At 64.6% G+C, this 57,671-nt stretch carries 44 protein-coding genes and 1 tRNA gene (1 of these 45 only partly in view); 25 read left to right on the top strand and 20 right to left on the bottom strand.

The features are described 5' to 3' along the window. Positions 1-79: 79 nt before the first annotated feature. From WH367_RS21670 to WH367_RS21660, 3 genes are all read left to right on the top strand, one after another. On the top strand, positions 80-1,219 hold the full coding sequence (locus WH367_RS21670; protein WP_339537626.1) for an aromatic ring-hydroxylating oxygenase subunit alpha: 1,140 nt from the start codon (positions 80-82) through the stop codon (positions 1,217-1,219). A gap of 89 nt (positions 1,220-1,308) precedes the next feature. Then, positions 1,309-2,190: a DMT family transporter gene (locus WH367_RS21665; RefSeq protein WP_027010688.1), complete on the top strand. Its 882-nt coding sequence runs from the start codon at positions 1,309-1,311 to the stop codon at positions 2,188-2,190. Positions 2,191-2,292: 102 nt separating this feature from the next. Continuing rightward, the gene (locus WH367_RS21660) at positions 2,293-3,213 is read left to right on the top strand and encodes a sulfurtransferase (protein WP_339537625.1); all 921 of its coding nucleotides are present in this window, start codon (positions 2,293-2,295) and stop codon (positions 3,211-3,213) included. A gap of 66 nt (positions 3,214-3,279) precedes the next feature. On the opposite strand, the gene WH367_RS21655 is transcribed toward WH367_RS21660, so the two are convergent. The 3 genes from WH367_RS21655 to ppc all read right to left on the bottom strand — a co-directional run bounded on the left by WH367_RS21655 (position 3,280) and on the right by ppc (position 8,741). Continuing rightward, positions 3,280-5,076, bottom strand: coding sequence for a trypsin-like peptidase domain-containing protein (locus WH367_RS21655; protein ID WP_339537624.1), 1,797 nt, complete (start codon positions 5,074-5,076; stop codon positions 3,280-3,282). 257 nt (positions 5,077-5,333) lie between these two features. Continuing rightward, entirely contained in the window at positions 5,334-5,666 is a 333-nt protein-coding gene (locus WH367_RS21650) for an SMR family transporter (RefSeq protein WP_133248137.1), read from the bottom strand. Between the two features lie 189 nt (positions 5,667-5,855). Next, positions 5,856-8,741: a phosphoenolpyruvate carboxylase gene (gene ppc / locus WH367_RS21645; protein ID WP_445228143.1), complete on the bottom strand. Its 2,886-nt coding sequence runs from the start codon at positions 8,739-8,741 to the stop codon at positions 5,856-5,858. A 171-nt stretch (positions 8,742-8,912) separates the two neighbouring features. Between ppc and hemC the strand changes: the two genes are divergently transcribed. The 9 genes from hemC (at position 8,913) to galU (ending at position 19,351) form a co-directional block, all read left to right on the top strand. Then, positions 8,913-9,833, top strand: coding sequence for a hydroxymethylbilane synthase (gene hemC / locus WH367_RS21640; protein ID WP_339537623.1), 921 nt, complete (start codon positions 8,913-8,915; stop codon positions 9,831-9,833). A gap of 20 nt (positions 9,834-9,853) precedes the next feature. Then, positions 9,854-10,690, top strand: a complete 837-nt coding sequence (locus WH367_RS21635) for a uroporphyrinogen-III synthase (RefSeq protein ID WP_339537622.1) — start codon at positions 9,854-9,856, stop codon at positions 10,688-10,690. Continuing rightward, a complete protein-coding gene (locus WH367_RS21630; RefSeq protein WP_339537621.1) occupies positions 10,687-11,823 on the top strand; it encodes a uroporphyrinogen-III C-methyltransferase in 1,137 nt (378 codons plus the stop codon). Before WH367_RS21635 ends, WH367_RS21630 begins: the two co-directional genes overlap by 4 nt. A gap of 3 nt (positions 11,824-11,826) precedes the next feature. Further along, positions 11,827-13,113 carry a heme biosynthesis HemY N-terminal domain-containing protein gene (locus tag WH367_RS21625; RefSeq protein WP_339537620.1) on the top strand — a complete coding sequence of 429 codons (1,287 nt, stop codon included), beginning with the start codon at positions 11,827-11,829 and terminating at the stop codon, positions 13,111-13,113. 294 nt (positions 13,114-13,407) lie between these two features. Further along, on the top strand, positions 13,408-13,971 hold the full coding sequence (locus tag WH367_RS21620; RefSeq protein WP_312986945.1) for a cytochrome b: 564 nt from the start codon (positions 13,408-13,410) through the stop codon (positions 13,969-13,971). A gap of 42 nt (positions 13,972-14,013) precedes the next feature. Next, positions 14,014-14,589 (top strand): YceI family protein, encoded by a 576-nt coding sequence (locus WH367_RS21615; RefSeq protein WP_021027208.1) that lies wholly within the window; start codon positions 14,014-14,016, stop codon positions 14,587-14,589. Between the two features lie 54 nt (positions 14,590-14,643). Further along, positions 14,644-15,219, top strand: a complete 576-nt coding sequence (locus WH367_RS21610; RefSeq protein ID WP_339537619.1) for a YceI family protein — start codon at positions 14,644-14,646, stop codon at positions 15,217-15,219. A gap of 232 nt (positions 15,220-15,451) precedes the next feature. Then, complete coding sequence (locus WH367_RS21605) at positions 15,452-18,355, top strand: valine--tRNA ligase (protein WP_339537618.1); 2,904 nt, start codon at positions 15,452-15,454, stop codon at positions 18,353-18,355. A gap of 108 nt (positions 18,356-18,463) precedes the next feature. After that, positions 18,464-19,351, top strand: coding sequence for a UTP--glucose-1-phosphate uridylyltransferase GalU (gene galU, locus WH367_RS21600; protein ID WP_021025769.1), 888 nt, complete (start codon positions 18,464-18,466; stop codon positions 19,349-19,351). Positions 19,352-19,425: 74 nt separating this feature from the next. On the opposite strand, the gene WH367_RS21595 is transcribed toward galU, so the two are convergent. Genes WH367_RS21595 through cysM form a run of 3 tightly spaced genes read right to left on the bottom strand, consistent with a single transcriptional unit; the run spans position 19,426 to position 21,268 of the window. Then, positions 19,426-19,653, bottom strand: a complete 228-nt coding sequence (locus WH367_RS21595) for a sulfurtransferase TusA family protein (protein WP_027010629.1) — start codon at positions 19,651-19,653, stop codon at positions 19,426-19,428. A gap of 32 nt (positions 19,654-19,685) precedes the next feature. Beyond that, entirely contained in the window at positions 19,686-20,309 is a 624-nt protein-coding gene (locus tag WH367_RS21590; protein ID WP_312986942.1) for an NUDIX hydrolase, read from the bottom strand. Between the two features lie 47 nt (positions 20,310-20,356). Beyond that, entirely contained in the window at positions 20,357-21,268 is a 912-nt protein-coding gene (cysM, locus tag WH367_RS21585; RefSeq protein WP_339537617.1) for a cysteine synthase CysM, read from the bottom strand. Positions 21,269-21,305: 37 nt separating this feature from the next. On the opposite strand from cysM, the gene WH367_RS21580 reads away from it, so the two are divergent. After that, positions 21,306-21,390 (top strand) — tRNA-Leu (locus WH367_RS21580). Between the two features lie 438 nt (positions 21,391-21,828). On the opposite strand, the gene WH367_RS21575 is transcribed toward WH367_RS21580, so the two are convergent. Together WH367_RS21575 and WH367_RS21570 are read right to left on the bottom strand one after the other, a co-directional pair. Then, a complete protein-coding gene (locus WH367_RS21575; protein WP_339537616.1) occupies positions 21,829-23,373 on the bottom strand; it encodes a DUF11 domain-containing protein in 1,545 nt (514 codons plus the stop codon). A gap of 484 nt (positions 23,374-23,857) precedes the next feature. Beyond that, a complete protein-coding gene (locus tag WH367_RS21570; protein ID WP_148293073.1) occupies positions 23,858-24,055 on the bottom strand; it encodes a hypothetical protein in 198 nt (65 codons plus the stop codon). A gap of 614 nt (positions 24,056-24,669) precedes the next feature. On the opposite strand from WH367_RS21570, the gene WH367_RS21565 reads away from it, so the two are divergent. Further along, positions 24,670-25,749, top strand: coding sequence for a DNA/RNA non-specific endonuclease (locus WH367_RS21565; RefSeq protein WP_339537615.1), 1,080 nt, complete (start codon positions 24,670-24,672; stop codon positions 25,747-25,749). Positions 25,750-25,765: 16 nt separating this feature from the next. Here the strand turns inward: WH367_RS21565 and WH367_RS21560 are convergent, their stop codons facing one another. The 6 genes from WH367_RS21560 to tenA all read right to left on the bottom strand — a co-directional run bounded on the left by WH367_RS21560 (position 25,766) and on the right by tenA (position 37,060). Next, positions 25,766-27,208, bottom strand: coding sequence for an efflux transporter outer membrane subunit (locus WH367_RS21560; RefSeq protein ID WP_339520429.1), 1,443 nt, complete (start codon positions 27,206-27,208; stop codon positions 25,766-25,768). Continuing rightward, the gene (locus WH367_RS21555) at positions 27,205-30,405 is read right to left on the bottom strand and encodes an efflux RND transporter permease subunit (protein ID WP_339537614.1); all 3,201 of its coding nucleotides are present in this window, start codon (positions 30,403-30,405) and stop codon (positions 27,205-27,207) included. Before WH367_RS21555 ends, WH367_RS21560 begins: the two co-directional genes overlap by 4 nt. Next, complete coding sequence (locus WH367_RS21550; protein WP_339537613.1) at positions 30,402-33,512, bottom strand: efflux RND transporter permease subunit; 3,111 nt, start codon at positions 33,510-33,512, stop codon at positions 30,402-30,404. The genes WH367_RS21555 and WH367_RS21550 overlap by 4 nt, the downstream gene beginning before the upstream one ends. A gap of 13 nt (positions 33,513-33,525) precedes the next feature. Continuing rightward, a complete protein-coding gene (locus WH367_RS21545) occupies positions 33,526-35,205 on the bottom strand; it encodes an MdtA/MuxA family multidrug efflux RND transporter periplasmic adaptor subunit (RefSeq protein WP_339537612.1) in 1,680 nt (559 codons plus the stop codon). A gap of 727 nt (positions 35,206-35,932) precedes the next feature. Beyond that, the gene (locus WH367_RS21540; RefSeq protein WP_021027653.1) at positions 35,933-36,166 is read right to left on the bottom strand and encodes a hypothetical protein; all 234 of its coding nucleotides are present in this window, start codon (positions 36,164-36,166) and stop codon (positions 35,933-35,935) included. A gap of 228 nt (positions 36,167-36,394) precedes the next feature. Next, positions 36,395-37,060: a thiaminase II gene (gene tenA / locus WH367_RS21535; RefSeq protein ID WP_021027652.1), complete on the bottom strand. Its 666-nt coding sequence runs from the start codon at positions 37,058-37,060 to the stop codon at positions 36,395-36,397. Positions 37,061-37,221: 161 nt separating this feature from the next. Between tenA and WH367_RS21530 the strand changes: the two genes are divergently transcribed. The 4 genes from WH367_RS21530 to WH367_RS21515 all read left to right on the top strand — a co-directional run bounded on the left by WH367_RS21530 (position 37,222) and on the right by WH367_RS21515 (position 40,496). Next, a complete protein-coding gene (locus tag WH367_RS21530; RefSeq protein ID WP_021027651.1) occupies positions 37,222-38,130 on the top strand; it encodes a DUF3626 domain-containing protein in 909 nt (302 codons plus the stop codon). 76 nt (positions 38,131-38,206) lie between these two features. Beyond that, a complete protein-coding gene (locus WH367_RS21525; protein ID WP_021027650.1) occupies positions 38,207-39,454 on the top strand; it encodes an NAD(P)/FAD-dependent oxidoreductase in 1,248 nt (415 codons plus the stop codon). Positions 39,455-39,685: 231 nt separating this feature from the next. Next, positions 39,686-39,898 carry a 30S ribosomal protein S21 gene (gene rpsU / locus WH367_RS21520; RefSeq protein ID WP_007833691.1) on the top strand — a complete coding sequence of 71 codons (213 nt, stop codon included), beginning with the start codon at positions 39,686-39,688 and terminating at the stop codon, positions 39,896-39,898. Positions 39,899-40,049: 151 nt separating this feature from the next. After that, a complete protein-coding gene (locus WH367_RS21515) occupies positions 40,050-40,496 on the top strand; it encodes a GatB/YqeY domain-containing protein (protein ID WP_021027649.1) in 447 nt (148 codons plus the stop codon). Positions 40,497-40,600: 104 nt separating this feature from the next. Here WH367_RS21515 and WH367_RS21510 read toward each other — a convergent pair whose 3' ends face one another. Further along, positions 40,601-43,852: a hypothetical protein gene (locus WH367_RS21510; protein WP_339537610.1), complete on the bottom strand. Its 3,252-nt coding sequence runs from the start codon at positions 43,850-43,852 to the stop codon at positions 40,601-40,603. Positions 43,853-44,470: 618 nt separating this feature from the next. On the opposite strand from WH367_RS21510, the gene WH367_RS21505 reads away from it, so the two are divergent. The 3 genes from WH367_RS21505 (at position 44,471) to WH367_RS21495 (ending at position 48,462) form a co-directional block, all read left to right on the top strand. After that, positions 44,471-45,706, top strand: coding sequence for a CaiB/BaiF CoA transferase family protein (locus WH367_RS21505; protein WP_339537609.1), 1,236 nt, complete (start codon positions 44,471-44,473; stop codon positions 45,704-45,706). A 273-nt stretch (positions 45,707-45,979) separates the two neighbouring features. After that, complete coding sequence (locus tag WH367_RS21500) at positions 45,980-46,714, top strand: SIMPL domain-containing protein (RefSeq protein WP_339537608.1); 735 nt, start codon at positions 45,980-45,982, stop codon at positions 46,712-46,714. Between the two features lie 200 nt (positions 46,715-46,914). Beyond that, positions 46,915-48,462 carry a hypothetical protein gene (locus tag WH367_RS21495; RefSeq protein ID WP_339537607.1) on the top strand — a complete coding sequence of 516 codons (1,548 nt, stop codon included), beginning with the start codon at positions 46,915-46,917 and terminating at the stop codon, positions 48,460-48,462. Between the two features lie 23 nt (positions 48,463-48,485). On the opposite strand, the gene WH367_RS21490 is transcribed toward WH367_RS21495, so the two are convergent. Beyond that, entirely contained in the window at positions 48,486-49,481 is a 996-nt protein-coding gene (locus WH367_RS21490) for a DMT family transporter (protein WP_339537606.1), read from the bottom strand. 128 nt (positions 49,482-49,609) lie between these two features. Here WH367_RS21490 and WH367_RS21485 point away from each other — a divergent pair, with 128 nt between their 5' ends. From WH367_RS21485 to WH367_RS21475, 3 genes are all read left to right on the top strand, one after another. Then, positions 49,610-50,692: a tartrate dehydrogenase gene (locus WH367_RS21485; protein WP_339520448.1), complete on the top strand. Its 1,083-nt coding sequence runs from the start codon at positions 49,610-49,612 to the stop codon at positions 50,690-50,692. Next, complete coding sequence (locus tag WH367_RS21480; protein ID WP_339537605.1) at positions 50,673-51,944, top strand: PQQ-dependent sugar dehydrogenase; 1,272 nt, start codon at positions 50,673-50,675, stop codon at positions 51,942-51,944. The genes WH367_RS21485 and WH367_RS21480 overlap by 20 nt, the downstream gene beginning before the upstream one ends. 140 nt (positions 51,945-52,084) lie before the next feature. Further along, the gene (locus tag WH367_RS21475; protein ID WP_339537604.1) at positions 52,085-53,368 is read left to right on the top strand and encodes an MFS transporter; all 1,284 of its coding nucleotides are present in this window, start codon (positions 52,085-52,087) and stop codon (positions 53,366-53,368) included. Positions 53,369-53,381: 13 nt separating this feature from the next. Here WH367_RS21475 and WH367_RS21470 read toward each other — a convergent pair whose 3' ends face one another. The 4 genes from WH367_RS21470 to WH367_RS21455 all read right to left on the bottom strand — a co-directional run bounded on the left by WH367_RS21470 (position 53,382) and on the right by WH367_RS21455 (position 57,523). Beyond that, positions 53,382-54,365: a tripartite tricarboxylate transporter substrate binding protein gene (locus WH367_RS21470; RefSeq protein ID WP_021026303.1), complete on the bottom strand. Its 984-nt coding sequence runs from the start codon at positions 54,363-54,365 to the stop codon at positions 53,382-53,384. 35 nt (positions 54,366-54,400) lie between these two features. Next, the gene (locus WH367_RS21465) at positions 54,401-55,588 is read right to left on the bottom strand and encodes an alpha-hydroxy acid oxidase (protein WP_339537603.1); all 1,188 of its coding nucleotides are present in this window, start codon (positions 55,586-55,588) and stop codon (positions 54,401-54,403) included. Positions 55,589-55,686: 98 nt separating this feature from the next. Further along, a complete protein-coding gene (locus WH367_RS21460) occupies positions 55,687-56,592 on the bottom strand; it encodes a LysR substrate-binding domain-containing protein (RefSeq protein WP_339537602.1) in 906 nt (301 codons plus the stop codon). A gap of 1 nt (position 56,593) precedes the next feature. After that, positions 56,594-57,523, bottom strand: coding sequence for a LysR family transcriptional regulator (locus WH367_RS21455; RefSeq protein ID WP_339537601.1), 930 nt, complete (start codon positions 57,521-57,523; stop codon positions 56,594-56,596). A gap of 99 nt (positions 57,524-57,622) precedes the next feature. On the opposite strand from WH367_RS21455, the gene tam reads away from it, so the two are divergent. Then, positions 57,623-57,671 carry the 5' end (the start) of a trans-aconitate 2-methyltransferase gene (gene tam / locus WH367_RS21450; RefSeq protein WP_339537600.1) on the top strand. Its footprint extends 713 nt past the window's final position, so 49 of the gene's 762 nt are visible here — the first part of the coding sequence; it begins with the start codon at positions 57,623-57,625; the stop codon falls past the right edge of the window.

The raw sequence follows: 57,671 nt of genomic DNA, 5'->3' as shown, positions 1-57,671 counted from the left end.
TTGTTGCTGCCGGTTTTATTTTTTTCTCCGCGTGCGCACGCGCACCCTCCCTGTGGGGAGTCTTTAGGTCAGGTCACCCATGTCTGATTTAAGTCTTCAACTGCAGCAGGCCGCAAGCCAACTTCCAGTTTCAAGCTACTTTGATCAAGCGCTTTTCGAGCGCGAGATGCAAACCATCTTCCAGCACGGTCCCAAATATGTGGGCCACCAGCTGGCGATTCCCGAGATTGGCGACTACTACGCCCTTCCCCATGAGAAGGAAGGGCGCGCCCTGGTGCGCAATGCCGCAGGCCAGGCCGAACTGATCTCCAACGTCTGCCGCCACCGCCAGGCGGTGATGCTCAAGGGCCGGGGCTCGCTCAACCACCAGCAAAAAGGCAGCGCCGGCGGCAATATCGTCTGCCCGCTGCACCGCTGGACCTACAGCCCCAGCGGCGAGCTGCTGGGCGCGCCGCACTTTGCCCAGGACCCCTGTCTCAACCTGAACAACTACAAGTTGCAGGAGTGGAACGGCCTCCTCTTTGAGGACAACGGCCGCAACATCCAGGCCGATCTGGCCAATATGGGTCCGGCCGCTGCCTTGAGCTTTGATGGCTTTGTACTCAACCATGTCGAGATGCATGAGTGCAACTACAACTGGAAGACCTTTATCGAGGTCTACCTGGAGGACTACCACGTCGGCCCCTTCCACCCCGGACTGGGCAATTTCGTCACCTGCGACGATCTGAAGTGGGAGTTCGCCAAGGAGTACTCGGTACAGACCGTGGGCGTGGCACCCACCTTTGCCAAGCCGGGCTCGGACATCTACAAGACCTGGCACGAGGTGCTGCTGAACTTCCGAGGCGGCAAGATGCCCGAGCATGGCGCCATCTGGCTGACCTACTACCCCCACATCATGGTGGAGTGGTACCCGCATGTGCTGACGGTCTCGACCCTGCACCCCATAGGCCCGGACAAGACCATGAACGTGGTGGAGTTCTACTACCCCGAGGAAATCAGCGCCTTCGAGCCCGAGTTTGTGCAGGCCCAGCGCGCCGCCTATATGGAGACGGCCATCGAGGACGACGAAATCGCCGAGCGCATGGATGCCGGCCGCAAGGCCTTGTATGAGCGTGGCGATAACGAAGTGGGCCCCTACCAGAGTCCGATGGAAGACGGCATGCAGCACTTCCACGAGTGGTATCGGGGTATGATGCAGGCCGCTGTTCCAGACAAGTGATCTGCCACAGCCAGGCACTCCCAACTATTTAGACCCTCAGATAGCTGCTAGCGCACTGCGATAGCAGCTTTTTTCATTAAAGATCTCCCATGCAAGCCCTTTGGATGGTGGCCGCTGCGTTCATGTTTGCACTCATGGGCGTGTGCATCAAGTTCGCCTCTGTGTATTTCAATGCGGCCGAGATCGTGTTCTACCGCGGCCTCATCAGCATGGCGCTGATCTGGTGGCTCACCCGGCGCCAGCATATTTCGCTCACCACCCGCTACCCCAAGATGCATGCCTGGCGCAGCTGCATCGGCGTCACCTCGATGGGCATGTGGTTCTATGCGATCGGCAAGCTGCCGCTGGCCACCGCGATGACCTTGAACTACATGAGCAGCCTCTGGGTGGCGGCCTTTGTGGTGGGCAGTGCGCTGCTTACCTGGCGCCCCAAGGGCGAAGGCGACCAGCCGGCGCTGAATATTCCGCTGGTGCTGACAGTGATCAGTGGCTTTTGCGGCGTCATCCTGATGCTGCGCCCCAACATCGAGGCCGACCAGATGTTCGCCGGCCTGGTGGGCCTGATGTCCGGCCTGATCTCGGCCTTTGCCTATATGCAGGTGGTGGCCTTGTCGCGCATGGGCGAGCCCGAGCAGCGCGTGGTCTTCTACTTTGCCGTGGGCTCGGCCATTGCTGGCGGCCTGGCGACCTTGTTTGTCGGCACCTCCAGCTTTCCCGGCTGGCCGGCGCTGTGGCTGATCCCCGTCGGCATTCTGGCCGCTGGTGCCCAGCTGGCGATGACGCGCGCCTACGGCTCGGCCACCACGCGCCGCGCCACCCTGGTCGTCGCCAATCTGCAGTACTCGGGCATTGTGTTTGCGGGCCTCTTTAGCATCGTCGTCTTTGGCGACCAGATTCCGGCGATTGGCTGGATGGGCATGGCCTTGATCGTGGGCAGCGGCATCGTCGCCACGGTGCTGCGCAAGCGCTGACCCGGGCCTGCCGCTACTGGCGGGGTTAGGCGGCACCCGTTGCCTGCAGCAGGCGCGGCGCTGCCACATAATGTTTGCAAGATTTTTCTTGGAGCACCTGCCATGGCCACCACGCCCCTCACCGCTGCCTATACCACCCTGATCACCGTCGCCCAATTGCAGGCGCTGCAGCAGTCCAGCCCCCAGCAAGTGATGGTGTTTGACTGCAGCTTTGACCTGAGCAAGTCGGCGGCCGGCGCCGAGCAGTTTGCCCGGGCCCATATTGCAGGTGCCGTCTACGCCAATCTCGACAAGGACCTGAGCGCCCCGCACGGCGCCCTCAGCCACGGCCAGACGATTGCCGCCACCGACCTGGGCGAGCCGGCCTCGGGCGGCCGCCATCCACTGCCCAGCCGCGAGCGCTTTGCGGTGTGGCTGTCGCAAGTGGGCTTTCGCAATGACATGCAGGCCGTCGTCTATGACCGCAATGGCGTGAACTACGCCGGCCGCCTGTGGTGGATGCTCAAGTGGGCCGGCCATGATGCCGTCGCCGTGCTCGACGGCGGCTTGCAGGCCTGGCAGGCCGCAGGCGGCGCGGTGGAGGCGGGCGAGGCAGTCAGCCATTTCCAGAGCAACTTCGAGCTGCGCCCAGCGCTGCGCACGCTCAAGACCGCCGCCCAGGTACAGCAAGCCCTGGGTACGCCGCAAACCATCATCGACGCGCGTGCACCCGCGCGTTACCGTGGTGAGGTGGAACCGCTGGACCCGGTGGCCGGCCATATCCCTGGCGCGCTCAACCGGCCCTTTACGACCAATATCGCTGCAGATGGCCGCTTCAAGCCTGCCGCCGAGCTGCGCGCCGAGTTTGATACGCTGCTGGCCGGGCACGACCCGCAGACCGTCGTGCACCAGTGCGGTAGCGGCGTCAGCGCCCTGCCCAATCTGATCGCGATGGAAATCGCTGGCTATGCGCCCACGGCGCTGTTTGCCGGTAGCTGGAGCGAATGGTGCAGCGACCCATCGCGCCCGGTGGAAAAGGGCTGATGGGCCGGTGCTGAATGCCGGGTCAGACCGCCCTCCAGCTGGCGGTAAGTTCCGGTTGGTGCCGCCTTACTGGCTGCCCCAGACGTAGTAGGCCACGCCTTCGAACAGGAACTGCGGATAGGTCGCCACGACAAAGTCGCGCTCGGACGGGTTGGTGGTGTAGAAGTGCGCGCCAGTGAGCGTATTGTAGAAACGGTACATCGGCACCGAGCCCTCGCCTTGGGCCTGGCGTGCATACCATGCAGTGCCTTCCACGCTGAACTGCGGGTAGTTCGCAATCACGAAGGCGCGCTCGTCGGCATTGATCGTGTAGAAGTGCGAGCCCGAGTTGTTGTTGTAGAAGCGGTAGACGGCATTGGGCGCTGCAGCCGTTTGCGTGGACGCATAAAAGCCAATATTTTCATATTGGTAGTTCGGGTTGCCCTGGATGACCGCATCGCGCTCCTGCGCGCTGGCCGTGAAGAAATGCGTGCCGTTCTGCGTGTTGTAGAAACGGTAGACCGGCATGCGGCCCGCGACCGGGGTTTGCGTGCCGCCCGCATCCACCAGCCATTTGCGCAGGGCCGGCATCACGCTGTTCAAGCTGGGGTAGAAGCTGTAGGCGCCGGCGCCGCCCGCACGGCAGCTGACCTCTGAGCCGGCGGTCAACACGCCTGTCACTGCGCCATTGCTGAACAGCGGCGAGCCGCTGCTACCCTGCTGGGTGAGCCCCATGGACCATGCGACATAGTAGTACTTGCCGGTGCTCGGAGCAGACATGCAGGAAACATTCTCCCCATTGATCGTGCATTCAGCGCGGGCGGACATGACGCCCATGCTGATTTTCTGCAAACCGCCATCCGGGTGGTGTATGCCGACGACCGGTGTGTTGTCCGGCACGATACCGCTGTTCCAGCCCAGGAACATGGCACCTGGGGGCGGCGTATCGTTGAGCTGGAGCAGGGTCACATCCGGGTTGGCATTGGTGTACAGCAGCCGCGAGCCATTGCGCAGGTTGACGCTGCTGGGCGACAGACTGTTGCTAGAGCAGCGGGTGGATGTATAGAACCAGTCGGTCTCCAGCGCAGAAGCGTTGGTCTGGGTGGAGATGCAGTGCGCTGCCGTCAAAAAGTAGGGGGTGCCAGAGCCCTGGGCATCATTGAGCAGGCTGCCCGTACACAGGCCATAGTAGTAGCGACCATCGGGCAGGCGCTCGGTCACATATGCCATGCGGGCCACACCCTTGCGTTCGGCTTGCAGCTGCGTAAAACAATTGACATCCAAATGGCAATCCACTGGGTTGCCAACAGGCATGGCCTTGGCGTCCTCTTGCGCCGCGTCCGATTCCTCCGTGCCCAGCGGCAGCGACAGGTTCTCATAGATATGCATCACTTGCGGCAGCGACACCTTGAGCTGGTCGGGCGCAATGCCCGGTGGCAGCTCGATCTCCAAGGTCACCTGCTCGCCGGAGCTGCTGGGCGTCCACCAGGTGCGGCCCGCTTCGCTGTTGTCGCCAGCATCCAAGTTCGCCTGCAGAATCTGCATGACGCGCTGGCCCGCGATCTCAAACACCGCAGCGGGCTGGTGATCGGTATAGAGGCGCAACATAGCGCTACCGGGCAACTGGTCGACCAGCAAGCCCAAGCGCAGACCTTCGGCGCCACCGGAGCGTACGCTCAATGCCGCCACAGCACCACCCTTGGCCGATGCTTTCCATTGCAACAACTGCGCAGTCTGTGCCGGCGAAGCGGCTTGCTGCACTGCGCGTGATGCGCCAATGATCTGTACGGGCATCGCTGGGGCCGATTTCAGGCCGACCCATTCGCCCAGGTCAATCGCTACCGGCTGTACGGCCAAGCCCACGGCCATGCTCTTGGTAGGCACAAACTCCTGGGGCACTCCGACCGGTTGCTCCTTGGCGGGAACTTCGAAAACCTGGTCAGCTGCAGCCGCTCCTGCGACACCCGCCATTGCCCCCCAGGTGACCAGACTGACCAACCCTATTTTTGCCATCCATCGCATGCGTGCTACCCCTCCAAATCTGTCAACACAAAACCAGGCATTCTAAGATTAATTTTATAAATCGAAGATGGAAATTCTGTGTCAATCTTTGCAATCAACGCATCTGTGGGGATCACGCATCAATGCCCCGCCGACTTCGAAAACAGATTGATCACCAGCACCCCGGCAATAATCAGCCCCATGCCTGCCATCGCGCCGGCATCGAGCTTTTGCCCATGCAGGGCCCAGGCGATCAGCGAGATCGCCACTATCCCCACACCCGACCAGATGGCATAGGCAATGCCGGTGGGTATGGTTTTCAAGGTCTGCGCCAGCAGGTAGAACGACAGCACATAGCCCAGGCCGCAAATCAGGCTGGGCACCAGCCGGGTAAAGCCCTCGGACGACTTCATCGCCGTGGTGGCCATCACTTCCAGCGCAATCGCGCCGCCCAGGTAAACATAGGCATTCATCACCATTCCTTCTTTCCTTCTTTGATTGGCAGCTGTGCGCCAAAGCTCCACCGCTGCAGGTATTTGCATCCAACGCAGATAACCCACCTGCCCCGCAAAAATAACAAAGGCCCCGGCTTGGCGCCAGGGCCTTATCACTTGGGCGGGCCCTTGCCAACAGCAGGGATCCCAGCCCACATCCGGATCAGCTCAACCGGTATTGCGCAGCGCCGCTGCAATGCCGTTGATGGAGATATGGATACCGGTCTTGACCCGCTCGTTGTCCTCGCCATTGCGCCAGCGGCGGATCAGCTCCACCTGCAGATGGTGCAGGGGATCGATATAGGGGAAGCGGTGGCGGATCGAGCGCTCCAGCGCCGGGTTGTTGGCCAGGCGATTGGCCTCGCCAGTGATCAGCGCCAGCGCCTCGGCCGTGCTCTTCCATTCGGCCTCGATCGCCTGGAACACGCGCTTGCGCAAGCGGGTGTCAGCCACCAGCTCGCTGTAGCGCAGCGCCAGCGCCATATCGCTCTTGGCCAGCACCATGTCCATATTGGACAGCAGGGTGCGGAAAAACGGCCACTGGCGGTACATCTTCTGCAGCAAGGCCCATTGCAGCTTGGCGGTCTTGCCCTCCTGGCTGACAAAGGCCTGCACGGCCGAACCAAAGCCATACCAGCCCGGCAGGGTCAGGCGGCACTGGCCCCAGCTGAAGCCCCAGGGAATGGCGCGCAAATCCTCGATGCGCTGGCTGGCCTTGCGCGATGCGGGGCGCGAGCCGATGTTGAGCTCGGCAATCTCGCGGATCGGGGTGGAGCTGAAAAAATAGCTCTCAAAGCCCTTGGTGCCGTAGACCAGGTCGCGGTAGGCGGCCATGCTGGCAGCCGACAGGTCAGCGGCCGCCTCCAAAAACGCCTGGCTGGCGGGCTTGGTGGGCTGCAGCAAGGTCGCCTCCAAGGTGGCAGCCACCAGCGTTTCCAGGTTACGCCGGCCGATCTCGGGGTTGGCGTACTTGGAGGCAATCACCTCGCCCTGCTCGGTCAGGCGGATCTGGCCGCGCACGGTGCCTGGCGGCTGGGCCAAAATTGCTTGGTAGCTCGGGCCGCCGCCCCGCCCCACGGTGCCGCCCCGGCCATGGAACAGGCGCAGCTGCACGGGGTTGGGCTGGCTCAGCTCGTCAAACAGGGCGACGAGCGCCAGCTCGGCCTGGTACAGCTCCCAGTTGCTGGTGAAGATGCCGCCATCCTTGTTGCTGTCGCTGTAGCCCAGCATGATGTCCTGCTCGGCGCCGCTGCGCTGGATCAGCGCCGCAATATGGGGCAGCGCATAGTACTCGCGCATGATGGTCGCCGCATGGCGCAGGTCATCGATGGTCTCGAACAGCGGGCTCACGATCAAGGTTGCGCGCGACTGGCCGTCGTTGATGCGGCCGCTGAGCAAGCCCACCTCCTTTTGCAGCAGCAGCACTTCGAGCAGGTCGCTGACCGATTCGGTGTGGCTGATGATGTAGTGGCGGATCGCGTCTTGGCCATAGAGCTGCACCGACAGGCGCGCGCGCTCGAAAATCGCCATCTCGCTTTTGCAGCGCTCGCTGTAGCTGGCGCCCACCACGCGCAAGGGGCGCGCATCGCTCAGCAATTGCAGCAGCAGCTCGCGCTTGGCCGCCTCGCTCAGTTGGCTGTAGTCGGCCTGCAGACCGGCGGTGGCCAGCAGCTCGCTGATCACTGCCTCATGCTGGTCCGAGCTTTGGCGCAGATCGACGGTGGCCAGGTGAAAGCCAAACACCTGCACCGCGCGGATCAGCGGTGACAGGCGCTGCTCGACCAGCGCGCGGCCATGGTTGTCGCGCAGCGAGTCTTCAATGACGCGCAGATCGGCCAGAAACTCGTCACTGGTGGCATAGGGGTTCTGCGGCGCCACGGCGTGGCGGGCCGCTTCACCGCCACTCAGGTTCTTCAGGGTCGCGGCCAGGCGCGCATACACGCCAATCAGCGCGCGGCGGTAGGGCTCGTCTTCGCGGTGCTGGCTGGTATCGGGCGAGCGCGCGGCCAGCGCCTGCAAGCCCGCGGTGTTGCCGGCCAGGCGCTGGGACATCGACAGCTCGCCGCCCAGGTAGTGCACCTCGGTCAGGTAGTGGCGCAGCACCAGGTCGGACTGGCGGCGCAGCGCTTCCTGCAGGCTCTTGGCGGTGACATTGGGGTTGCCGTCGCGGTCGCCGCCAATCCACTGGCCCATGCGCAAGAAGGTGGCCAGGTCGCGCTCGCCCAGCTCGCGCTCGAGCGCAGCGTAGAGCTTGGGGATCTCGGTCAGGAAGGTGGCCTGGTAGTAGCTCAGCGCGTTGTCAATCTCGTCCTCGACCGTCAGTTTGGAGTAGCGCAGCAGGCGCGTCTGCCACAGCTGGGTGACCTGGGCACTCAACTGCAGCTCGTTGTCGGCCAGCTGGCGCGGGGTCAGGGTGTCCTTGCTGCTGTTGAAGAGCTGGGCACGCTGGGCGATATCGTCGCGCGCCACCAGCAAGGCGGCAATGGCACGCTCGGCATCCAGAATGCTCTTGCGCTGCACCTCGGTCGGGTGGGCAGTGAGCACCGGCGAGATCAGGCTGTGCGCCAGCGTCTGCGAGACCGCCTTGACGGGAATGCCGGCCCAGCGCAGCCGCGCCAGGGCCACCTCGATGCTGCCCTCCTGGGTGTTGCCGGCGCGCTCATGGATCTCGCGGCGGCGGATATGGTGGCGGTCTTCGGCCAGATTCGCCAGGTGCGAGAAGTAGGTGAAGGCACGGATCACGCTGACCGTCTGGTCGCCCGACAGGCCCTTGAGCAGCGACTTGAGCGACTTCTCCGCATCCTGGTCGTCATTGCGGCGGTAGGCCACCGACAGCTGGCGCACCTGCTCGATCAGATCGAACGCGGCCTGGCCCTCCTGCTCGCGAATCACATCGCCCAGAATCCGGCCCAGAAGCCGGATGTCATCCATCAAAGGCTGGTCCTTGTCCGCGCGGCGCGTGACGGCCTGGGGAGCGGCAGAGCTGCTCGCCTTGGGTTTGCGCGCCGGGGGCTTGGCGACTGCAGGGGTGTCTTTTTTGCTGGCAGTGGTCATGGGCGAAGAAGCAAAGGTGCTGAAAGATCCACGCCGCCCAAAGTCGCACTGCGCCAAAGAGCGGCGCTGCACATGCTAGCATCAGCCGCCTGTTGTGAACCGCTTGTTGACCACGTAAGGTGTCCGGCCGCCGAGAAAGAGGAGACCGGGCCAGGCGTGGCCCCCTATCCCATGAGCTCCTTGTCCCTGACCATCGCCACGCGCGAAAGCCAGCTTGCCCTGTGGCAGGCTGAACATGTGCAACATATCCTGCAGCGCCTGGGCCACCAGGTCAGCCTGCTGGGGATGACCACCTTGGGCGACCAGATTCTGGACCGCACGCTGTCCAAGGTGGGCGGCAAGGGCCTGTTTGTCAAAGAGCTGGAAACGGCGCTGGAGACGGGCCGCGCCGACCTGGCCGTGCACTCGCTCAAGGATGTGCCGATGGAGCTGCCACCGGGTTTTGCGCTGGCAGCCGTGCTCGAACGCGAGGACCCGCGCGATGCCTGGGTCTCCAACCACTACGCCAGCCTGCAGGACCTGCCCCAGGGCGCCGTGGTCGGCACCTCCAGCCTGCGCCGCCAGGTGCTGCTGCGTGCGCTGCGCCCTGACCTCGATATCCAGCCACTGCGCGGCAATGTCAACACCCGCTTGCGCAAGCTCGACGAAGGCCAGTACGACGGCATTGTGCTGGCCGCTGCCGGCCTCAAGCGCCTGGCACTGGATGCGCGCATCCGCCATGCTTTTGACACCGACACCATGCTGCCCGCGGCCGGCCAGGGCGCGCTGGGCATTGAGGTGCGCAGCGACCGCCAGGACCTGCTGGACCTGTTTGCCGGCCTGGCCGATCCGCGCACCTGGCAGACGGTGACGGCCGAGCGCGCCGTCAGCCGCTGCATGGGCGGCAGCTGCTCGATGCCGCTGGCCGCGCACGGTGAATGGCAGGACGACCAGCTCTGGCTGCGCGCCGCCTGGGGCGACGAAGCCAACCCGAATGCCCCCCTGGTGTCTGCGCAGGCCCGCGCGGCCGTCACCGACCTGGCTAGCGCCGATGCGCTGGGCCAGCAGGTGGCAGCGCTGCTGCAGCAAGCGGGCGCGCAGGTGCGCCGCTGAGCACCCGGCCGACGTCCACCATGGCTCCGTCCAGCCGCCGCATCATCATCACCCGCCCGCAGCCCGAGGCGGACGACTGGGTCGCCCAGCTGCGCCAGCGCGGGCTGCGGGCCGATGCGCTGCCACTGATCGATATTGTTCCAGCCGACAGCCCCGCCCACCACACGGCGCGGCTGCAGGTGCGCCAGCATTGGCAGCGCTATGGCGCGCTGATGCTGGTCAGCACCAATGCGGCCCGCTTTTTTCTGGACCCGGCCCTGGTGCAGGCGCTGGCCCAGCAGCAGCGCAACGCGCCGCATACCCGGCTGTGGTGTCCGGGCCCAGGCACGGCACGCGCAGCCCAGGCGCTGGGTGTGCCCATCGATTTGATCGACCAGCCCGCCACCGATGCCCCGCAATTCGACTCCGAATCGCTGTGGACCGAGGTCGGCGCCCAGGCCGCAGCGATGGCGGCATCGGGCCAGCGCGTGCTGGTGGTGCGCGGCGCCAGCGCGGGCAGCGCGATCGACCAGTTGGTGTCCGGCTCTGGCCGCGAATGGCTGGCGCGCCAGTTGCAAGCGGCCAGCGTGGGTGTGGATTTTGTCGGTGTCTACGAGCGCCGTGCACCCGCCTGGACGCCAGCGCAACTGGCGTTGGCAGCGCAGGCGCTGACGGATGGCAGCATCTGGCTGTTCAGCAGCTCCGAGGCGGTGATGCATTTAAGCAACAGATTCAGTGCCGCCGCATTGGCGCCTGCCCAGGCGCTCAGCACCCATGCACGCATCGCGCAGGCGACCCGCGCGGCAGGATTTGTCCACATTCAGCAGTGCCGGCCTTCGCTGGAAGACGTGGTGGCGTCGTTAGAATCTGCCCTATGACGCTGCCCGAGCACGCACCGAACCCCACGTCCCCCCACCCGGCCACCGCCTCCCACCAGGCCCACCCTGCGGGCAGCCGCATGCCGCAAGCCTGGGTCTGGACGTCGCTGGCGCTGGGCATTGCCGCCACCATTGCGATCATCAGCGCGGCCATGCTCTGGCAGCGGCTCAACAACATCCAGCAGCAGCTGGCGCTGCAAAGCGCCGACTCGCGCGGCCAGGCCGTGGAAGCGCGCACCCTCGCCCGCCAGGCCGAAGATGTCTCGCGCGACACCGCCTCGCGCATGTCGGTGATGGAGGCCCGCGTGGGTGAAGTCGCGCTGCAACGCGGCCAGCTCGAAGAGCTGGTGCAAAGCCTCTCGCGCAACCGCGATGACACCATGGTCGGCGATATCGAAAGCGCCGTGCGCTTTGCGATGCAGCAAAGCCAGCTGAGCGGCAGCCCCGACCCGCTGGTCAGCGCCCTCAAGATTGCACAGCAGCGCGTGACCGTCTCGGCCCAGCCGCGCCTGGCGCCGCTGCAACGCGCCATTGCCCGCGATCTGGACCGCATCGCCGCGAGCAAATCGCTGGACACCGCCGGCCTGCTGGCCCGCATGGATGACCTGCTGCGCCAGATCGATGATCTGCCGCTGCAAAACGATGTGCTCGACAAGAACGCCCGCCGCACGGCGCCCGCCCGCAACCGGGGCAACCAGTCCGCACCGGCCGCAGCGAGCGCCCCTGCCGAGGCTGCAACGGACGACAGTGCCAGCCCCAGCTGGTGGCTGTCGGCGCTGTCCACCGCCTGGGGCGTGGTGCATGAGGAGGCCCGCAGCCTCGTGCGCGTGCGCCGCATCGACTACCCCGATGCGGTGCTGCTCTCGCCCACGCAGGCCTTTTTTGTGCGCGAGAACCTCAAGCTGCGCATCCTGAACGCCCGCATGGCCTTGCTGGGCCGCCAGATGAATGCCTCGCGCAATGACCTGGCTGCTGCGGCTGACGCCGTGCACAAGTATTTCGATATCTCCTCGCGCCGAGGCCAGCAGGCCGCCCAGCAGCTCAACCAGCTGCAGCAGGCCATGCAGGATGTGGAAGTGCCACGCGCCAATGACACCCTGGCCGCATTGGCCACGGCGGCGGCAGGACGTTAAGCGATGAGAGCCGCACTTTGGTTGATCGGTCTGTTTGCCGTGGCCGTGGCCGCCGCGCTGTTTGCCGGCAGCAACCAGGGCAGCGTGACCCTGCACTGGCCGCCCTACCGCATCGATTTCTCGCTGAATATGGTCGTCGTGCTGCTGCTGCTGGCCTTTGTGCTGGTCTACGGCGCGCTGCGCGGCGTCAGCGCCATGTTCGAGCTGCCGCGCCAGGCCAAGCGCTGGCGCATCCAGCAAAAAGAGCGCGCCATGCATGGCGCAGCGCTGGATGCCGTGACCCAGTTGCAGGCCGGCCGCTTTGTGCGCGCCCGCAAGGCAGCGCTGTCGGCACTGGCCCAGGAGCAGGCCTTGCAGGACAGCGGCGCCGCCATCCCCAACGGCCTGCAGCTGCGCGTGCTGGGCCATGTGCTGGCCGCCGAGAGCTCGCATGCGCTGCAGGACCAGGCCCAGCGCGACCAGCACTGGGAGCTGGCGATGCAGGAAGCGGCCACCCCCCAGGCCAAGAACCTGCCCGAGCTGGCCGAAGGCACCCAGCTGCGTGCGGCCCAGTGGGCGCTCGATGACCACAACGCCCACAGCGCGATCGAGCAACTCGCGCGCCTGCCCCAGGGCGCGGCGCGCCGCACCCTGGCGCTGCGCCTCAAGCTCAAGGCCGCGCGCCAGCTGCGCCAGGCCTTGACCGCACTGGATACCGCCCGCCTGCTGGCCAAGCACCGTGCGTTTTCGGCCGCTGCGGCGCAGAGCATCATCAAGGGCCTGGCGACCGAGCTGATCAACGACGCCCACGACCCCGAGCAGCTGATGCAGGCCTGGCGCAACCTGGATGCGGCCGAGCGCAACCTGCCCGAAGTGGGCATCCATGCGGCGCGGCGCCTCCAGCAGCTGGGCGGCAACCCGCAGCAGATGCGCGAGTGGCTGCTGCCCGCCTGGGAGCGCTACACCACCAGCAACAACGGCCTGCCCAGCCTGCAGGCCGAACGGCTGGTACGTGTGCTCGAAGACAGCATGGGCGCGCTCGACGCCAGCTGGCTGGCCCGCATCGAGGCGGCCCAGCAGCGCCGCCCCCATGACCCCTACCTGCAGTACCTGGCCGGCTGCGCCTGCCTGCAGCGCCAGCTCTGGGGCAAGGCCCAGCAGTGGCTGCAGCAGGCTGCCCCTTCGCTGCAAGAGGAATCGCTGCGCCGTCGCGCCTGGCAGCACCTGGCCCGGCAAGCCGAGTACCGGGGCGATGCCGCTGCGGCCGCCCAGGCCTGGAAGCAGGCAGCCCTCGCCGGCGAGCAAGCCTGAGGCAGGCCCGGTCAGGCCCCGTTGCGCCCCGTATGGGGCGCCGCTGCCGCAGCACGGTATACAAGGCGATACAAAGTCCCGGCCCCCCGCTGTTGTATGCGTACCAGTGCGCAGCGCGGGTTTGCGCCTGCTCGGCATATGCTTATGTGCATTGGTTCTGGAACTCGCCACCAGACGATCGATCAATTCAATTAATTTGAACTTCGCCATCAATCGGGCTGAACTTCTACCGGTTGATCCGCTCCTACACTCGCTTCAAACAATACCGCTGGGCCTACCGCTGCAGCGTTTTTTATGGCTACCACGACGAATAACACCCGCTACACCGGCACGGCGATCGCACTGCACTGGATTTTGGCCCTGGCCCTGATTGGCATCTTTGCCTTTGGCCTGTACATGACCAGCCTGCCCTTCTCCCCCACCCGCCTCAAGTACTTCAACTGGCACAAATGGGCCGGTATGACGATCTTGATTCTGTCGGCCGTGCGCATCCTGTGGCGCTTCACCCACCGCCCGCCGGCGCTGCCCGAGGCCACCGCCCGCGCGATGCCCGCCTGGCAGCATGTGGCCCACCACGGCGTGCACCACCTGATGTATGCACTGTTCTTTGCGGTGCCGCTGGTGGGCTGGATCTACAGCTCGGCAGCGGGCTTTCCCATCGTGCTGTTTGGCGTGATGCCGCTGCCCGATCTGGTCAGCAAGAGCCCCGAGCTGGCCGAAGCCCTCAAGCCCTGGCATGCCTACCTCGCCTACACCTTGGCTGCGCTGGTGGTCATGCATGTGGCCGCACTGCTCAAGCACCAGCTGATCGACCGCGATGGCCTGCTCTCGCGCATGCTGCCCGGCCGCGCCTCTTGATTCGTACTGTTTTGCACCGTTTTTTTACTGGAGTCTGATCTGATGTCCAAGCTCTCCCCCTCCGCCCTGTTCGCTGCCGCCCTGACCGCAGCTGCCTTTGCCACCCCCGTGATGGCCCAGCAAGCGCTGGTGCCCGCGCAAAGCGCCGTCAACTTCGAAGCCAAGCAGATGGGCGTGCCAATCAAGGGCCACTTCCAGAAGTTCGATGCCAAGATCGCCTTCGACACGGCCAAGCCCGAAGCCAGCAAGATCCATTTCTCGGTCGATACCGGCAGCGCCACGATGGGCGTCAAGGAAACCGATGCCGAGCTGCCCAAGGCAGAATGGTTCAACGTCGCCAAGTTCCCACAAGCCACGTTTGACTCCACCGCCGTCAAGGCGCTGGGCGGCGGCAAGTACCAGGTCGATGGCACCTTGACGATCAAGGGCAATGTCCAGAAGGTCAGCCTGCCTGTCACCCTGACCCAGTCGGGCACGACCACCACCGCAGCGGGCACGCTGCCCTTGAAGCGCCTGACCTATGCCATCGGTGATGGCGACTGGAAGGACACCTCGATGGTGGCCGACGAAGTGCAGGTGCAGTTCAAGCTGGCCCTGACCGGTGTGGGCAAGATTTAAGCCACGTTTTTCCCTGTTCTCAGCTCTTTAACCCCTTTTTTTAGGAGATTCCTGATGCGCACTTCCCTGTTGGCTCTGGCCGCTGCTTCCCTGTTCGCCGGTGCCGTGCACGCGGCTCCAGCCACCTACGCGATCGACCCGACGCACACCTTTGCGACCTTCGAGATCGACCACAACGGCGCCAGCACCAACCGTGCACGCTTTGACAAAAAAGAAGGCACCCTGACCCTGGACCGCGCTGGCAAGACCGGCTCGGTGGACATCAGCATCGACACCTCCTCGGTCAACTCCGGCACGCCCGCTTTTGACAAGCACCTGCAAAGCAAGGACATCTTCAACGTGGCCGAGCACCCCAAGGCCCGTTTCCAGTCCACCAAGTTCGTGTTTGACGGCGACAAGCTCGCCTCCGTCGAAGGCAACATGACCTTGCTGGGCAAGACCCAGCCCGTGACCTTCAAGGCCAGCAAGTTCAGCTGCTACCCCAACAAGATGCTGCAGGACCGCGAAGTTTGCGGTGGCGATTTCGAAACCACCTTTGACCGCACCGCCTTCGGCCTGGACTACGGTGTGAACTATGGCGCTGCCAAGAATGTGCGCCTGGTCGTGCAGATCGAAGCTGTGAAGCAGTAACCCAGCCGATACCCACGCTGAAATCCTCCGCACAGGAGTGCAGACTGCCAGTGGCCGATTGACGGCCCCTGGCAGTTTTTTTATGGCCATTGCAAAGGGCTTGTGCTGCTGCCAACGGCAGCACAAGCCCACGCGGGCCGGTCATGGCCGCAGGCGGGCTAAAATCAGCCTATTCTTTCCAAGCTATCCAACGGCATCTCGATCTGTGGTGCCGTTTTCCATTGATCACACCATGAGCGACACCAACAGCCAACCGATCTCCCAACCAGGTCTCGATAGCCTGTCCAAGTCTTTTGAGCCTGCGGCCATCGAGGCCCATTGGGGCCCGGAATGGGAAAAGCGCGGCTACGGCAACGCCGGCTATCGCGGCACCGGTGCGCCCAATGCGGAATCGGTCGCGGCGCAGCACAACTTCTCCATCCAGCTGCCGCCCCCCAATGTGACCGGCACCTTGCACATGGGCCATGCGTTCAACCAGACGATCATGGACTCGCTCACCCGCTACCACCGCATGAAGGGCTACAACACGGCCTGGATTCCGGGCACCGACCACGCTGGCATCGCCACGCAGATCGTGGTGGAGCGCCAGTTGCAGGCCGCCGGCCAGAGCCGCTATGACCTGGGCCGCGAGAACTTTGTCGCCAAGGTCTGGGAGTGGAAGGAGCAATCGGGCAACACCATCACCACGCAGATGCGCCGCATGGGCGATACGGTGGACTGGAGCCGCGAGTACTTCACGATGGACGACAAGCTCTCCAAGGTGGTGACCGAGACCTTCGTCAAGCTCTACCAGCAAGGCCTGATCTACCGTGGCAAGCGCCTGGTCAACTGGGACCCGGTGCTGCAATCGGCCGTGTCCGACCTGGAAGTGGAAAACCAGGAAAAGGACGGGTCGCTGTGGCACATTGCCTACCCGCTGACCAGCGGCGAAGGCCGGCTGGTGGTGGCCACCACCCGCCCCGAGACCATGCTGGGCGACGTGGCCGTGATGGTCCACCCCGAAGACACGCGCTACCAACACCTGATCGGCCAGACCGTGACCCTGCCGCTGGTGGGCCGCCAGATCCCGATCATTGCCGACGACTATGTGGACCGCGAGTTCGGCACCGGCGTGGTCAAGGTCACGCCCGCGCATGACCAGAACGACTACCAGGTGGGCCAGCGCCACAAGCTGCCGATGATTGTGGTGCTGACCCTGGAGGCCAAGATCAACGACGAGGCGCCCGAGAAATACCGCGGCATGGACCGCTTTGTCGCGCGCAAGGCCATCGTGGCCGATCTGGAAGCCCAGGGCCTGCTGGTCGAGACCAAGAAGCACAAGCTGATGGTGCCCATCTGCGACCGTACCGGCCAGGTGATCGAGCCCATGCTGACCGACCAATGGTTCATCGCAATGAGCAAGGTCAGCGACCAGGACCCGACCGGCAAGAGCATTGCACAAAAGGCCATCGACGCCGTGGCCTCGGGCCAGGTGCAGTTTGTGCCTGAGAACTGGGTCAACACCTACAACCAGTGGATGAACAACATCCAGGACTGGTGCATTTCGCGCCAGCTGTGGTGGGGCCACCAGATTCCGGCCTGGTACGACGAAGAAGGCAACATCTATGTCGCCAAGAACGAGGCCGAAGCCCAGGCGCAGGCGCCGGGCAAGGTACTGCGCCGCGACGCCGATGTGCTCGACACCTGGTACTCCTCGGCGATGGTGCCCTTCAGCACCATGGGCTGGCCCGAGCAAGGCGACGCCGCCGATGACGACTTCAACCTCTACCTGCCCTCGTCGGTGCTGGTGACCGGCTACGACATCATCTTCTTCTGGGTCGCCCGGATGATCATGATGACCACGCACTTCACCGGGCGCGTGCCGTTCAAGCATGTCTACATCCACGGCCTGGTGCGCGATGCGCAGGGCAAGAAGATGTCCAAGTCCGAAGGCAATGTGCTGGACCCGGTCGACCTGATCGATGGCATTGCACTGGAGCCGCTGCTGGACAAGCGCACCGTGGGCCTGCGCAAGCCCGAGACCGCGCCCCAGGTGCGCAAGAACACGCAAAAGGAATTCCCCGAAGGCATTCCCGCCTATGGCGCCGATGCGCTGCGCTTTACCTTTGCCGCGCTCGCGTCGCTGGGCCGCTCGATCAACTTTGATAGCAAGCGCTGCGAAGGCTACCGCAACTTCTGCAACAAGCTGTGGAACGCCTCGCGCTTTGTGCTGATGAACTGCGAAGGCCATGACTGCGGCCTGCTCGAGCACAGCAAGGACCAGTGCGCCACGGGCGACTACCTGCAGTTCAGCCAGCCCGACCGCTGGATCGTTTCGCAGCTGCAAAAGGTCGAGGCCGAGGTGGCCAAGGGCTTTGCCGAATTCCGCCTGGACAACGTCGCCAACACCCTCTACGACTTTGTCTGGAACGAGTTCTGCGACTGGTACCTGGAAATCGCCAAGGTGCAGATCCAGACCGGCAACCCAGCCCAGCAGCGCGGTACCCGCCGCACGCTGATCCGCACCTTGGAGACCATCCTGCGCCTAGCCCACCCGATCATCCCGTTCGTGACCGAAGCGCTGTGGCAGAAGGTGGCGCCTGTGGCCGGCCGCGAAGGTGCATCGATTGCAATCGCTGCTTACCCGCAAGCCCAGCCCGAGAAGATCGACAACGAGGCCATCGCCTATGTGGAGCGCATCAAACAGATGGTGGACGCCTGCCGTGCGCTGCGCGGCGAAATGGCTGTCTCGCCAGCACAGCGCCTGCCGCTGCTGACGGTGGCCGGCTCTGCCGATGGCGCCGCCTTCCTGCGCGCCAACGCCGATGTGCTCAAGAACCTGGCCAAGCTGAGCGAGGTCAAGGTGTTCGACGACGAAACCACCTGGGCGGCCGAGGCCCAGCATGCACCGGTATCGGTGGTGGGCGATGCGCGCCTGGCGCTGTTTGTCGAAGTGGATGTGGAGGCCGAGAAGCTGCGCCTGGGCAAGGAGATCAAGCGCCTCGAAGGCGAGATCACCAAGGCCAACGCCAAGCTGTCCAACGAGGCGTTCTGTGCCAAGGCCCCCGCTGCGGTGCTGGACCAGGAGAAAAAGCGCATGGCGGACTTTGGCGCATCGCTCAGCAAGCTGCAAGAGCAGCTCCAGCGCCTGGGCTGAATCGGCCGGGGCGGTACAAAAATCAGCACATAATGCCCCTTGGCCCTGCACACAAAGGCGCAGCTTGCTGCGCCTTTGTCACATCCAAGTCCTAGAACCCGAGTATTTATGACTACACCGACCCGTGTCCGCAAAGCCGTTTTCCCAGTCGCTGGCCTGGGCACCCGCTTTTTGCCTGCCACCAAGGCATCGCCCAAGGAAATGCTGCCCGTCGTGGACAAGCCCCTGATCCAGTACGCGGTGGAAGAGGCCTACGAGGCCGGTATCCGGGACATGATCTTTGTTACCGGCCGCAGCAAGCGCGCCATCGAAGACCATTTCGACACCGCCTATGAGCTGGAAAACGAACTGGAAAACGCCGGCAAACAAGCCATGCTGGACCTGGTGCGCAGCGTCAGCCCCGATGACATGAATTGCCTGTTTGTGCGCCAGCCCCGCTCGCTGGGCCTGGGCCATGCGGTGCTCTGCGCCGAGCCACTGGTAGGCAACGAGCCTTTTGCCGTGCTGCTGGCCGACGACCTGATGACCGGCGCGCCAGGCGGCCCAGGCGTGATGGCGCAGATGACGGCCGCCTTCTCCAAGCAAGGCCGCTCGCTGCTGGCTGTGCAGGAGGTGCCGCTGGAACACACCAAGCGCTATGGCATCGTCAAGGGCGAGCCCGCAGGCGGCCCGCTGATGCGCATTGACGAGATCGTTGAAAAGCCCGCCCCGGAAAAAGCCCCCTCCCGCATGGGTGTGGCCGGCCGCTATGTACTCACCCCCGGCATCTTTGACGAGATCCGCAACCAGCCCAAGGGCGTGGGCGGCGAGATCCAGCTGACCGATGCGATCGAGCGCCTGATGCACAGCGAGACGGTGTACGCCTACCAGTACAGCGGCAAGCGCTATGACTGCGGCAGCAAGGAAGGCTTTTTGCAGGCCACCGTGGAGCTGGCGCTGCAGCACCCCGATGTGGGCGATGATTTCCGCGCCTTTTTGAAGAACCTGCAGATCTGAATCTGCGCTGAAACTCGCACAAAACAAAGGCCTGCAGATGCAGGCCTTTGGTGTTTCAGCAGCGTGGGGAGCGCCTAGCGGCGGCGCAGAATATGGATGAACTCCTCACCCACCGTCTGCTGCTCCACCAGCTCATTGCCGGTCTGCTTGGCAAAGGCCTGGAAATCCCGGATCGAGCCGGTATCGGTCGCCACCACCTTGAGCAGTTGCCCGCTCTGCATGGTGGCCAAGGCCTTCTTGGCCTTCAAAATCGGCAGCGGGCAGTTCAGCCCCCGCGTATCCACTTCCTGGTCAATATCCATCGTGTTCATTCGTTGTTGATGCCAAGCAGGGTCTAGCCCAGGCGGGGCGCCACCACAAAGCGGGCATCCTCTTGCCAATAATTCACCGGCCATTTGGCCGGATCGGGCTCAGGGTTCTGGTTGGGGCGGAAGGCGCCAAAGCGCACCGGCTCGCCCTTGCTCTTGACCCACTCGGCCATCGCATAGCCGGTGCCGGAGGGCCAGCACAGCACATCCTGCGCCGTCTTCCACTGGTATTCCACCAGCTCGGGCGACAGGCGCACGTCATCGGGCTGGCCCGCCACGCGCACATGGTAGGCGATCAGCACCTGGTTCATGCGCAAAAACTCCCAGCAGCCAATCAGGCGCAGGGCCTGGGTCTGCAGGCCGGTCTCTTCCAGCACCTCGCGGGCAATGCCGGCCTCGGGCGATTCACCGGCTTCCATGAAGCCGGTGATCAGGCCAAACATGCCCGGCTGCCACAGCGCATTGCGCGCCAGCAGCACCTGGCCCTGGTCGTTCTCGACGACAGCGGCCAGCACGGGCGTGGGGTTGCCCCAGTGCGTCCAGCCGCAGGCGGGGCAGCGCAGTCGGCTGACATCGCCGCTGTCCTCGGCCATCACCTTCCATTGCAGCGCCGTGGCGCAGTTCACGCAAAATTTCGTTTCGTATTGCATAGGGCTTTCATGCCGGCAACCGAGCGCTCATCGCTCGGCGCGCGTGCTCAGGCGGGAAACACGCCGGTGGACAGATAGCGGTCCCCCCGGTCGCAGACGACAAACACAATGGTAGCGTTGCGTTCGCGGCGCGCAATTTCCTGAGCGACATGGCAGGCGCCTGCCGCAGAAATACCGGCAAAGATGCCTTCGTCACGGGCGAGGCTGCGGGCCATGTCCTCGGCATCGTTCTGGGTTACATAGATCATCTCGTCGACCGCGCTCGGATCATAGATCTTGGGCAGGTACTCTTCGGGCCACTTGCGGATGCCGGGGATGCGCGAGCCCTCGGTCGGCTGGGCGCCGATGATGCGCACGGCCGGGTTCTTTTCCTTCAAGTAGCGCGAGACGCCGGTGATGGTGCCGGTCGTGCCCATCGCACTGACAAAGTGGGTGATCTGGCCGCCGGTCTGCTCCCAGATCTCGGGGCCGGTGGTCTCGTAATGCGCGCGCGGATTGTCCGGGTTGGCAAACTGGTCCAGCACAATGCCCTTGCCCTCGGCGACCATCTTGTCGGCCAGATCGCGGGCATATTCCATGCCGCCGCTCTTGGGCGTCAGGATCAGCTGCGCGCCATAGGCCTTCATCGTCTGCGCGCGCTCGATGGACAGGTCCTCGGGCATGATCAGCACCATGCGGTAACCCTTGATGGCCGCGGCCATCGCCAACGCAATACCGGTGTTGCCCGAGGTCGCCTCGATCAAGGTATCACCGGGCTTGATCTCGCCGCGCTCCTGCGCGCGCTGGATCATCGAGACGGCCGGCCGGTCCTTGACCGAGCCGGCCGGGTTGTTGCCCTCGAGCTTGCCCAGCACCACATTGCCATGGGCTTCGTTGTAGTCGGCACCGATGCGCTGCAGGGCCACCAGGGGGGTCTTGCCAATCGCATCCTCAATCGTTGGGTATTTTTTGGAGCTCATTATTTGTGCCATAATTGCGAGCTGCGATACAGACACAGCCCGGGTGGTGAAATTGGTAGACGCAGGGGACTCAAAATCCCCCGCCGCAAGGCGTGCCGGTTCGATTCCGGCCCCGGGCACCACATTCAAAGCCGTTAAGTTTAAACAACTTAGCGGCTTTTTCTTTGTCTGGCGTGGGATGCTGCATGTCTAGGCGTTCGCGGTTGAAACCGATTGCGTTTGTTTAAAAACGATAGCAGCCGACATTCTAACCAGAGGGCAAGCCCCTTGTTGGGTTGGTGTTGGGGGTGCTTGGCATGCATCTGATTAAAGCATCGATGCATATCACATACGCCTTCAGGCTTTCGCCATCACCACCCGCAAAATTGCGGCTGTCACCATCAGAGCACCCTGCAGCCATAAAAATTGCGGTGTGCATACGTTGGCATTGACCAGCTAGCCACTCCAGCACGAGCGAGAAAAAAGGCTGCATTGCCAAATGCGCCCACTCTGCACCACCAACGCAGCAAAAAGCCCTCACAAGGAGGGCTGGAACCAAATGAGATAGCGCGGGAGGCGGCTTATTTCTCAACCCTCATGCGCTGATCCCTCTTGCGTCGCCAGGCCAGCAAACCCAAGGACGCCGTCAGGGCCGCCAGCGCGCCCGCACCCAGGCCAGGCACGGCCTGCGCCACCGGGGGCGCAGCGGTGTAGCTGGGGCTCACGCTGGCGGAGCATCCGGTGCTGGCCGCGCACTCCCCACCGATGCCAGGGTTGACCGTAGCCGTGTTGTCCAGAGAAGCCAGGCCTGTTACGGTGCCCTTCAACGTAAACACCAGGCTGGAGTTGCCTGGCAAATCAAAGCTAGTGCCTGGCGCTGCTGGCACAGGGCAGACCGCAGCACCAGCGGCGGCAGCACAGCTCCACACCGGAGTCGAGATACCAGCAGGCAGCGGATCCGCCAACATCAAGCCTGTCGCATTGGCAGTCCATTCGTTCGTAACCGTGATGGCGTACTGCACCGTCTGCCCCGGCTGGTAGCTTGCTTGATCCGCTGTTTTGGTGATGCTGATGGGAGAAGTCGACGAGGCGGTATAGGGCGGAGTGACCGTCGCTGAGCAGCCCGTCGTGGCAGAACACACGCCACCGGTGCCAGGGCTGATCGTTGCGGTGTTGTCCAGACTGGCACGGCCCGTGACCGTGCCTGACAAGCTGAACACCAGGCTGGATTGCGCAGGCAAGTCAAACACCACATTGGAGGTGACAGGGCTAGGACACACTGCCGTGCCCGCGCCTGCCGAGCAGGTCCACACCGGATTGGCCACACCGGCAGGCACTGCATCTGCCAAGCTCAGGCCAGTAGCAGCTACCAAGCCTTGGCTTGTTACCGTTACGCTGTAGTTGATGGTTTCGCCCGGCACATAGCTGGCCTTGTCTGCCGTCTTGGTCACACTGATCGGTGATACTGAACAGACCGACTCCCCGGCAGTGCGGGCACGCGCCAGAAAGCCTGCGGCCCATCCGGTATCTGCCGTCGTAAATACGAGGGTATTGAGGCCAGCGACCCAGCCACTGTTCAGCGTGGTGTAAACCCCGCCGCCAAACCCGCCGCCTGAAAACGGAGCAACCGCAACGCCATTGACATAGGCCGCCTTGACCACGTCATCGCCCATGTATTCCATCTCGATGCGCAGGGCAGACGGCGGCACTTCGGGCGACAGGTTGAACTGGACCCGGTAGTGGTTGTTGAATGGCGTCGAACTAGGATTGGGACGCGGCCACCAGTTGCCCGGCGACGACTGGTTGTTTGCTCCACCCACGCCCGTGAAGCCGGGACTGAGCCACTGTGCATCACCAAAAATAGCCCAGCTTCCGTCTACCGTCCCCGTCGTCCGGCCCTGCACCCAATTCGCACCGTTAGGCGGGGGCGTTTGTGGCGAAGTGGTGAGCTCCTGAAACTGGCTCCAAATGGGATCCTGCTGGAAAGTACCCAGCTTCGCTCCATTCAGAACGCCAGTGTTGAGTTCGGAGACAAGGCTGGAGCACGATAGCGTCGGCACCGTCGTTTGCGCAAAAGAAGACAGCGCGCAGGCCGCAGCCGCAAAGGCCAAAAGTTGCTTTTTCATTGCCGTGGGTGAGATAGAAGCATGGGATTCGGGGGATTTCGCAACGGGACAGAACAACCACCACATCGCAGGCACTTGGACCAGCCCATAAAAGAAACACATTGTCACACCTGTAGTCAAAAAGTGTTATATAAAGTTTCTTTTACGATTGAATATTTCTAAGCTATTTGCTTATAAGGGTGCCTACTCCCCCTCAGGAAGGCGGGGACGCGGACGGTCGCTCAAAGTGTTCAAGCCGTTGCCGCACAACGAACGACCGTTGTGCCTCCGAGAGGGGATGCCTATTTGGTCGCAAGACGCTTGCATCCAGCGCCGCTGATGACCAGCGCATGTCCATTGTCGAACCCCACGAAGCCAGATAGCCAAGATGGCATTGACCGACCGCGCAAACCATCTGCAGAGGCGAAAAACCAGATGGAGCCCCATGGCAGTTGACCATGCGATTATTGGAATCGTCCCCCACAATCATCCAATACCATGGCGATTATTCATCCCCACCCGATTTACCACGCCCGCCCATTTGCTCGTCATAAAACTGGCCCAGGCCCAGGCTGCCCACATCGCGGCGCAAATGGATATCGTAGATAAAAATCTTGTTGAATACCCGGTCCAGCCGCACATACTGGTAGGTCGCCACCGTGGTTTCATTGACCACCAGCTTGATGGGATCCGTTCGGTACACGCCAAAATGGCTGGTGGGCTTGAGTTTTATCTTCGAAAACGGCTCTGACGACAAATACACGTAGACAGGGGTGTACATTGAGTAAATATTGTCTTTGCGAATTAGGGGCAGCAAATACCATTACCACCCATTACCTGCGCCACCATCAAAAATTCCGCACTGGGTTCTTCCCCAGCGCGGACGATAAATGATGAAACGGCTACAGCGATTAACTCTGCGCTAACACTTAGCTATAATTGATAGCTATATGATATTCGATTAAATCTATTTGTGGTTAACAACAACTATCAGTTTGCAGTTGTTTGCCATTCGTGTGAAATCTGTTTTAAGGGGGATGCAGCAGCCGCCGCAGACCACTTGGTTGAAGCACCAGCCCCGGTGGCGCAGGGGCAGCTGTGCCAGTTGCGCTTCTACAGCGCAATATTTGCCATATTTTTATACAGTCCTATGCTTGGCGGCCTTCAGCACCATATAGCCACAACGCATTCATAACACTAGATAGTTAGCTTAAAAATTCATAGCAATTTCAGGCAACAGGTAGCAATTTGAGCCACAATACGGCAGTTGTCTTGCTGTGCTGGCTGAAGGTCGGCATGCCCCGGTTGTCGTAGTTCATGGCCTGCCCTCCTCCCCGTTCCGCCAAGCGCCCCGCCAAAAAGAAGAAAGCATCCAAGTCCGCCCCCGGCCTGCTGCGCGGTTTTTTGCGCGGCATGGTGGGCAAAGGGGCGATTGCCGCCTACAGCGCGGTCGCGGCCATCGCGTCGGCCGCCTATGTGCCGCAACTCGACCATATCCGCCAATGGACTGTCAGCCATAGCACCCAGTGGCTGCAGCAGCTGCCACCGGTGCAAACGGTGCAGCACTGGGTGGAAGAGGTCCAGTCCACCGCTGCAGACTGGCAAAGCCGCTTTCTAGAAATTGCCCGGCAAAGCCGGGGCGCTGCGTCAGATGCCGGGCACGCCAACGCGCCTTCCTCAGCCGCCACCACCCCGCCCCCCTCCAGCCAGGCGGGCAGCGAAAGGGGCAGCCAGGGCTTTGCCGACTGTGCCGAGCAGCTGCCCGCCAGCGCGCCGCTCAGTGCTGCCAGTGTGGGGCGCAACTGGATGCCCGTCACCCTGTGCTCGACCGGGTTTGCGGTGCTGTATTCGGGGCTGTCCAAAACGCCGATCGTCACGGTGGAGCGCTTGAGCCGCCAGCGGCTGCAAGGCGCGGCGGGCTTGCAGCGCACCGACCACTTTTATGCCGATGCACGCCTGCGCGCGGCCTACAAGGCCGAGCTGTCCGATTACCAGGCCAGCGGCTATGACCGGGGCCATATGGCGCCAGCAGCGGACCAAAGCACCGCCACCGGCATGGCGCAGTCCTTTGCGCTGTCCAACATGGTGCCGCAGGACCCGACGCACAACCGCCAGGTCTGGTCCAAGCTCGAAGCGGATGTGCGCAAGTACGCCAAGCGCGCCAGCGGCAATGTCTTTGTCTATACTGGGCCCTTGTTTGAGGGCCAGACCCCCACCATTGGCCGCAACCAGGTCTGGGTGCCCAGCCATTTGTACAAGCTGGTGTTTGATGAGCAGCAGCAACGCGCCTGGGCCTGGGTGCTGCCCAACCGGGGCGATGCGCAGCTGGGCGCGCCGATGAGCTATGCGCAATTTGTGCAGCGGACGGGGCGCAATTTTCTGCCCCATCTGCACTGAACCCTTTGGCTGAGCTTTAGGCGCCCGGCTTCATCCAATCGGCATGCCAGCCGCCCCCCAGCTCCTGGATGAGTTGGGCCGCTGCCAGTTGCTGGTTCAGCTGCAGCTGGATCAAGGATCGGCGCGCCGACAGCGCAGTCGCCTGGGCGGTGACCACATCGGTGTAAGGCACCTGGCCTTCCTTGTAGCGGTTGAGCATCTGCTGCTCGACCTTCTCGGCCGAATCCAGGCTTTGCTGCAGCAGTGGCTTTTGGGCATTGAGCGCCGCCACATTGCTCAGCACATCCTCGACCGCCTGGAACGCCGCCAGCACCGACTGGCGGTAGCTGGCAGTGCGGGCCGCATGCGCGGCGCGGGCCGAATCGACCTGCGCGGTCGTGGCGCCGGCGTTGAAGATGCTCTGGCTCAGCGATGCACCCAGCGACCACAGCAGGCCCGAGGCGCTGAACAGGTTGCCCAGGTTGGATCCCGAACGGTTGAGCGAGCCGCTCAGGCTCAGGCTCGGGTAATAAGCCGCCTGGGCCACGCCGATCTGGGCATTGGCCGCAGCCACTGCACGCTCGGCAGCGGCAATGTCGGGCCGGCGCTCCAGCAGGGTCGAGGGCACCACGCCTGGAATCTCGGGCACGGTCACGTTCCAGGCGGCCGGCGGCAGGTCAAACTGCGCCGGCGCCTGGCCCGTCAGCACGGCAATCGCATGCTCATAGGTCTGGCGCGACTGGCGCAGGGATTCCACACTGGCCTGGGTCGTCGTCAAGGTGGTCTGCGCCTGCAGCACCGCGGTGCGCGCCTCCACCCCCACGTCGTAGCGGTTCTGGGCAATCAGCAGGCTGCGCTGGTAACCCTCGATCGATTGCAACAGGATCTGCATCTCGGCATCGGCCTCGCGCAGGCGGAAATAGTTCTGCACCAGGCTGCCTACGGCCGACAGGCGCGCAGCGGCCAGATCGGCTTCGCTCGCCTGGGCACTGCTTTGGGCAGCGCTCACCGATTCGCGCAGACGGCCCCACAGGTCCGCATCCCAGGCGGCGCTGATGCCCAGCGAGGCACTGCCATTGCTGCTGGACTGGCTGCCGCCCTGGCGTGTCTGGCCCAGGCTGCCACTGACGGTCGGCAGCAAGCCGGCCTGCTCCACGCGCAACGCGGCCTGGGCTTGCTGCACGGCAGCTGCGGCCGCGGCAATGTTTTGGTTGTGCACCTGCACCTGCGCGGCGAGCTGGTTGAGCGGCTCGTCTGCGAACAGCGTCCACCAGTCGCCCCGGTCCACCGCATCGTTGGGCTGGGCGCTTTGCCACAGCGCGCCCGCTTCCTTGAAGCTGGCAGGTGCTGGGGTGGCGGGCACCTGGTAGACGGGGGCCACCGAGCAGGCGCTCAACAGCCCGGCGCAGCACAGCGCCAGCGCCAGGCTGCGCAACAGGGGGAGGCGAGAAGGCTTGGAAAGATCAAGAGAAGGCGTCATGGCGTATCGTGTTCCAGGGTGGGCATGCCGTCGCTCGAGGCACGGCCCAGGTCACGCTCGTTGGGTGCGCGGCGGCGCAGCTTGTCCATCAGCACATAGACCACGGGGGTGGTGACCAGGGTCAGCAATTGGCTGGCCAGCAGGCCGCCAATGATGGCGATGCCCAGCGGCTGGCGCAGCTCCGAGCCCTGGCCAAAGCCAATGGCCAGCGGCAGGGCCCCAAGCGCGGCAGCCAAGGTGGTCATCAGGATGGGGCGAAAGCGCAGCAGGCAGGCTTCGCGCACCGCGTCGATCGCGGACAGCCCCCGCGATCGCTCGGCCTCCAGCGCAAAGTCGATGATCAAGATGGCGTTTTTCTTCACGATGCCAATGAGCAAGAACACCCCGATGAGCGCAATCACCGTGAACTGCATGTCAAACAGCATCAGCGCAATCACCGCGCCCACCCCCGCCGATGGCAAGGTGGATAGAACGGTGATCGGGTGCACCAGGCTTTCATAGAGCATGCCCAGCACAATGTAGATCACGACAATCGCGGCCAGGATCAGGTAGAGCTGCTGGTTCTGCGACTTCTGAAAGCTCAGCGCCGTGCCCTGGAAGCTGCCGCGCACATTGATCGGCATGGCGATATCGGCCTCGGCCTGGGCAATCACCTGCTGGGCCTCGCTCAGCGCCACGCCTGCGTCCAGGTTGAACGATATCGTTGTCGACAGCTCGCCGTCCTGGTGGTTCACGCTGGTGGGCGCGGGGCGCTCAAGCACCTTGGCAAAGCTCGACAGCGGCACCATGGTGGCCACGCTGGTGCTGATCACGCTGCCGGTCGATGCACTGCGCAGCGCCGGGTTGGCCGCGGTGCCCTCGGTGCCGCTCAGGTTCGATGGCACATAGATATCCTGCAACGCTGGTGGCCCGCGCGTGTATTCGGGCGCCCATTCCATGATCACCGAGTACTGGTTCAGATCGCTGTAGATGGTGGCCACCGAGCGCTGGCCAAAGGCGTTGTAGAGCGCATTGTTGATGGACTTGGCATTCACCCCCAGGCGTGCTGCGGCCTGTTTGTCCACCTCCACATAGACTTCCACGCCGCTGTCGGACTGGTCGGTGTCCACATCCTGCAGCAAGGGCTCTTGCTTGAGCCGCTCGGCCAGGCGCGTGGCCCATTTCTTCATGTCGGCGGTGTTGTCGCTCTTGAGGGTGTACTGGTAGGTCGAGTTCGACGAGCGCCCGCCCATGCGCAAATCCTGCACCGGGTTCAGAAACACGCGCAGACCGGTGATCTGCGACAGCTGCGGCCGCAGGCGCGCCACCACCTGCAGGCTGGTCACATCACGCTCGCTGACCGGCTTGAGGTTGATGAACACAAAGCCGCCGCCCGAGCGGCTGCCACCGGCAAAACCCACCACCGTGTCGATGGCCGGATCCTGCTGGATGATGGCCAGCGCCTCCTTGAGCTTGCCGGCCATCGCGGTCGACGAGATGCTCTGGTCCGCACGCAGGCCGCCAGCGAGCTGGCCGTTGTCCTGCTGCGGGAAAAAGCCCTTTTGCACATGCAGGAACAGATAGCCATTCATGCCGATGACGATCACCAGGATCAGCATCACCACGGCCTTGGCATGCAAGGCCCAATCCAGGCAGCGCTCATAAACGCGCAGCATCGCGTTGTAGCTGTTCTCCAGCGCGCGGGCAAAGCGGCCGCGCGGCGCCGTCTCGATGGCATCCTCATTGCGCAGAAACCAGGCGCACATCATCGGCGTCGTGGTCAGCGAGATGACCAGCGAGATCATCACCGCGACCGACAAGGTCACGGCGAATTCCTTGAACAAGCGGCCGATCTGCCCCTCCATGAACAGCAGCGGAATGAACACCGCCACCAGGGACAGGCTGATCGACAGCACGGTAAAGCCCACTTCGCGCGCGCCCTGCAGCGCGGCGGCCATCTTGTCCATGCCCTGCTCGATATGGCGGCTGGTGTTCTCCAGCACCACAATCGCGTCATCCACGACAAAACCGGTGGCCACCGTCAGCGCCATCAGGCTGAGGTTGTTGAGGCTATAGCCCAGCAGGTACATGACGCCAAAGGTGCCCAGCAGCGAAACGACGGTGGCCACGGCCGGAATCACCGTGGCGCGCGCCTTGCGGATAAAGGCGCCCACCACCAGCACCACCAGGATCACCGACACCATCAAGGTGGTCTCGATCTCGCGCAGCGACGAGCGGATCGAGTTGGTGCTGTCGCTGGCCACCTGGATCTTCACATCCTTGGGCAGCTGGGCCTGCAGCTCGGGCAGGAGCTTGCGCACGTTGTCCACGGTATTGATGATGTTGGCGCCGGGCTGGCGCGTGATCAGCACCAGGATGGCGGGCTGGCCGTTGAACAGGCCCATCGTGTAGACATTGGCTGGCCCGTCGATGACCCGCGCCACATCGCCCAGCCGGACGGCCGCATTGTCGCGCCAGCCCACCACCAGGCCCTGGTACCAGCTGGCCTTGCGCTCGGGCGCTGGGGTGTAGATCTGCAGGCGGTTGCCGCCACTCTCGATGGCGCCCTTGGGCCGGTTGGCATTGGCCGCCTGGATGGCGGCGCGCACATCTTCGGTCGCAATGCCGTAGTGGCTCAGCGCCTGGGGCAAGAGCTCGACCCGCACCGCCGGCAAGGAGCCGCCGCCGATTTCCACATCACCCACACCATCGACCTGCGAGATGCGCTGGCTCACCACGTTGGAGACCTCGTCATACAGCTCACCGGGCGTGCGCGTGGGCGAGGTCATCGCCAAGATGATGATCGGCGAATCCGAGGGGTTCATCTTGCGGTAGGTGGGGTTGCTGCGCAGGTCAGATGGCAGATCGGTGCGCGCGGCATTGATGGCCGCCTGCACCTCGCGCGCGGCGCCATTGATGTCGCGGTTGAGGTCAAACTGCAAGGTCACATTGGCCGAGCCGGTCGAGCTGCGCGAGGTCATCTCGTTGACCCCGGCAATCACGCCCAGGTGGCGCTCCAGCGGTGTGGCCACGCTCGAGGCCATGTTCTCCGGGCTCGCGCCCGAGAGGCTGGCCGTGACCGAGATCACCGGGTAGTCCACCTGCGGCAGCGGTGCCACCGGCAGCGCAAAGAACGCGGCAATGCCCGCCAATGCCATGCCAATGGTCAGCAGGACCGTTGCGACCGGGCGTTTGACAAAGGGCTGGGACAGGTTCATGCCTGCACCTCGGCATGGCTGCCATCCGCAGTACCGGCTTGGCGGCGGCCAAAGCGGGCACCCAGGCGGTCAAACACCAGGTAGATCACCGGGGTGGTGAACAGGGTCAGCAACTGGCTGAGCATCAACCCGCCAAAAATGGCCAGGCCCAGCGGGCGGCGCAGCTCGGCGCCCTCGCCCCAGCCAAACATCAGCGGCAGCGCGGCAAACAAGGCGGCCAAGGTCGTCATCAAGATGGGCCGAAAGCGCAGCAGCGCGGCCTGGTGGATGGCCTCTTGCGGGCCCATGCCCTGGTTGCGCTCGGCATCGATCGCAAAGTCAATCATCATGATCGCGTTCTTCTTGACGATGCCAATGAGCAAGATGATGCCGATGATGCCGATCACGCCCAGGTCGTTGCCGCTGATCATCAGCGCCAGCAAGGCGCCCACGCCGGCCGATGGCAGGGTCGAGAGAATGGTGAGCGGGTGCACATAGCTCTCGTACAGCACGCCCAGCACGATGTAGACGCAGATGAGCGCTGCCAGAATCAAGACCAGCTGGCTGGTGAGCGAGTTCTGGTAGGCGGCCGCTGCGCCCAGGAACTCCATGGTCAGCGACGCGGGCATGCCAATATCCTTGGCCGCCTGCTTGATGGCATCGACCGCATGGCCCAGCGACACGCCGGGCGCGGTGTCAAAGCCCAGGGTGGCGGCCGGGTACTGCGACACGCGCGTCACCTGCAGCGGTGCCATCTGCTCCTCGATCTTGGCAATCGCCGACAGCGGCGTCGCGCCCGTGCTGCTGGCATTGATCGCCAGGTTGCCCAAGGTCTGCACGCTGTTGAGCTGCTCCTGCTGCGCCTCCAGAATCACGCGGTACTGGTTGGTCTCGGTAAAGATGGTCGAGACAATGCGCTGGCCAAAGGCACTGTAGAGGCTGTCATCAATGCTGCTGGCGCTGATGCCCAGGCGCGATGCGGTATCGCGGTCCACATTCACATAAGCCGACAGGCCCTTGCGCCCGGCGTCGCTGGTGGCATTGCGCACCTGAGCCACATTCTGCAACTGGCTGACGAGCTTTTGCGTCCAGTCATTGACCTGGTCGGTGTTCACGCCGCCAATCGACAGGCGGTATTCGGTGGGGCCGGTCTGCGAGTCGATGGTCAGGTCCTGCGAGGGCTGCAAGAAAATACGTACTCCCGCCACCTGGCTCACCCGCTCGCGCAGGCGCTGCATCACCTCGTCCTGCGCATCATGCGGCCGGGTCAGGTTGATCGACAGGCTGCCGGTGTTGAGCATGGTGTTGTTGGCGGCATCCACGCCCACCACCGAGCTGACCGAGGCGACATCCTTGTCCTGCAGAATGGCGCTCACGGCCTGCTGCTGCAGATTGCTCATGCGGGCAAAGGACACTTCTTGCGCCGCCTCGATCTGCGCCTGCAGCTGGCCGGTGTCCTGCGTCGGGAACAGGCCCTTGGGGATGGCCAGGTAGAGCAGGCCCGTCAGCACCACGGTGGCCACGGCCACGACCAGGGTCAGCGCCTGGTGGCGAAACACCCAGTGCAGGCCCCGGTCGTAGTGGTGGATCACCTTGTCAAAACCGCGCTGCACCGAGCTGGCCCAGCCGCGCGTGTGCGCGCTGGTGTCCTCTTGTTTGAGCCAGCGCGCCGACATCATCGGCACCAGGGTGAGCGAGACCACCGCCGAGATCAGGATGGTGATGGCCAAGGTGACCGCAAACTCGCGGAACAGGCGCCCAACGATATCGCCCATGAAGAGCAGCGGAATCAGCACCGCGATCAGCGACACGGTCAGCGAGATGATGGTGAAGCCGATCTGCGCCGCGCCCTTCAAGGCAGCGGCCATCGGCGTCTCGCCCTCTTCGATGTAGCGCGCAATGTTTTCGATCATCACGATCGCATCGTCCACCACAAAGCCGGTCGCAATCGTCAGCGCCATCAGGCTCAGGTTGTTCAGGCTGTAGCCCAGCAGGTACATGGCGCCGCAGCTGCCGATCAGCGAGATCGGCACGGCCAGGCTGGCGATCACCGTGGCACGCAGGCTGTGCAGGAAGAAGAAGATCACCAGCACCACCATCACCACGGCCAGCGCCAGCTCCATCTGCACATGCTCGACCGAGGCGCGGATGCCGGTGGTGCGGTCGGTCAGCACCTTGACCTCGACCGAGGCGGGCAAGGAGGCGGTGAGCTCGGGCAGGCGCTGCTTGATCGCGTCTACCGTGGCAATCACATTGGCGCCGGGCTGGCGCTGCACGTTCAAGATGATCGCGGGTGTCTCATCGACCCAGGCGGCGAGCCGGTCGTTCTCGGCGCTCGCCACCACACGGGCCACATCCTTCATCAGCACCGGGGCGCCGTCCTTCCAGGACACCACCAGGTTCATGTAGTCGGCAGCAGTCAGCAGCTGGTCATTGCTGTTGATCGAGTAGGAGCGCTTGGGGCCATCAAAACTGCCCTTGGCGGTGTTGGAGTTGGCATTGCTGATGGCAGTGCGCAGGCTGCTCAAGGTGATGCCATTGGCGGCCAGCGCCTGGGTGTTGGCCTGGATGCGCATCGCAGGCTTTTGCCCGCCTTCCAGGCTGACCAGTCCCACGCCGGTGACCTGGCTGATCTTCTGCGCCAGGCGGGTGTTGACGATGTTCTGCACCTCGGTGAGCGGCAGCTCCTTGGAGGTGATGGCCAGGCTCATCACCGGCGTGTCGGCCGGGTTGACCTTGGCATAGATCGGGGGTGCGGGCAGATCGGCCGGCAGCAATGCACTGCTGGCGTTGATCGCCGCCTGCACCTCTTGCTCGGCCACATCCAGCGACAAGCCCAGCTGGAACTGCAAGGTCACAATCGACACGCCCGCTGCGCTGGTCGATGCCATGCGGTCCAGGCCGGACATCTGGCCGAGCTGGCGCTCGAGCGGCGCGCTCACCGTGCGGCTCATCACCTCGGGGCTGGCCCCCGGGTACAGGGTCTGCACCTGGATCGTCGGGTAATCCACCTCGGGCAGCGCCGACAGCGGCAGCAGCCGAAAGCCCACCAGACCGGTCAGCACGATGGCCAGCATCAGCAAGGCCGTCGCTACCGGCCGCTGGATAAAGGGACGGGAAGGACTCATCGCTCAGCCCGCCTTATGGGTTGGCGCGCTGGGCGGGTTGCACGGTGCTGGCCGCTGGCGCCATGCCCTTGGGCACCTCCTCCGGTTTGATCGCGGGTGCGGTCTGGCCGGAGCCGGTCGCAGGGGTTGCTCCGCCCGAGCCACCCGAACCGCCAGAACCACTGGCGCCAGCGGCGGGTTGGTCCGGGTTCACCGCAGGGGCTGCGGCACTGGGCTGGCCAGCATTGGGCTCAACGGCTGCACCGCCGCCACCACCACCGCCGGCGGGCGCGCCATTGCCCGCCGCACCGCCGGGTGCCGCACCATTGGCGCCACGGCCTTCGCCATTGCCACGGCGTCCACCACCCTCGCGCGGGCCGCCCTCACGTGGGCCGCGCCGGCCACTGCTGGCGCCATGAGCCTGGGTGGGCGTGTCGCCCTGCAGGGCCACCACGGCACCATCCTTCAAGCGGTCGGCACCCTCGGTCACCACCAGCTCGCCCTCCTTGAGGCCCGTGTTGATGGCCACCCATTCGACCGTGCTCATGCCCCGGATGACGGTGCGCTGGGTCACGGTGCGGTCGGCGTTGATCACATAGACAAAATCGCCATTGCCACCGGTGCGGATGGCGGTGACCGGCACCACCAGCGCGCTCTCGTCCTTCAAGGTCAGGCGGGTGTTGACAAACTGGTTGGGAAAGAGCGAGCCATCGCTGTTGTCGAACCGGGCCTTGGCCTTGACGGTGCCCGTCGCGGTGTCAACCAGGTTGTCCAAGGTCAGGAACACGCCCTGGGCCAGGGTCTTGTTGCCTGCGCGATCGAGCGCTGCCACCGGCAGCCGGGCATCGGCCTTTTGCGCGCCCAGCACCGAGGGGATATGGTCCTGCGGCACGGTAAAGCTCACATCGATCGGCGCCATCTTGGTGATGACGGCGATGCCGGTGGTGCCGCCGGCGCTGATGTAGTTGCCCGGGTCCATCGTGCGCAGACCGATGCGGCCATCGATGGGTGAGGTGATGCTGGCATAACCCAGGTTGAGCTGGGCGGTCTGCACCTGGGCCTGGTCGGTGAGCACCGTGCCTTCGAGCTGCTTGGCCAGCGCGGCCTGCGTGTCCAGGTCCTGGCGGGCAATCGAATCCTGGTCCCACAAGGTCTGGTAGCGCTTGAGCGTCACGCGCGCGGCATCGAGCTGCGCCTGGTCGCGCGCCAACTGGCCCTTGGCCTGCTGCAGCGCTTGCTCAAACGGGCGGGGGTCGATCTGGGCCAGCTTCTGGCCTTTCTTGACCATCTGGCCTTCGGTGAACAGCACATCGCGCAAAATGCCCGAGACCTGGGTGGTCAGGGTCACCGTGGTGGTGGGCACCACCGTGCCCATTGCCGTCAGGGTCACCGGCAGGGTTTGGCGTTTGGCAGCGGCACTGCCCACGGTGACGGCCATCGCCCGCATCGCGCCCGGGCCCATGCCGGGAGGGCCACCGGCGCCCGGTGGGCCGCCCATGCCAGGTGCACCGGCTGCCATGCCGCTCGGGTTCTTCTTGCTCTGCACCAGGTACCAGGCCCCGCCTGCCAGCCCCGCCACCAGCACGATGGCGATCGTCGAGCCCAGCCAGCGGCTGCGCCGCTTGGGTGCTGCTGCGGCACCGGGGTTCAGCCCGGCGTCTGCCGCGCCGGAGGTTGGGGTGGGACGGGTGGAATTATTGGAGTTATGGTCCATGGCAGCAATCGGTAGAGGTGAGTTACAGCAGCGGCCTGTGGCAAAGCTCCACCATCAGCACCGGCATGTAAAGAATGACCGCATCCTAGTGCAGCCATGTTGCACCTGCCCTGTACCGACTGCGAAGATAAGTAAACGCCACCGCCGCCAGCCCCGAGTCTACTGAGATTCCGTGGCAGCACGCCGCTGGCAAGGCTGTTGGACACGCAGGTTTTTGCGGCGCAGTTTCTTGGCTGCCTGCAGCCGCCCATCGCCATTCCTGGCGCGGCAAAGCGCAAGCCAGCCAACACGGCTGCAGCGGCCCAGCAGCTTGCAGATCACCCCTAGCCTGCGCATCGCGCAGCGGTCCCGCTTTGTCCCCATTGCACGGGCACAATGCTGTGGAAAGCTGTGAAGAAGCTTGTAGATAAGCAGGGCAAGCCGCTGATTCCTAAGCCAAATGCCAGCCTTGCTCAAAATTGAGGCATATGGGGCCTGGGCGCGTCATTCGCGCAGTTTCAACGCCACTACACTGCTGGCCCTGGCCTCTTCTGGCACTGGAGCACCGCTGTTTTGGCGCAGCGCAGCGTTGTCCCCAGTCCGTGGGCACAATGCTGTGGAAAGCTCTGTGCACAGCTGTAGATAAGCCACCCAAATCGTTGAAACTAAGACAAAAAGTTAACCATGATGAAAAAAAAGGCAGCCTGCTTGGGCTGCCTGGGTGCTGTGGAGAACAGCGGGATGAGGATCAGGCATCGCGGCGCTTGATCTGTTGCAGGCCTTCTGAGGTGATGACCATGTAGCCCTCACGCTCCACCACCATGCCGCGTTCCAGTAAGCGCTTGGAGACATGTGCATGCACAGCATCCTGCAGCGAAATCTTTTCTCCCAGTTCCAGTTTCTTCAAAGCGGCCAACTCATCGACCGTGGGTTCGAACACGGGAGCGTGGTAAGCGGTATGGGTGGTGTTGGTAGACAACATGGCAACTCCTTATATGGTTGCGATGCGTGCGTGTAGGCCTCGGACTTGCTCGGGGTCTGCGCGTTGGCGCATCTGGTCAATGAATGCCACGAAGCGTAAGACCGTTTTTCGAAAGCGCCTGTAGGCGAATACCGCTAGCCTATCGCGCCGTAGAGCCGCATTGCATAACTTTACGACGGCGCTGCCGGAGCTTTACAGCGCAGCAGCGCAACCCAGTTTGGGTGCCGCTCAGCGCGTCGGCCAGCGCCCCCCTTGGTAGGCACTGTCCCAGAACATCCATTCGAGCTCAGCGCTGTAGCGGTAGGCCTCGGCCATGCGCGTGCGGGTGGCGCTGTCAGCGGCGTCCGCCACACGGTCGATGGTGGCGATGACGGCGCGCACAGCGGCATGGAATTCTTCACTGGCATAGGTGTCCACCCAGGCCTGGTAGGGGTTGCCGGGCTGGGAGCGGGCATGGATATCGCGCCCCACTTCGGCATAGATCCAAAAGCAGGGCAAGAGCCCGGCGAGCGCCACCGGGTAGCTCTCCGACCAGCTGTTGGCCAGCAAAAAGCTCGTGTAGTGGTGGCAGGCCGGTGTCAGCGGCGTCGCGGCAAAATCCTGCGGCGTAATGCCGAAGTCGCGCATAAAGCCGTCGTGCAGCTTGCGCTCCTCGACCACCGCCTCATTGGCGGCATTGGCAAACTGCACCACGCCCTCGGCCTGGTCGGCCTTGGCGGCAGCGACGGCCAGCGCACGGCCATAGGCCACCAGGTAATGCGCATCCTGGATCATGTAATGGCGAAAGCGCTCGACCGACAAGCTGCCTGCCGCCAGCTCGCGGTTGAAGGGATGGTCCAAGGTGCGCTGGTACAGCGCCTGGTTGGCTTGCCACAAGGCCTGGCAAAACGACATGCAAACTCCTCAAGAGATCGTGGACAAGCGCTGATTGTCGGCCAGTGCCGGGCCGCTGGGCAGCATCCAACCCCAGAACAGCCAGGGCATGCATGCAGCGCAGAACCGGCTACGATCCATCCACTGCAGTCCCTGGACCTTCAACCGAACCCGCCCTGCCCATGCCCAGCCCCGCGCCCTTGTTGACCGCCGCCCAGCAGCAAGCCCTGCAGGCCGTGCAGCGCCGTGGCGGCCCGGCGCGCGAGCACGCACTTGCACCCGCTTCGATTCACGTCCACTTTCATCCCGACTGGATGGTCCCGGACTGGACGGTCCCGGACTGGACCGTACAAGGCCAGCCGCTGCTGGCGCTGCTGTGCCAGCAAGGCCGCTACCTGTCGCAGTTTGAGAGCGGCCGCAGCAATGGCAGCTACAGCCCCCAGCCCCAGGGCGAGCGCTGGCAGTGGGAGGACCAGCAGTTTGCGGGCGCTTACAACCACGCCGATCCCGCCGAGCGGCCGGTGTACGGCGCCGTCGATCTGGTGCCTTTGGGCCGCCCCAGCCACCAGGGCTATGGCGCCGCGCCCCGCTTTGGATCGGCGTATCTGCAGCTGCACAGCTCTGCCACCGCACGCAGCAGCTTTTGCGACCCCGACAGCTACTGGCAGCCCCGCCATGTCGGGCTGTGGCAGCAGATGGACTGGCAGCAGCTGCAATGCCTGCAACTGGCCGACCCGCTGGACCACTATGTCGAAGCCCAGCTGCATGGCGGCCTGGTTCTGGCGCGCGATGTGGCCGCCATCTGGCTCGACCCCTGCTACCGCGATACGCCGCTGGCGCTGGCCGTGCTGCGCTCAGGCCTGCCCCTGCGCTTTCATCCGGGCTACCGCTTGCAGGCGGACCAGTTGGCGCAAGCCAGCCAGTACCGGGGCGCCGACGTGGCCGAAGTGCTGGCCGAACTGCTGCAGCATGCGCCGGGTGGACTCACCCCAGCCGATCTGGGCCAGGCCCAGGCCCGCCATCGCTACCCGGCGCCGCTGCTGAAAAAAGCCTGGCATTGCATCGCCCACCTGGGCAGGCAGTCGGGTTAGGGCCGCATCACCGATAATCGCTGCTTTTGTCGGCGCGGGCACTCCATGCAGAGGCCTGGCCATCTTCCGGATCCGCATGTCTTCTCCCGCTCCCACCCACCTGTTTGATACCGTCATCATTGGCGCAGGCGCTGCCGGCCTGTTTTGTGCGGCGCAGGCGGGGCAGCGCGGGCTCAAGGTGCTGCTGATTGACCATGCGGCCAAGGTCGCAGAGAAGATCCGCATCTCGGGCGGCGGGCGCAGCAACTTCACCAACCGCGATCTGGATGTGCGCCAGCCCCATAGGCACTTTGTCGGCCAGAACCCGCAGTTCTGCCGCTCGGCACTGTCGCGCTTTGGGCCGGCCGATTTTGTCGCGCTGGTCGACAAGCACGGCATTGCCCACCACGAAAAGCACAAGGGCCAGCTGTTTGCCGACCATTCGGCCGAAGACATCATCGCGATGCTGCTGGCCGAGTGCCGCGCGGGCGACGTGACCCACTGGCAGCCCTGCCCTGTCAGCGCCGTTGCGGCGCTGGATGCCGATGCGCAAGGCCAGCGCTTTCAGGTCAGCACTGCCCAGGGAACGGTGCATTGCCGCCACCTGGTGATCGCCACCGGCGGCCTGTCCATCCCCAAGATTGGCGCCACCGACCTGGGCTACCGCCTGGCCCAGCAGTTTGGGCTGGCACTCGTGCCGCGTGTGCCGGGCCTGGTGCCGATGACCTTTGATGGCAGCGCCTGGGCACCCTACGCGCAGCTGGCGGGCCTGGCCCTGCCGGTGGTGATCGGCACCGGCAGCAAGAAAACCCGCATGACGTTCAACGAGGACCTGCTGTTCACGCACCGGGGCCTGTCGGGGCCAGCCATCCTGCAGATCTCGAGCTACTGGACACCGGGCACCTCCATCGACATCAACCTGGTGCCCGAGGTGGATGTGGCCGAGCAGCTACTGCAGGCCAAGCAGCGCTCGCGCAAGCTGATTGCCAATGCGCTGGCCAGCCTGGTGCCCGCGCGCCTGGCCGATGCCTGGGTGGCGCAGGATGCCGATTGGCAGCGCCCGATTGCCGAGGCCAGCGACAAGGCGCTGCTGCGCCTGGCCGAGCGCCTGACGCGCTGGGAGCTGACCCCCACCGGCACCGAAGGCTATAAAAAGGCCGAGGTCACCGTGGGCGGTGTGGACACGCGCGAGCTGTCGCAGCAAACGATGGAAGCCAAGAAGGTGCCGGGCCTCTACTGCATTGGCGAGGTGGTGGATATCACCGGCTGGCTGGGCGGCTACAACTTTCAATGGGCCTGGGCGAGTGCCGCTGCCTGCGCAGCGGGCATGGCAGAAAACCAATAGCAGCAGGACGCTGGGCGAGATGCAGGAGAGCAACAGCGCAGGTCTGGCTCCCCGCTTGCAAACCGCGACCCTCTTGCTTTCCTATCAAAAGCCGGATATAATCGCCCCTCTTTGCTGGCAAAGCCCTGTCTGCCAATACTAGTCAATATGACAGGGCAAAACCGCCATTCAAGGCTTTGGGGCGCGATCTTCCCCAAAACCCGCTGTTGGCACCAATGGAAACATTAGCTAATGACGACTATCCGTGTAAAAGAAAACGAACCCTTTGACGTTGCGCTGCGCCGCTTCAAGCGCACCATCGAAAAGCTGGGCCTGCTGACCGACCTGCGCGCTCGCGAGTTCTACGAAAAGCCAACTGCTGAGCGCAAGCGCAAGAAGGCTGCTGCCGTCAAGCGCCACTACAAGCGCGTTCGCAGCATGCAACTGCCCAAGAAGCTGTACTGATCGCAGCTCTCACAGGCCTGACGCAATTTGCCCAGGCTGTGACACCACCCGCGCTCGGGACGCCAGGCGCGGGTTTTTTGTTTTCTGGCCATCGCCAGATTTTTCAGGCAGACCGCTGCTTGCGTCGACGGCCTGCCAACAGGAGCCTGTTATGAGCTTGAAAGCACAAATCACCGAAGACATGAAGAACGCGATGCGCGCCAAGGACACGGAACGCCTGGGCACCATCCGCTTGCTGCAAGCTGCGATGAAGCAAAAGGAAGTCGATGAGCGCGTCGAACTCGACGACGCGATGGTGATCGCCATCGTCGACAAGATGATCAAGCAGCGCAAGGACAGCATCGCCGCATTTGAAACTGCCGGCCGCCAGGACCTGGCCGACAAGGAAAAGTCGGAAATCGAGGTCATCAAGGCCTACCTGCCAGAGCGCATGTCCGCCGAAGAAGTGACCGCTGCGGTCCAGGCCATCGTGGCGGAACTGGGTGCCTCGGGCCCTGGCGACATGGGCAAGGTCATGGGCGCCGTCAAGACCCAGCTGGCTGGCAAGGCGGACATGGGCCAGGTCTCTGCCGCCGTGAAGGCCGCACTGGCTCCCTGATCGCCGGGAGGCAGGCCCCGAGCACGGGGCTGCCCGGAAGCCAAACATCAAAAAAACCACTGCAGCACCGAGCGGCAGTGGTTTTTTTGTGGGCGCTTTGCCGCTCAGTGGCGGCCGCGCTGGCGCATGCGGCGCAGGCCCAGCGCAGCGGCCCCGCCCAGCAGCAGCGACATCAGCAGTTGCCCCGCCAGCGATACCGTGGGTACCGCTACTGGCGCGGGCAAGGGTGTCGGGTCTGGATCCGGAGTCGGGTCAGGTGTGGGATCGGGCGCAGGTGGGTCCACATCGATGGTGTTGCTGTAGACCGCATCCTCGTCCTCACTGCTGCAAGGCGCGCTGCTGCTGCACTGGGCCGCATCGCTCACCCGGGCCAGATTGCGAACCTGTGCAGGTGCCGTGGCCGTGATCCGGGCCTGTACCGCATAGCGCACGGTTTCGCCACCTGCCAGCGTCACGCCGCTGCAACCCGACGGGCTGCAGACACCAGCGGCGCTGTGGGCCCCGACCTCGGTCGCAACAATCTCGGTCACCACCATGCCGCTGGGCACATCGTCCCACTGCAGCTCTACGGGCATGCCACCTTCATTGCTCAGCGTCACCACATAGCGGGTGCTGCTGCCTTCCAGCACCTGGCTCACGCCATTGCTTTTGAGCACGGTGATATAGGCGGGGGCCAGCACATCAGTGCGCGCCTGGGCACAGCTGTCGGCAGGCAGGCAGGCAGCGCCCGGCACCGGCGGCTCGCTGCCCCCCTGCGGATCGATGGCAGCATGGTTGGTGATGCTGCCGGCCTGCGCTGGCGCGATGGCATGCAAGCCAAAGGCAGCATGGCCGCCTTGCTCCAGCGCGGCATCCAGCACCACCTCGCACTCCAGCGGCTCGCCACTGCAGACCACCGATGTCACACCGGCACCGGGCGAGGCACCCGTCAGGCGCATGCCATCAGGCAGGGCCTCGGCCACGACCAGCGTTTGCCCGGCGGCAACGGCTGTCTGGCCGCTGTTGCCAATGCGGAACTGGTAGTCCAGCGCCTGGCCCGCTTCCACCGTTGCCGCGGCCGTCTTGCTCAGCGTCAGATGCACGGGGCTGCGCAGCGCGTCGGTATCCGTCACTGTGCAGGGGGATGCTGCCGTGCAGTTGGCCCCCGTCAGCGTGGCCGTATTGCTGACCGTGGCATCGGCACGGCCCTCCACCAGCGCCGTGACCCGCGCCCGCACCTGGTAGCTGACGCTGGCGTTGGCGGCAACCGTGATGCCGCTGCAGCCCATCGGTGCCTGCAGGCTGCAGCTGCCGGCATCACTGGGCGCTGCGGCCGCCAGCGGCGTGATGGCTTCGATCTCCATGCCCTGGGGGCTGTCCAGCCAGGCGAGGCCGGCAGCGGGCATGCCGCCGCTGTTGGTGATGGTGACGGTATAGCTGCTGCTGGCACCCTCGGTCAGCGTATCGACACCATTGCTCTTGCGGATGCTGACAGTGGCGGGCAGCACGATGGCATCGCGGTCTTCGGCACTGCAGCTGTTGCCGCCGCTGCAGGTCGCGCCACTCAAGGTCACCACGTTGCGGGCGCTGTCCACGCCCACCTCACCGGTGACAGTCGCCTGCACCGCATAGACAATCGATTCACCAGCCGCGATCGCGATATCCGAGCAGCCACTGACGGTGCACAGGCCCGCCTCGCTGTTGGCGCCGACCGTCGTGGCGCTGATGCGCTCAATAGTCAGGCCCACCGGGCTCTCTGCCCAACGCAGGCCCGCAGCTGCACTGCCGCCGGTGTTGCGCACAACCACCTGGTAGACCGTGCTGGCACCCTGGGCCAGTACATCCACGCCATTGCTCTTGCTGATGCCCATATTGGCCGCCGTCACCACCAGGTCGGTATCGGTGCTGGCGCAGCCGCTCACCCGCTCGCTGGTGCAGGTGCCGCCTTGCACCACGGCCTTGTTGCTGACCGATGTGCCTGCGGCTACGGCAGCATTCACTTTTGCGCTGACGATGTAGACGATGGATTGGCCCGCTGCCAAGGTGATGCCGGTGCAGCCCGTGGTGCTGCAGGTGCCCGCCACACTACCGGCCCCCACGCTGCCCGCGCGGATGCCACTGACCGTCAGGCCGCTGGGCACATCGCTCCAGCTCAGGCCCGAGAACGCAGTCGCTGCGCTGTTGCTCAGGGTCACGCTGTAGGTGGTCTCGCCACCCACGGTCAGGCGGTCCACCCCATTGGTCTTGACCACACTGACCGAGTCGGCTGCCACGATCAGATCCGCATCGCTGCTGCTGCAACTGGCGGGGCTGCCGCTGCTGCAGTTGGCGCCGTTCACAATGGCGGTGTTCGATGCCATCGCGCCCACCAAGCCGGTCACCTCCGCCTCCACGCGGTACGCGATCGATGCACCAGGCGCCAGGCGCAGGCCCGTGCAGCCGCTGCTATTGCAGACACCGGCATCGCTGCCCGCGCCCACGACACCGGCCTCAATGCCCAGCACGCGCAGGCCTTGGGGCAGATCCTGCCAGGAGACATCGCTGGCCAGCGAGCCGCCGGTGTTGCTGATCGTCACGGTGTAGACCGTGCGGCCGCCTGCGGTCACGGCAGCAGCCTCATTGGTCTTTTGCACGCTCAAGGCCGCCGGGGTGCTCACGGCCTCCTGGTTGTAGGCGACAAAGGCAATGTCGGAGTCGCCGCTCAAGGCCTGCACAAAGCCAGCCACCCGGCCCATGTTCTGCGGCGTGATGCCAAAGTCGGCGAAATAGTAAGCACGTATGCGCAGATCACGGCTGCCATCGCCCACCGTGGACTTGGTGTGGTTGGGGTTCCAGAACTGCCAGTTCTGCCGGGCGACGACGGGCACGCTGCTGAGCGCGATGCTGATGCTGTTCCCCACGACCGCACCCGTGTCGTCGATGAAATAAAAGGTGTCGGTCTTGCTCGATGGCTGGCCCACCTGGGTCACCAGCACATCGGGCACCGCGTCCGTCGTGGACTCGGGATTGCCCACACTCGCACTGAAGCGCAGCGAGCTCGCCGGGATATTGAACAAGGCGGTGCTGAGATCGAGCCCATGCCCGCCATCCGACAGGTAGGAGGCCCGGGTCTTGGAGATGTCGTAGCTGGCGCTTTGGGCAATCGCATTGAGGCCACCCGCAGCGGGCAGCGAGCTGGGATTGGGCGTAAAGGCCTGGAAGACCGCCGGCTGAAAAGCCCCGGTCAGCACCGCGTCATTGACCCCGGTCGAGTAGCGCACGCCACCGGCCGTGAACGCCAGCAGATCGTTGTTCCCATTGGCTGCAGGCGCTGTGGCGGCATTGCTGGTATTGGCTGTCCAGCTGTTGCCGTTGAAGCTGCCCCAGACGGCAGTCACATTGTCAGCCGCATGCGCCAAGCCCTGCCCCGCCACCAAGCAAAGCCCCAGCAGGCTACGCAGCCCTCGCGCACCCAGCGCCCACCTCATCACTGAACCCATCACACCTTGACCGTTCTTGTTGAAAACACCGGCACCGAAATGCCAAGACCCTGAAGCCTGTGCAGCATCAGGGCCTGTGTCCATCAGTTGAAATTGAGAAAAATATATTAACTTAATCAATTATCAAAACCTAGCCTTCGATTCCATGTATTCACTTTGGTTAACAAAGACTGAAAAAGGGCCCACGCCAGATCTTGATACACATCAAGAAATTTCAATTCGTTATATTTGTATCTTAACATTACAGAAATTTCTTACCCGAAGGCCGGTATATAGCGTCTATCGGGCAGGCATACCGCGCCGTTTTTTGCGCATCTTTGGCGACCCACTCGCAGCGGCTTTGTCACCCCTGCATGCACCGCAGGGACAGCCAATGGCGCATGCAGCTAAGCGGATGTGGTACATACGGCGTAGTTCTGTTTGACCTACCCGGCTGGCAGCCAGCGCGGCACCCGCTGCGATTTGCGCCAAGCCCTGCGCCCGCCCAGCCTGCCAACGCTTTCTGTTTCCTGAGCCATGCACCACACCGACGCCCCCCCCAACACGCCGACCTCCCCCACCCCCACCCCCTTGCCACTTGCCGGCCTGCGTGTGGTCGAGTTCAGCCATATGGTGATGGGCCCGACCTGTGGCCTGGTGCTCGCCGATCTGGGGGCCGAGGTCATCAAGGTGGAGCCGGTCGAGGGGGACCGCACCCGCCATCTGCTGGGCGCGGGAGCGGGCTTTTTCCCGATGTTCAACCGCAACAAGAAAAGCGTGGCCATCGACCTGCGCCAGGCCTCGGGGCTGGAAGCGGCAATCCGCCTGGCCAGCACGGCCGACATCGTGGTGCAGAACTTCAAGCCCGGTGTGATGCGCAAGTACGGGCTCGACTACCGCGCGCTGTCGCAGCTCAACCCGCGCCTCATCTATGTGAACCACAGCGGCTTTCTGCCCGGGCCCTACGAGCACCGCACCGCGCTCGACGAGGTGGTGCAGATGATGGGCGGCCTGGCCTATATGACCGGGCGCCCCGGCGATCCGCTGCGCGCGGGCACCAGCGTCAACGACATCATGGGGGGTATGTTCGGGGCCATCGGCGCGATGGCCGCGCTGATGCAGCGGGCGCAAACGGGCCGTGGCCAGGAGATCGACTCGGCGCTGTTCGAGAACAATGTGTTCCTGGTCGGCCAGCACATGATGCAGTTCGCCGTGACGGGCGAGGCGGCCGAGCCCATGCCCAACCGCATCTCGGCCTGGTCGGTGTATGACGTGTTCACCGTGCAGGATGGCGCCCAGATCTTTCTGGCCGCCGTGAGCGATGCGCAGTGGACCACCATGTGCAGTGCCTTTGGCTGGGGCGATCTGCTGGCCAACCCCAGCTACTGCAACAATAACGACCGGGTGCGCCTGCGCCCCCAGCTGCTGCCCGAGCTGCGCCAGCGCTTTGCCGCAATGAGCGCCGCGCACATTGGCCAGGTCTTCGAGGCCAACGGCCTGCCCTATGCCCCGATCAGCAAGCCCGAAGAGCTGCTGGACGACCCACACCTGCTGGCCAGCGGCGGCCTGGCCCCCGTGCGCCTGAGCGATGGCGAACGCGCGGGGCAGACGGCCCCCACCACCTTGCTGCCGCTGCGCATGGCCGGTGAGCGCCTGGGCGTGCGCATGGACCCGCCGCAGCTGGGCCAGCACACGCAGGAGCTGCTGCGCAGCCTGGGCTATGGCGATGACAGCATTGCCGCGTTGCGGGACAGCCAGGCGATTGCCGGCTAGGCGCCAGCGCCTCCAGCCAAATGTGAATATCGATGAACCCGGACGATTGCGGCAGCCTGTCCTACAAGGCTCTGGCCTGCCGCCGCCTACGCTGTGGCTCTTTGTCGCGGCACTCGGGGCACCTGGGGCACTTGGGGATAAGCTAGGCCATCCGATGCGGCTTGTGGGCGCTGTTGAAACTTGCAGTCCAGCTCGCACTCCAAGCCCGGTGACCTGGGCCCCCGCCTTATTGGCGGCATGTCCTCCGCGACTGTTTTGAACAAGGAGAATCTGATGAAAAAAATGCGCATGCTGGCAACCGCCGCCTTGATCGCCGCCACCCCTTTTGTAGCTTCCACCGCCATGGCCCAGAACCCCGCTCCCGCCGCTGCCAACGCAGACAAACGCCCCAGCCTGAACCTGGATGCCGAAGCGACCACCCGCGTGCCGGAAGACACGGCCTGGGCCCAGTTCAGCGTCGAGAAGGAATCCAAGGACCAGGCCCAGGCCCAGCAGCTGGGCAAGAGCGCGCTGGCCGATGTGCTGGCCACCGCCAAGAAGTCTCCAACCCTGCAGGTCACGACCGAGAACCTGTTCACCAGCCCCGTCTACAACAAGGATGGCAAGGTCACCAGCTGGCGCACCCAGTTCAATGTGCAGCTCGAGTCCACCGACACGGCCGTGCTGGGCCAGACGATGGCTGCGCTGATGGACAAGGCCCGCCTGACCGGTTCGGGCTTTCGCCTGTCCGATGCCGCACGCAACAAGGCGCAGGACCAGCTGATCGCCGAGGCGGTCAAGAACTTCAACGCCAAGGCCAAGGTCACCGCCAATGCCATGGGCTATGCGCAGTACGAGTACGACACCATCCACCTGAACCAAAGTGGCACCAGCCAGCCGATGCCACGCATGGGCCGGGGTGTGGCCATGATGAGCAAGATGGAAGACAGCAGCGCCCCTGTGGGCCTGGAGCCAGGCTACACCACGGTGTCGGTCAGCATGTCGGGCGCCGTGCGTTTGATCAAGTAAGCCGCGCTTGTTGAAGCGCAGTGGCCCAGCGAACCTGCGCTGAGCCGCCCCAGAGCCAGGGAATGCCTTGCATACCCTGGCTTTTTTACGTACTGCTTTAGCAAGTGATTAACCACTTACCACCATCAACCTCTCCCACCAGGCGTAAACATTTGTAGCAATATGGGCGCCATAGCCATCCCGGCTAGCAGGAGTGAAGCATGTCCCGTACTGTTCGCCCTTGGCTGCAGCGCAGCCCCCTGTTTCGATCTGCGGTGCTGGCCGGCACGATCGCCTTGGCGGCCAACCCGCCAGCGCAGGCTGCCAGCGATTTCACGCCACTACCGGGCACCTGGATCGTCAGCGCCGAGCAAGATGGAAGGCCCGGCCGGGGCATGGCCATCGATGTGCAAGATGGCGTGCTGGTCATGCAGGTCTACAACTACCGGGCCAATGGCACGGCCACCTTCCACCTGGCCGTCGGCAATATCGATGGCAACCAGGTCGCAGCCCCGCTCAAAAGCTACCGGGGCGGGCGCTATTTCGGCAGCGGGCCGCTGTCGGGCGTGGAGGATGGCGATGCGGGCGAAGTGCGCATCGAATTCACCAGCGCCACGCAGGCGCAGCTGCGCTTTCCCGGCGAGCCCACGGTAGCCATACAGCGCTTTCGGTTTGACAACACCCCGGCTTCTGCGCTGCCCTCCGCATACTGGCTCATGTCCATGCAAGACAGCAGCGGCAAGGCGGTGTACTCGGCCATTGCACTCAGCGGCGTAGACACCAGCACCGGCCCTGCGATGGTGATGGCGCTGCCCAATGGCACCCAGCTTCCGATCTCCTGCAGCTACAGCGCCACCTTGCAAGGCTTTAACTGCAGCAATGGCAGTGCCACGCCCAGCGTCAGGTTGCAGTTCCAGACGGCGCTGCAGCAGCTGAGCGGCACGGCGCAGCTGAACGGCAGCAGCTTCCAGTTGGTGGGCCAGCGCATGCTCAGCCCGGATGGCTATGACTCGCTGGTGTTCAGCGAAACCACGCCCGTCCCCGCCAGCGGCACGTGGATCGTGACGGGCGAGAAAAATGGCCAGCCCGGGCGTGGCATGGCCATCGATGTGCAAACCGGCACCCTGGTCATGCAGGTCTACAACTACCAGGCCGATGGCAACGCCAGCTTCCACCTGGGTGTCGGCGCCTTTGCCAGCGGCCAGGCCAGCGCCCCGCTCAAGAGCTACCAGGGCGGCCGCTACTTTGGCAGCGGCGCGCTCAGTGGCACGGAGGCCTCCACGGCCGGCGATGTGTTTCTGGATTTCAGCTCGCCCACACGCGGCCATATCCGCTTTCCGGGCGAGGGGGCGGTGGCCATCGAGCGCTTCCAGTTCGCGCCGGTCGCGCCAGACCCTGCCAGCCTGCTGGGCAACTGGACGTTCCACGACACGACGAACAAGGAAACCGCCCATGTGGCGCTGACCCAGGTCGATGGCACTGCCGCCACCACCGCTGGCGGCGGCGTGCGCTGCAGTTTTCTGAACCCTGCCACTGCCCAGGTGCGCTGTGTGGAAACCTTCACGATCTCCGGTCGGGGCAGTGTCTACCTCAAGGACTACCGCTTTGTGCTGCAGACCGATACGGGATCGGGCAAGGCCTTGCAGGCCGGCGAGCTGGCGCGCAGCGATGTGCTGCCCGATGACAGCAGCACGCAGAAAAACTCCTTGCTGGCGCTGCGCACGATGGACCGCCGGGGCATGAAGCTGGGTCTGGGTGCGTCCTTCTAACGCGGGCGCGCGTGGCGCCTTGGTCAGTGCAGCCGCGCCAGGATCAGCACCACGCCGGCCACGGTCAGCAGCGCGCCGGCCATGGCGCCCAAGGTGGGCGGCACCCTGGTCTTCCACCACAATAGTGGCAGCAGCAGGATGGGCGAGACAGAGGACAGCATGCCCACCAGCCCGGCGCTGCCGTACTTGAGGGCGGCGAGGATCAAGGTCATGCCCATGGCCATCGACAAAAAGGCGCTGCCCGCCAGCAGCTGCCAGTCGCGCGGCTCCATCACGGCGGTCAGGCGTGCCGGCTTCCAGCCCACGAGCAGCAGCAGCGCATGAAAGCCGAAGCCGGCCGCCATGCGCACGGCCGATGCAGCCACCGGGTCCACATCGGGGCCCATCACCGGCTTGACCACCAAGGTGCCCAGCGCCTGGCCCAAGGCGGCTACCAGCCCCAGGCCCACGCCCACGGCCAGCCGGCCGCGTGTGGCCTCCAGGCTCGATTCGCTGCCGGCCCGCTTGCCAAAGGCAATAGCGCACATCACGCCGCTCAGCACCAGTGCGCAGCCCAGCATGGCCACCGCGCCCATGCGCTCACCCAAAAAGAGCGCTGCCAACACGGCCGACATCATCGAATGGGTGGCAAACAAAATGCCCGAGCGGCGCGGTCCCAGCCGGTTCATGCAGGCAAACAGCACCGTGTCGCCAATGAAGATGCCGATAAAGCCCGACAGCACCAGCACGCCCACCAGTGCCAGGTTCAGGCTGTCCCAGGTGCCTGCCAAGGTGGCCCAGCCGCCCAGCATCACGGTGGCAAACACCATGCGCCATCGGGTAAAGGCAAAGGCGCCCATCTTGCGCGCCACCGGGGCGGAGAACAGCGCGGCCAGCGCCCAGCAGGCGGCGGCCAGGACGGCCAGGGATTCAGGGGGAAAAGGAAAAGGCGACACGGCAGGCGGCAAAATGGGGCGCCGGCGGTGCAAGCTGTCTCGCACCATGCTGCGCAGCTGCTCCAACAGCGCTAGGATGCCCATCCAGACACCCCAGCCCCGGCACCCAGGTGCAAGGACGAGCGATTGTAGAGCCCAGCAATGGCCTTTGCGAGCGCGGCCAGTCGCCCGGGCGGCCACCACCACCTTTTGACCAGACATTCAGGACCAGCATGAGCAAGAAACTACGTATCGCGGTATTGGCGGGCGACGGCATTGGCAAGGAAGTGATGCCCGAAGGCATCCGCGTGCTGGAGGCCGCCGCCAAGCGCTTTGACCTGCCGCTGGAGATGCAGCATTTTGACTGGGCGCATTGCGACTACTTTGCCGCCCACGGCCAGATGATGCCCGATGACTGGAAAGCGCAGCTGCAAGGCTTTGACGCGATCCTGTTCGGCGCTGTCGGCTGGCCCGCCACCGTGCCCGACCATGTCTCGCTCTGGGGCTCGCTGCTCAAGTTCCGCCGCGAGTTCGACCAGTACATCAACCTGCGCCCGGTGCGCCTGTTTGACGGCGTGCCCTGCCCGCTGGCCGGCCGCAAGCCGGGCGATATCGACTACTACGTGGTGCGCGAGAACACCGAGGGCGAATACACCGCGCTGGGCGGCATCATGTTCGAAGGAACGGACCGCGAGATGGTGCTGCAAGAGGCCGTGTTCACCCGCAAGGGCGCTGACCGCCTGCTCAAGTTCGCCTTTGACCTGGCCCAAAGCCGCAGCAAAAAGCATGTGACCCTGGCCACCAAGTCCAACGGCATTGCGATCAGCATGCCCTGGTGGGACAAATGTGCCGAAGCCATGGCCAAAAACTACCCGGACGTGGTGCTGGACAAGCAGCACATCGACATCCTGACCGCCCGTTTTGTGCTGCAGCCCGGCCGCTTCGATGTGGTCGCCGCCACCAACCTGTTTGGCGACATCCTGAGCGACCTGGGCCCGGCCACCACCGGCACCATTGGCCTGGCACCGTCGGCCAACCTGAACCCCGAGCGCAACTTCCCCTCGCTGTTCGAGCCCGTACATGGCTCAGCGCCCGACATCTATGGCCAGAACATCGCCAACCCGATCGCGATGATCTGGTCGGTGGCGCTGATGCTGGACTTCCTGGGCAACGGCCAGGGTGCCTGGCGCAGCGCGCATGACGCCATCGTTGATGCGATCAGCCAGACCATTCTGAGCGGACCGCGCACGCCCGACCTGGGCGGCCAGGCCAAGACCCCAGACGTGGGCAAGGCGATTGCACAAGTGCTGGCCTGAACGCCTACCAGCCCAGGCGGCGCTCGCTGCGCTTGCCAGCGCCCTGCTGGCCTGGGCGCCGCTGGCGCATGCCCGGGGCTACACACCCCAGGGCCGCTGCGGCGGCTATGAAAAAGTCAGCATCGGCAGCCCGGCTGGCAGCTGCGTAGCCTTGGTTGCTGATGAGCGCGACGGCCTGCGTGCGCCCCGCCGGGTGCTGGAGATCAGCCCCGGGCGCCTGTGGATCATCGACATGGGCAGCTGGATGCCGCGCCAGGGCCGGCTGCTGGAGCTGCGCCTGCCTGCGCCTTCGGCCGCCGCTACCCAGCGCCCCCAGGTCCAGGTGTTGGCCGACAAGCTGGACCGGCCCCTGGCCTTGGTACGCGGGCCCGATGCCCAGATCTATATCGGCGAGGCAGGCCGCATCTGGCGCACGCCGGTGCCGGCCGTCGGCCAACCAATCCAGGCGCAAACGGTGCTGGACCAGCTGCCCGATGACGGCGCCCACCCGCTCAAGGAAATCACGTTCGGGCCCGATGGCAGCCTTTACGTCAATATCGGCTCGCTCACAGACCGCTGCCAGGATGCGCAAGGCACCCTGCCCCATCCCTGCCCCGAGCGCGGGGCGATGCAGTTTCGGGGCGCCGTATGGCGTGCGGTATTGCGCAGCCCTGCGCTGCCAGGACAAGCGCCTGTGCAGCAGTTCGCCCCCTTTGCGCTGGGCCTGCGCAATTCCGTGGCCCTGGCCACCTTGCCCGATGGCCCCGCCCAAGGCAGCCTCTGGCAGGCTGAGAACAATATCGACTACCGCGACAGGAACGAGCCGCCCGAAGAGCTCAACGAGCTGCTGGAAGGCGCCGACTATGGCTGGCCTTACTGCATAGGCGCACAGCGCCCGGCGCGCGGCTATGAGCAGCGCGCACGCTGCACCGCCACCCAGGCGCCACATATGCGCTGGCCCGCGCATACGGCGCCGCTGCACCTGCTGGCCACCACGCAGGCCAGCCCCTTCCAAGGCCAGTTGCTGGCCGCCTGGCATGGGCCGCAAGGCCACCGCGTCGTGGGCTTTGCGCGCCAAAAAGACGGCAAACCCGGCGGCAAGCCGATCGAATGGCTGGGCCACTGGACGGCAGACGGCAAGACCCGGCCACTGGGCCGCCCCACGGGCCTGGCACTGAACCATGCCGGCCAGCTGATGGTGGTGGAAGACTACAACCGCACTTTGCTGATGCTGCTGCCCGATACGGCAGGCGCCCCCGCCGCACAGCGCTGACCCGCGCGCTGGCCCGCCTGCCGCCAGCGCGACATCCAGCCGCACGCCCCGCTTGCCTCTCCTGCGCCCCGGCCTATCATCGGCCCTACTACATCCTTGTTGCGCAGGCCTTTTGACGAGCGCCTCGCGGCCCCCGCGACATGACAGCGCTCAATACCTCCCTGCCTCCAGGCCCCACCCCACCGTCCGGCCTCTATTTCGGCTGGGTGATCGTCGCAGCTTCCACCCTCCTCACCTTGCTCACCGTGGGCATGCGCATGGGGATCGGCCCCTTTATCGTGCCGCTGTCGCAGGACCTGGGGTTCAGCCGCAGCCTGCTGTCGTCCATCGTCGCCTTTGGCATGCTGTGCTACGGCCTGGGCATGCCGCTGGCCGGCTGGCTCGTGGCGCGCCAGGGCACGCGGCGGGTGCTGCTGCTGGGCACCGTCATCGTGGTGCTGTCCTGCATCTGGGCGGTTAACGCCCGCACGCCCTGGCTGTTCTTCTGGTCCTACGGCGTGGCGCTGTCGCTGGGCCTGGCCTTCACCAGCCCGGTCGCAGTCACACCGATGATCAGCAGCTGGTTCACGCGCCAGCGCGGCATGGCGCTGTTCTTTCTGTCCACCGGCTCGATGGCTGGTATTGCGGTGATGACGCCGGTCTTCACCTTCACGATTGCGCGCTGGGGCTGGCAGCACACCCTGCTGGGCTTTGCGCTGGTATTTGCGCTGATCGTCACGGCCATGGCGCTGTGGATTGTGCGCGATGACGCGCCCGAGCACACCGACTTGACCCCTGCCGAGCAGGCAGCACGCCAGGAGCGCCTGCGCGCGATGGCCGGCCAGCCCGCCGCACCCACCTTGGGCTTTGCGCAGGCCGTGGCCACCGCACCTTTCTGGCAGATCTTTCTGGGCCTGTTTGCCTGCGGCTTCAGCATGAACCTGCTGGGCACGCATGGCGTGCCCATGCTGATGGACCATGGCTTTGATGCCGGCAGCAGTGCCGGCGGCATTGGCCTCATTGGCCTGGTCGCCATCTTCAGCACCCTGGGCCTGGGCAAGCTGTCGGACATGGTGCCGCGCCGCTATATCCTGGCCGTCATCTACCTGGTGCGGGGCCTGGGCTTTGTCGGCTTGGTGGCCGTCATCCACCACTGGCAGCTCTATGCCGTGGCCGCCCTGGGCGGCATTGTCTGGGCCGGCTCGATTGCCGCGTCTTCGGCCATTCTGGGCGATCTCTACGGCATCAAGCTGGTGGGCATGCTCTACGGCTGCGCCTACCTGGGCCACCAGATTGGCGCGATGATCAGCAGCTGGCTGGGCGGCTGGGCCTATGAGCAGTTCGGCACCCACTGGATTGCCTTTGGCGCAGCTGCTGCGCTGCTGGTGCTGGCCGCTGGCGTGTCGCTGCTGCTGCCCACGCGGCTGGCAGCCAACGCGCGTTAGGGCTGTATCGGCCTCAGTCGATCTTCAGCTTGGTGGCCTGCGCCACGTCGCCCCAGCGCTTGATCTCGCTGTGGAAGAAGCGCTGAAAGCTGGCGGGGGAATTGGGCGCGGGCGGCAGCATAAAGCCATTGCTCTGGTACTTGGCCCGCACATCGGGGTTGGCGTTCAGTGCGCGGTTGATGGCCTTGTTGACGGTCTCCACCACCTGGGCCGGTGTACCGGCGGGCGCAAACACGCCAAACCAGGCGGCAACCTCAAAGCCGGGCACGCCGGACTCGGCGACGGTCGGGATATCCGAGGCGAAATCCACGCGCTCAGCGGTCGTCACCGCCAGGCCCTTGAGCTTGCCGGCGCGGATCTGCGCGAGCAGCGGTGGCAGGTTGTCCATCATCGAATCCACCTGCCCGCCCAGCAGGTCCGACACCGCCGGGCCGCTGCCCCGGTAGGGCACATGCAAGATGCTGGTCCCCGTCTTGAGCTTGAACAGCTCGCAGCCCAGATGGGCCGACGAGCCACTGCCGGGCGACGCGCAGGTCAGCTTGTCCGGGTGCTGCTTGCCATAGGCGATGTACTCGGCCACCGAGTTGACCGGCAGCTTGGCGCTCACGGCCAGAATATTGGGCACCACATTGAGCTGGGCCACGGGCACCAGGTCCTTGCCGGCATCAAAGCCCAGCTTGGTGTAGAGGCCCTGGTTGATCGCCGTTGAGATCGAGCCCACAAACAAGGTATAGCCATCGGCTGGCGCGCGCACCACATATTCGGCACCGATATTGCTGTTGGCGCCCGGGCGGTTTTCGACGATAAAGGACTGGCCCAGGTCCTTGCCCAGCGCGTCAGCCATCAGCCGCGCGCCAATATCGGTGGCACCGCCGGGGGCATAGCCCACGACCAGTTTGACGGGCTTGCTGGGGTAGCCCGTGCCTTGGGCCTGTGCGGCGGGCAACAGCGCCCATGCGGCGGCCAGGGCCAGCGCGGCCTTGCTCAGTGTCATCATTTTTTGTCTCCTTGATTGCAAATAGGTGCAGCGCTTTAGCGCTGACTGGGGGGCAGCGAAAAATCGCCCTGGATGCGCAAATAGTCCGCTGTCAGCTCCTGCGGGCGGTTGACGCCCAGCAGCGCCAGGTTGGTCATCAGCTCCTGGCGGAACAGCTGCACCGCGTGCGCAATGCCCGCCTCGCCAGCGACTGCCGCGCCAAACAGCTGCGGCCGGCCGGTAAAGACCAGGTCAGCGCCCAGCGCGATGGCCTTGAGCACATCGCTGCCCCGGCGAAAGCCGCCGTCGATAAAGACCGGATAGCCGGCAGGCACGGCCTGCCGAATCTCGGGCAGCGCCTGCAAGGGGGAGATGCAGGCATCGAGCTGGCGCCCGCCATGGGTCGAGACGATGACCGCATCGGCGCCATGCGCCACGGCGAGCCTCGCGTCCTCCGGGTGCATGACACCCTTGAGCACCAGCTTGGCCTTCCAGGCAGCGCGTATCTGGTCTATGCAGTCCCAGTCGAGCTGGTCGCGCTCGCCCCGAAAGCCGTTGGGCGGGTCGGCAGTGATGGCCGGCCCCGCCTCATGGGCCAGGTTGGCAAAGCGGGGCACGCCCTGGCTCAAGACCGTGCGCAAAAACACATCGCAGCTCCAGCGCGGATGGCGCAGTCCGTCGAGCAACAAGGTCCAGCTGGGGCGAAACGGCACAGTAAAGCGCAGGCGCTGCAGGTTCTCGCGGTTGGCGCCCACGCAGGTGTCGATGGTGACCACCAGCACGGGCACCTGGGCCTTTTCGAGGCGCTGCAGCAGCGGCAGGATGCGCGCCATATTGCCCGGCAGGTAGGCCTGGTACCAGCAGCGCTGGCCATGGGCGCTTTGCAGCTGCTCCAAGGGCACGGTCGATGCGCCGCTGATGATGAAGGGCAGCGCCTGCGCCTGCGCCACCTTGGCCAGCGCGGCATCGCAGTCCTTCAACACGATGGCAGCAAAGCCGGTGGGTGCAAAGCCCATCGGCAGCGAATAGGTCTGGCCCCACAAGGAGGTGGCCGTGCTGCGCCGGGCCACATGGCGCAGGCCACGCGGCACAAAGCCCAGGCGCGAGAAGGCCTGCAGGCTTTGCTGCAGCGATACGCCGTCTTCCGTGCCGCCGCAGACATAGCCGCGCACACAGGCGGGCAAGCGCCGGCGGGCAGCGCGTTCCAGATCGGCAATCGAGAGGTAGTGGTGCAGCGCGGCCATGTGCGCAGTCTCCGTCGTTGTTCTTGTTGAACCACGCATTGTTCGCAAGGCCGGGCTGCTGGGCAAACGAAATTAAATGATCGGGCTATTCCAAAATTTCATGCAGTGGGCGCGCTGGCATGCGCCTGCGCCAGCACCCAGTCGACAAAATGGCGGATCTTGGGCAAGGCCGCGCAGTGGCTGGCGTGCGCTACGTAGTAGGCGCCGTCGCTGGGCTGCACAAAGGGCCAGGGCTGCACCAGGCTGCCCCGGGCCAGCGCCTGCTCGGCAAACATGCGCGGCATGATGGCCAAGCCAATGCCTTCTTGCGCGGCCTGCAGGCACATCGAGAAAGTGTCAAAGCGCGGGCCCCGGTAGGCATCGACCGGCACAAAGCCCTGGCTACCAAACCAGTCGCGCCAGATCTCGGGCCGAAAGGAGCACTGGACCAGCGGCAGCTGCTCCAGCTCAGCGAGCGACGCCAGGCCATTAACCGGCAGGATCTCTGGCGCACAAACGACTGCCACATCGGCCTCGAACAGGCGGTGGCAGTCCGCACCCGGCAGGCTGCCTTCGCCATAGAACAGTGAGATGTCGATGCGCGCCTGCATCAGGTCAAAAGGGCGGGCATCGCCCTTGGTGACGACCTGGATATGCGGGTAGGCCTGCATGAATTGCCGCAGGCGCGGAATCAGCCAGGTGATGCCAAAGGTGGGCTGCACGGCAATCGTCAGGGTTTCGTCCGCCTCGCCATAGCCCATCACATAGCGGGCCGAGGCATCGACCTGGTTCAAGATGCTGCGCACCTCGCCCAGGTACATGCGGCCGGCCGGGGTCAGTGCCAGCCCGCGCGCCGAGCGGTGGAACAGCGCCTGGCAGACGGTGGCTTCCAGCTGCGCAATCTGCTTGCTGATCGCGCTCTGGGTCAGACACAAATCCTGGGCCGCCAAGGTAAAGCTCATGTGGCGGGCCACGGCCTCAAAGCACTGCAGCGCCATCATCGACGGCATGACGCGTTTTTGCATATCAGGCCACTCCCTTGCGTGCGCGCTGCTGGGCCAGTTGCTGGTCCAGAATGCTGCCCAGGTGCTGGAGCAGCACACGGGCCTGGGCTTCTGGGCGGCGCTGACTGACCAGAATCAGCGGCGCCACCAGACCGGGCGCAGCACTCAGCCGCCGATAGGCCAGCCCGTCGCCGCGCAGCTGCTGCAGCGAGGCCGGCACAATGCTCAGGCCCAGGCCTGCGGCCACCAGGCTCAGGGTCGCAGTCAGGCGCGGGGCCTCTTGCACCACCTGCGGATGAAAGCCCGCACCCACACAGGCGGCCACAATGCCATCGTGCAGGCCCGGGCCCGCAGGCCGCTTGTACAGCACCAGCGGCTGGCCCCGCAACTGCGCCAGCGGCAAGGCGCGTTTGGACTGCATCAGCGCATGCCCGGCCGGCCCGGCCACCACCATCGGCTCACTGAGCAAAAGGCGGCTGCTGAGGCTGGGCTGCGCCTCCCAGGCCGAACGCACCAGCGCGGCATGCAGGCGCTGCGCCAGCAGGGCCTCGAGCAGCTCGCCCGAGCCCGCCTCCTCCAGGGTGACCTTCACGCGCGGCCACTGGGCCCGAAAGGCCCGCAGCACCTGCGCCACCAAGGGGTGGAGCGCTGCCGAGCTGGTAAAGCCAATGGCCACATGGCCGCGCCCGCCCTGGGCGGCATCCTGAACCAGGCCGGCCATGGCCTCCACCCGGGCCAGCACCATGCGCGCCTCCTGCACCAGCGCCAGGCCAGCCGCGGTGGGCCGCATGCCTCGGGGCAGCCGCTCCATCAACGGTGTGCCCATCTCCGCCTCCAGCTGCTGCAGCAAGCGTGTCAGCGGCGGCTGCTGCATGCCCAGCTGCTGCGCAGCCCGGGTCAGGTTGCCACATTCGGCAATGCAGACCAGGGCCTTCAAATGTCTCAGCTCCATCCAGCAATACCTCAAAAGTATGGATAAGGTTTTTATAGCGCATTTGTCAGCATGGGTAAAGCGCACTACAGTGCCCAGCACCACACAAGGAGAAACCCCATGACCTGGTCCGCCCAGCAATACAGCCAGTTTGAAGCCGAACGCACCC

The organism is Comamonas sp. MYb21, assembly GCF_037479395.1.
Lineage (GTDB): Bacteria > Pseudomonadota > Gammaproteobacteria > Burkholderiales > Burkholderiaceae_C > Comamonas.
This window is presented reverse-complemented; position numbering and strand designations above follow the sequence as displayed.

What these genes read in the sequence shown, in the direction of transcription:
- rpsU (WP_007833691.1), top strand. Translation starts at nt 39,686, where the DNA reads ATGACGACTATCCGTGTAAAAGAAAACGAACCCTTTGACGTTGCGCTG.
- tenA (WP_021027652.1), bottom strand. Translation starts at nt 37,060, where the DNA reads ATGTCGTTTTGCCAGGCCTTGTGGCAAGCCAACCAGGCGCTGTACCAG.
- WH367_RS21525 (WP_021027650.1), top strand. Translation starts at nt 38,207, where the DNA reads ATGTCTTCTCCCGCTCCCACCCACCTGTTTGATACCGTCATCATTGGC.
- WH367_RS21505 (WP_339537609.1), top strand. Translation starts at nt 44,471, where the DNA reads ATGCACCACACCGACGCCCCCCCCAACACGCCGACCTCCCCCACCCCC.
- WH367_RS21560 (WP_339520429.1), bottom strand. Translation starts at nt 27,208, where the DNA reads ATGACGCCTTCTCTTGATCTTTCCAAGCCTTCTCGCCTCCCCCTGTTG.
- WH367_RS21465 (WP_339537603.1), bottom strand. Translation starts at nt 55,588, where the DNA reads ATGGCCGCGCTGCACCACTACCTCTCGATTGCCGATCTGGAACGCGCT.
- WH367_RS21620 (WP_312986945.1), top strand. Translation starts at nt 13,408, where the DNA reads ATGGCTACCACGACGAATAACACCCGCTACACCGGCACGGCGATCGCA.
- WH367_RS21665 (WP_027010688.1), top strand. Translation starts at nt 1,309, where the DNA reads ATGCAAGCCCTTTGGATGGTGGCCGCTGCGTTCATGTTTGCACTCATG.
- WH367_RS21475 (WP_339537604.1), top strand. Translation starts at nt 52,085, where the DNA reads ATGACAGCGCTCAATACCTCCCTGCCTCCAGGCCCCACCCCACCGTCC.
- WH367_RS21660 (WP_339537625.1), top strand. Translation starts at nt 2,293, where the DNA reads ATGGCCACCACGCCCCTCACCGCTGCCTATACCACCCTGATCACCGTC.
- WH367_RS21555 (WP_339537614.1), bottom strand. Translation starts at nt 30,405, where the DNA reads ATGAACCTGTCCCAGCCCTTTGTCAAACGCCCGGTCGCAACGGTCCTG.
- WH367_RS21470 (WP_021026303.1), bottom strand. Translation starts at nt 54,365, where the DNA reads ATGATGACACTGAGCAAGGCCGCGCTGGCCCTGGCCGCCGCATGGGCG.
- WH367_RS21615 (WP_021027208.1), top strand. Translation starts at nt 14,014, where the DNA reads ATGTCCAAGCTCTCCCCCTCCGCCCTGTTCGCTGCCGCCCTGACCGCA.
- WH367_RS21540 (WP_021027653.1), bottom strand. Translation starts at nt 36,166, where the DNA reads ATGTTGTCTACCAACACCACCCATACCGCTTACCACGCTCCCGTGTTC.
- WH367_RS21610 (WP_339537619.1), top strand. Translation starts at nt 14,644, where the DNA reads ATGCGCACTTCCCTGTTGGCTCTGGCCGCTGCTTCCCTGTTCGCCGGT.
- WH367_RS21460 (WP_339537602.1), bottom strand. Translation starts at nt 56,592, where the DNA reads ATGCAAAAACGCGTCATGCCGTCGATGATGGCGCTGCAGTGCTTTGAG.
- WH367_RS21490 (WP_339537606.1), bottom strand. Translation starts at nt 49,481, where the DNA reads ATGGGCATCCTAGCGCTGTTGGAGCAGCTGCGCAGCATGGTGCGAGAC.
- WH367_RS21595 (WP_027010629.1), bottom strand. Translation starts at nt 19,653, where the DNA reads ATGGATATTGACCAGGAAGTGGATACGCGGGGGCTGAACTGCCCGCTG.
- WH367_RS21630 (WP_339537621.1), top strand. Translation starts at nt 10,687, where the DNA reads ATGACGCTGCCCGAGCACGCACCGAACCCCACGTCCCCCCACCCGGCC.
- WH367_RS21590 (WP_312986942.1), bottom strand. Translation starts at nt 20,309, where the DNA reads ATGCAATACGAAACGAAATTTTGCGTGAACTGCGCCACGGCGCTGCAA.
- WH367_RS21495 (WP_339537607.1), top strand. Translation starts at nt 46,915, where the DNA reads ATGTCCCGTACTGTTCGCCCTTGGCTGCAGCGCAGCCCCCTGTTTCGA.
- ppc (WP_445228143.1), bottom strand. Translation starts at nt 8,741, where the DNA reads ATGACCACTGCCAGCAAAAAAGACACCCCTGCAGTCGCCAAGCCCCCG.
- WH367_RS21530 (WP_021027651.1), top strand. Translation starts at nt 37,222, where the DNA reads ATGCCCAGCCCCGCGCCCTTGTTGACCGCCGCCCAGCAGCAAGCCCTG.
- WH367_RS21625 (WP_339537620.1), top strand. Translation starts at nt 11,827, where the DNA reads ATGAGAGCCGCACTTTGGTTGATCGGTCTGTTTGCCGTGGCCGTGGCC.
- WH367_RS21500 (WP_339537608.1), top strand. Translation starts at nt 45,980, where the DNA reads ATGAAAAAAATGCGCATGCTGGCAACCGCCGCCTTGATCGCCGCCACC.
- WH367_RS21485 (WP_339520448.1), top strand. Translation starts at nt 49,610, where the DNA reads ATGAGCAAGAAACTACGTATCGCGGTATTGGCGGGCGACGGCATTGGC.
- hemC (WP_339537623.1), top strand. Translation starts at nt 8,913, where the DNA reads ATGAGCTCCTTGTCCCTGACCATCGCCACGCGCGAAAGCCAGCTTGCC.
- WH367_RS21650 (WP_133248137.1), bottom strand. Translation starts at nt 5,666, where the DNA reads ATGAATGCCTATGTTTACCTGGGCGGCGCGATTGCGCTGGAAGTGATG.
- cysM (WP_339537617.1), bottom strand. Translation starts at nt 21,268, where the DNA reads ATGAGCTCCAAAAAATACCCAACGATTGAGGATGCGATTGGCAAGACC.
- WH367_RS21670 (WP_339537626.1), top strand. Translation starts at nt 80, where the DNA reads ATGTCTGATTTAAGTCTTCAACTGCAGCAGGCCGCAAGCCAACTTCCA.
- WH367_RS21635 (WP_339537622.1), top strand. Translation starts at nt 9,854, where the DNA reads ATGGCTCCGTCCAGCCGCCGCATCATCATCACCCGCCCGCAGCCCGAG.
- WH367_RS21565 (WP_339537615.1), top strand. Translation starts at nt 24,670, where the DNA reads ATGGCCTGCCCTCCTCCCCGTTCCGCCAAGCGCCCCGCCAAAAAGAAG.
- WH367_RS21550 (WP_339537613.1), bottom strand. Translation starts at nt 33,512, where the DNA reads ATGAGTCCTTCCCGTCCCTTTATCCAGCGGCCGGTAGCGACGGCCTTG.
- WH367_RS21455 (WP_339537601.1), bottom strand. Translation starts at nt 57,523, where the DNA reads ATGGAGCTGAGACATTTGAAGGCCCTGGTCTGCATTGCCGAATGTGGC.
- WH367_RS21515 (WP_021027649.1), top strand. Translation starts at nt 40,050, where the DNA reads ATGAGCTTGAAAGCACAAATCACCGAAGACATGAAGAACGCGATGCGC.
- WH367_RS21545 (WP_339537612.1), bottom strand. Translation starts at nt 35,205, where the DNA reads ATGGACCATAACTCCAATAATTCCACCCGTCCCACCCCAACCTCCGGC.
- WH367_RS21575 (WP_339537616.1), bottom strand. Translation starts at nt 23,373, where the DNA reads ATGAAAAAGCAACTTTTGGCCTTTGCGGCTGCGGCCTGCGCGCTGTCT.
- galU (WP_021025769.1), top strand. Translation starts at nt 18,464, where the DNA reads ATGACTACACCGACCCGTGTCCGCAAAGCCGTTTTCCCAGTCGCTGGC.
- WH367_RS21605 (WP_339537618.1), top strand. Translation starts at nt 15,452, where the DNA reads ATGAGCGACACCAACAGCCAACCGATCTCCCAACCAGGTCTCGATAGC.